Below are 57,671 nucleotides of genomic sequence, written 5' to 3' on the forward strand. Positions count from 1 at the left end.
AATCGTTGTGGCTAAGTAAATTTAGGCTATACAAATATTTCCTTAATCGGAGCGCCGTCTCTTGAATCTCGACCCCAAACAGACCGAAGCCTTTCGCGCTGTCATCAAGACCGGCAGCTTCGAGCAGGCAGCGTTGCGTCTGCACCTGACGCCCCCTGCTATTTCGCAGCGGGTACGCGCCCTGGAAAGTGCGTTGGGCAACGCGCTGGTGGTGCGTAGCCGGCCCTGCCGCCCCACCGAGACCGGTCAGCGACTGTTGCAATATCTCAAGCGGGCAACTTTGCTCGAAGCCGACCTGATAGCGGATCTGGCCGAACGCAGCGATGCGCCGCTGGTGGTGGTTGCCGCACTCAATGCCGACAGCCTCGGCACATGGTTCTTCCCGGCTCTGTCCGAGGTGCTGATGCGCGAACGCGTGCTGCTGGACCTGACCGTCGAAGATCAGGACCACACCTACAGCCTGCTGGAAACCGGACTGGCGATCGGCTGCATCAGCACCGAGCCCAACCCCATGCGCGGCTGCACCGCCAGCCCGCTGGGCAGCATGCGCTATCGCCTGGTGGCCTCGACGGAGTTTCGCCAGCGGCACTTCGCTAACGGCCTCACCCGCAACGCCGCGCGCAAGGCTCCGGTAGTCGCATACACCCGCAAGGACAGCCTCACCTCATCCTTCCTGCTGCGCCAGTTGGGCCTGCCGGAAGGCGCCTATCCTTGCCATTACGTACCTGGTGCCGAGCCGCATTTCAGCGCGATCCGCTATGGCCTGGGTTACGGCATGGTGCCGGAACTGCTGTTGGACGACGCCCTGGCGCAGGGCGCTGTGGTCGATCTGGCGGAAGATGCGCCGCTGGATATCGCGCTGTACTGGCATACCTGGAAAGTCCAATCGCCACGAATGGAAAATCTGTCGCGCCAAATCATCGAAGCCGCGCCGAAGATCCTCGCACGACCGGAGGGGGCGTAGCGCGCCGATGCAGTCGCCCCGCCAGCGTGCCCTGGTTCGCGAGCAAGCTCGCTCCTACAAAAGCTGTCCGGTACTAAGCCGGAGCACCCGTAGGAGCGAGCTTGCTCGCGAAAAGAGCATGGCGATCACGAACCTCAGGACTGGCAGTTGAGGCACACTAGCGCACCATGAATTCTCGACCTCAGCACCCCGCCTGCTGCTCGCCTTTGCTCGATCATTGGCCACTGCCGCGTGCCCTTCCCGGCGTGCACTTGCTCAGCACCCGTTTCGATCCCACCCTGCTCGATCCTGACGACTTCAGCCGCTGGGGCATTCCTGCGATGACAGCAGTGAGCAAGCGCCAGACCGAATTCCTCGCCGGCCGGATTTGCGCCCACGAAGCACTGCGTCGGGTTACCGGTGTGCCAGGCATTCCCGCCGTTGCTGAGGACCGTTCGCCTTGCTGGCCTCAAGGCGTAGTAGGCTCCATCACCCACGGCGCCGGCTGGGCCGCGGCGGTGGCGGCGCGAAGCGAACAGTGGCGCGGGCTGGGGCTGGATGTGGAAAAGCTACTACCCATCACACGGGCCGATCGGCTGGCCGCCGAGATCCTCACGCCACGGGAGCTGGAAGGCTACGCCGAGCTGCCTGACGCACAGCGAGCGCTGCGGGTTACCCTGACCTTCTCGATCAAGGAGAGCCTGTTCAAGGCGCTCTACCCGCTGGTGAATAAGCGCTTTTATTATCAGGAAGCGGAATTGATCTACCACGACGGTGACGGCCACGCTCGCCTACGCCTGCTCAATGATCTTTCGGAAGAATGGAAGGCCGGCGCCGAGCTGGACGGCCAATTCGTTCAGTTCGACGACTATCTGCTGAGTCTGGTCAGCATTCCGGCCTGATTAGGCGCAGTCGTTCGCGCGAAAAAATGCGCGCCCCTTCCCCTCGTCACGGCTAACCCAACCTTTCAACTACCCCGTCTGCTTTCGCGGCCAGACCAGACTGAAGCGCGCGCCGCCCAACTCGCTATGGCCGATCTGCGAGCGCCCGCCGTGCCAGTAAGTGATTCGCCGCACGATGGAAAGCCCCAGCCCATGACCGCCCGAAGCGCGGGTGCGGCTGTCGTCCAAACGCAGGAAGGGCGCGAAAACTTTCTCCCAAGCCTCTTCCGGCACGCCCGGCCCGTCATCATCGACGCTCAGCTGCGCGCGCTCGGAGTCGATGATGAAGCTCACCTGCACCCGCGTTTCAGCGTGGCGCATGGCGTTGGTGACCAAATTACTCAACGCACGTCGTAGATAATGCGGCTCGGCCTCCACCAGGCAACTTTCGCCGGAAGCCGGCACGCAAGCGCCACGCTCGACCCGCACGTCTGCGCGCAGCGGTGCCAGTTCACCGATCACCTGATCGACCAGCGCGCCAAGATCGACCATTTGGAAGGTCAACTCAGGCGAGCCGCGTTCAAGACGGGTATAGACCAGCATTTCATCCACGAGCCGGTCGAGGTCATCGATATCGCCGTCCATGCCTTCAAGATATTTGGTCCGCGCCTCGGGCGTTTGCGCCTCGGCCGCCATTTCCAGCCCGAACCGCAGACGCGCCACTGGCGTGCGCAGCTCATGCGCCACCGCGCTGACCATCTCCCGCTGTACCGCCAACAAGCGCTGCAGGTGACTGGCCATGCCGTTGAATGCCTTCGCCAACCGCCCCACCGAATCGGTGCCAGCGGCCGGCACGCGCGTTTCCAGATTGCCACCGGCGATACGCGTGGCGGCGCTTTCCACTTCCCGCACGCGCTGTTCGAGCTGGCGCACCAGCAGATAGACAGTGAGCCCGATTAGCGTCAGCCCGAGCACGCCGATCACGATCAGCAGCTGCGGTGGGTAAGGGTTCAGCTGATGCAGCGGGCCCAGCGACATGATCCAGGACGTTCCGGAAACCGCGGCGAACACGCGGATGGCGTCACCACCCTTGTCCAGCGCCATGACCGTGTCGCCTTCGTCGAGGCGGCGGCGCTGATCGTCATCGAGGCTGGCACTGTCACGGGTGAGCAGCTCCAGCGCATAGCCGAAGCCGCGGGCTTCTTTCAATTCAGCAAGACGCTGGGGTTGCTCGTCCTCGGGATAGCGGATCAGCTCATCGATCAGCAGATAGATAGTCGCGCGTGCCAGCTGTTCGCTGATCTGCTCGACCTCGCCGGTGAGCACCAGACGGTCGGTGGCGCTGACCAGGGAAAATATCGTGACGCGATGCGGACGCATCGGCTCGACCAGCACCTGGCCGCGCAACAAACGGGTTTCCAGGCGGCTCTCCAGACTGACGTCTTCCAGCGTACGCACCCGCAGCGGGATGCCTAGCAGACGACCCCAGAGATTCGCAGCCTGGCGGCGCTCGATGGGCGTCATGCTTTGCATGTTGTGCGCCATCAGGCGGAACGTGCCCGCGGCCAGCGCCTCGCGATGGTGGTCGGCGCGCACCTCGTTAAGCAGTTGCAGGCCACCGGCCCCCAGCAGTCCAACCAGTACCAACACGGCGAGCACGCCGCCATAGATGCGCAGGAAGACCGAATTCACTGCAGCGCTTCAGCCGCTTCGGATACAAATAGATAGCCTTTGCCACGCACGGTCTTGATCAGCCGTGGATGCTCAGGGTCGTCACCGATCTTGGGGCGAATGCGCGAAATACGCACATCGATGGAACGGTCCTGGCCGTCGTATTCGATGCCGCGCAATTCGGAAAAGATCTGCTCGCGGGACATGATTCGTCCTGGATTGGAGGTCAACAGCCAGAGCAGGTCGAACTCCGCTCCGGTCAGCTCGATGCCTTCGCCGCGCAACCAGGCCTCGCGCAGCGCGTTATCGACCACCAGCGGGCCGTACTGCAAACGCTTGCCGTTGGACGCCGGGGCCGGCTCCGCGCCTTCACGCCGACGCAGCAGTGCACGAATCCGTGCCAACAGCAGGCGTGGACGCACCGGTTTGCACACGTAGTCGTCGGCACCGATTTCCAGCCCCAGCACCTGATCGAGATCATCGGCGCGGGCGGTAAGCATCAGAATCGGGCCATCGTAGCGATGGCGCACTTTGCGGCAGATAGTCAGCCCGTCCTCACCCGGCAACATCAGATCGAGCACCACCAGATCGGGCCGCTCATTCACGATGCGCTCGGCAGCCAGGGCGCCGTCCGCTTCGATCGACACCTGCATGCCATTACCTTCGAGATACTCGCGGGTCAGCTCGGCCAACCGCTGGTCATCTTCGACAATCAGGATGTTCCACGACTCTTGATCCACCATGCGCCCTCCCCAGACCATCGGCCGCATTGTAGCGTTACGCCGAGGCGAGATGGCAGCGGTTGCGACCGCGACTTTTTCGCTTCAAACGCAACCATAGCCGCGGCTGTTCAGGTGTCAGAAAAAGTGCTGCCAGAAGGCCTTTTGACGCCTTTGACAAAACACCACATATAGTGTTTGCGTTTCGGAGCGCCAAGCGTCTGAAACGGTGTTCTCAACCCCGTATTTCGTCCGGCTACAGCGCAGCCCCGCGATGGCGCGGCTTGCATGCAGGAGCCACGCTTTAACCCACAACCCACTCACACGTTATCCACAGGTTATTCATTTCTGGCACCTTGCGCCGGACCAGAAGCGGCACTATCGTGTCACTCCTTGCCGTTTCAACCCCATATGTTGGGTGTGAACAGCCAAGCAGACACAAATGCCGAATAAAGCAAGCAAAATAGTTCGCTCTGATTTTTGACCGCCTCGCGCCCGCACCCGAGCGCGAAGATCGATGCCGCAGGCCCCGAACTTGCGGAGCCCAACGTTGATTTTGTTTACGCCCAGCAGTAGCGCACACGCCAAGCGCATCACACTACATGTTGTGTTTTGAGGTTGTGATCTTCACAACGCCTGACTATGCTTCGGAACATTCGATTCGCCACCCCTGGTGCCGGATCGTTTCCAGTTTTGAGTTACCCCATGGGCCGGTTCGCCGGGGCATGGTTCATGCAACACGAGACATGCAAATTCGAGAAGAAGGCCGCTCATAAAGCAGGCCTGACACCTAACGCGTTAGAGACAGAGAGAATCCGGAGATCCCATGCAGAACGAGTCCATTCGCGAGAACCCCCACGCCGACAGCACGCTAGACCTGGCCGCCACCGCGCCGGGCCAGCTGCGCGTGATCAAGCGCAACGGTACAGTCGTCCCCTACACCGATGACAAGATCACCGTCGCCATCACCAAGGCGTTTCTCGCAGTGGAAGGTGGCAATGCCGCCGCCTCGTCGCGCATCCACGACACCGTGCAGCGCCTGACCGAGCAGGTCACTGCCACCTTCAAGCGCCGCATGCCCTCCGGTGGCACCATCCATATCGAAGAAATCCAGGACCAGGTCGAATTGGCCCTGATGCGTTCCGGCGAGCAGAAAGTCGCCCGCGACTACGTGATCTACCGTGAATCCCGTAGCCAGGAGCGCAAGCGCGGCGCGGTCGACGCACCGGTTGATGCCCACCCGAGCATCCGCATCAAGCGTGCCGACGGCAGCATGGCGCCGCTGGACCTGGGCCGCCTGAACACCATCATCACCGAAGCCTGCGAAGGCCTCGAAGAAGTCGATGGCGCGCTGATCCAGAAAGAAACTCTGAAGAACCTCTACGACGGCGTCGAGCAGACCGACGTCAACACCGCTCTGGTGATGACCGCCCGGACCCTGGTCGAGCGTGAGCCGAACTACTCCTACGTCACCGCCCGCCTGCTGATGGACACCCTGCGCGCTGAGGCCCTGAGCTTCCTGGAAGTCGCCGAATCCGCCACTCACCACGAGATGGCTGACCTCTACGCGAAGGCGCTTCCCGCTTATGTGACCAAAGGTGTGGAGTTCGAGCTGCTCGACCCGCGCCTGAAGGAATTCGACCTGGCCAAGCTGGGCGCCGCGATCAACCACGAGCAGGACCAGCAGTTCACCTACCTTGGCCTGCAGACCCTCTACGACCGTTACTTCATCCACAAGGATGGCGTGCGGTTCGAGCTGCCGCAGATCTTCTTCATGCGCGTCGCCATGGGCCTGGCCATCGAGGAAGAACAGCGCGAAGCCCGCGCTATCGAGTTCTACAACCTGCTGTCGTCCTTCGACTACATGGCCTCCACACCAACCCTGTTCAACGCCGGCACCCTGCGTCCGCAGCTGTCATCATGCTACCTGACCACCGTGCCGGACGACCTGGGCGGCATCTACGACGCCATCCGCGATAACGCCCTGCTCTCCAAGTTCGCCGGCGGTCTGGGCAACGATTGGACGCCGGTGCGTGCACTGGGCGCCTACATCAAGGGCACCAACGGCAAATCCCAGGGCGTCGTGCCCTTCCTGAAAGTGGTCAACGACACCGCCGTCGCGGTCAACCAGGGCGGCAAGCGCAAGGGCGCTGTCTGCGCGTATCTCGAAACCTGGCACCTGGACATCGAGGAATTCCTCGAGCTGCGCAAGAACACCGGTGACGACCGTCGCCGTACCCACGACATGAACACCGCCAACTGGATTCCGGACCTGTTCATGAAGCGCGTCTTCGACGACGGCAAGTGGACCCTGTTCTCGCCGAGCGAAGTACCCGACCTGCACGACCTGACCGGCAAGGCCTTCGAGGAGCGCTACGAGTACTACGAAGCCCTGATCGAATACGGCAAGATCAAGAACTACAAGACCCTGCAGGCCAAAGACCTGTGGCGCAAGATGCTCTCCATGCTGTTCGAAACCGGCCACCCATGGCTGACCTTCAAGGACCCGTGCAACCTGCGCAGCCCGCAACAGCACGTCGGCGTGGTGCACAGCTCCAACCTCTGCACCGAGATCACGCTGAACACCAACAAGGACGAGATCGCCGTCTGCAACCTGGGCTCGATCAACCTGCCGCGCCACATCGTCGACGGCAAGCTCGACACCGCCAAGCTGGAGCGCACCGTGCGCACCGCCGTGCGGATGCTCGATAACGTCATCGACATCAACTACTACTCGGTGCCGCAGGCGCGCAACTCCAACCTCAAGCATCGCCCTGTGGGCCTGGGCATCATGGGCTTCCAGGACGCGCTGTACCTGCAGCACATCCCCTACGGTTCCGATGCCGCCATCGACTTCGCCGACAAGTCCATGGAAGCGGTCAGCTACTTCGCCATTCAGGCCTCCTGTGACCTGGCCGACGAGCGCGGCGCCTACGAAACCTTCCAGGGTTCGTTGTGGAGCCAGGGCATCCTGCCGCTGGACTCGCAGCAGATCCTCATCGAAGCGCGTGGCCAGAAGTACATCGACGTCGACCTGACCGAGTCCCTGGACTGGGCGCCGGTCCGTGCCCGCGTCAAGAACGGCATCCGCAACTCGAACATCATGGCCATTGCGCCGACCGCGACCATCGCCAACATCACCGGCGTATCGCAGTCCATCGAGCCGACCTACCAGAACCTGTACGTGAAATCGAACCTCTCCGGCGAATTCACGGTGATCAACCCCTACCTGGTGCGCGACCTCAAGGCACGCGACCTGTGGGACTCGGTGATGATCAACGACCTCAAGTACTACGATGGTTCGGTACAGCAGATCGAGCGCATCCCGCAGGAGTTGAAAGACCTCTACGCGACCGCCTTCGAAGTGGAAACCAAGTGGATCGTCGACGCCGCCAGCCGCCGCCAGAAGTGGATCGACCAGGCCCAGTCGCTGAACCTGTACATCGCCGGCGCCAGCGGCAAGAAGCTCGACGTAACCTACCGCATGGCCTGGTACCGCGGCCTGAAAACTACCTACTACCTCCGTGCCTTGGCCGCGACCAGCACCGAGAAGTCCACCGTCAATACCGGCAAGCTCAACGCCGTGTCCAGCGGTGGCAACAGCGGAGCCAGCGCCGCCCCGGCGAAAGCTGCGCCAGCACCGGAACTGTCCGCCGGCCCGGCACCGGTACCAAAGGCGTGTGCAATCGACGAACCAGACTGCGAAGCCTGCCAATAAGGTGTTTGGCTGACGCACGAATCTGAGCGGACCGCGCGTTATTGTCCGCCAAGCCGGCCCCCATCACGTACATGCGTACGCTCAGGGGCTCCGACTTGGCAGACGCCTAGCGCTGCCTCGCTCAGCTTCGCGCTCACACCGCATGGATGCTGAAAAGCGCGCTTTTCGTAGGAGCGAGGGGGCGCCTAGTCCTTGTTCGCGAAAACTAGTCGGGACGCCTGCGCGGACCGGACCAATTTGTAGGAGCGAGCTTGCTCGCGAAGCGCTATCCGCCAACTCCCCAGCCGAGTTAACGCATAGCCCGAGGCCACCTCAAATCCAGTCCCCTCGCCCCTCCGGGGAGAGGGCTAGGGTGAGGGGCAAGCCCACCAGACAACACAAAGGCCGGGCCCAACCCCCGACCCGATACAGAACACAAAGGGCGCAGGGCACCACCACCCTCCCCAACCCAAACACCCGCTTTTGCGCACAAACCAAAAGCCCAAAACACTTCCGACCGGCCACACCGGTCCCCAATCAGGAGAAACCGCCATGCTGAGCTGGGACGAATTCGACGAAGAAGAAACCACCGCCACCGCCACGCCGGGCGTCGCCACGCCGGCCGCCGCCCAAGCCGCTGTCGCCACAACCGAAGCACCGGCCAAACTCGACCAGGACGCCGCTGGCTCCGTCGAAGAAGCCCGCGCCGTTGCCTCTGACGACTCCGCTGCTATCGCCCGCGCCAAGAAGGCCTTGGACGACCTCGACATCCAGGAAGGCCTGGACGACCTCGAAGGCGCCTCCGCCCGCGTTCACGTCGGCGACAAGCAGATGATCAACGCCCGCGCTGACCTCAACCAGCTCGTACCCTTCAAGTACGACTGGGCCTGGCAGAAGTATCTGGATGGTTGCGCCAACCACTGGATGCCGCAGGAAGTGAACATGAACGCCGACATCGCCCTGTGGAAGAGCAAGGACGGCCTCAGCGAAGACGAACGCCGCATCGTCATGCGCAACCTCGGCTTCTTCTCCACCGCCGACAGCCTGGTCGCCAACAACCTCGTCCTGGCCGTGTACCGCCTGATCACCAACCCCGAGTGCCGCCAGTACATCCTGCGCCAGGCCTTCGAAGAGGCGATCCACACCCACGCCTACCAGTACTGCATCGAATCGCTGGGCATGGATGAAGGCGAGATCTTCAACATGTACCACGAGATCCCGAGCGTCGCGAAGAAAGCCTCCTGGGGCCTCAAGTACACCCGTTCGATCTCCAACCCCGAGTTCACCACCGGCACCGTCGAGACCGACAAAGAATTCCTGCGCAACCTCATCGCCTACTACTGCGTACTGGAAGGCATCTTCTTCTACTGCGGCTTCACCCAGATCCTCTCCATGGGCCGCCGCAACAAGATGACCGGCACCGCCGAGCAGTTCCAATACATCCTGCGCGACGAGTCTATGCACCTGAACTTCGGCATCGACGTGATCAACCAGATCAAGATCGAAAACCCACACCTGTGGGACGCCGCCATGAAGGACGAAGCGACCCAGATGATCCTTCAGGGTACGCAGCTGGAAATCGAATACGCCCGCGACACCATGCCCCGCGGCGTCCTCGGCATGAACGCCTCGATGATGGAGGACTACCTCAAATTCATCGCCAACCGCCGCCTGACGCAGATTGGGTTGAAGGAAGAGTACCCGGGCACCACCAACCCGTTCCCGTGGATGAGCGAGATCATGGACCTCAAGAAGGAGAAGAACTTCTTTGAGACGCGGGTTATTGAGTATCAGACGGGTGGGGCGCTGAGCTGGGATTGAGCTTCCAAATCGTAGGTTTTCAACGAGCACTGAAATTTTTTCACTGAATGTTGAAACGACGCACCAAAACAGCGCAAAGCCGTTGTCATGCTAAAAGGCAGCGGCGTTCCGCGTAGGGTCGTGAGCGGCGCAGCACGACCATTGCGCCTAAAGGAGTGCGATATGCTCTCCTGTAGCTGACGCCAATCACTATGTTTTTTGCGGTTTTGGCAATAGCACCCTGTCTACCGCTTTGGCGCATCCAGTTATGGTACTTCAGACTGACTGCTTCTGGCCCGGAGTGCGTAAGAACGCCCCGGTAATGGGGCCGGTTTGGCGAGCTCTAGTAGGTTATTTCGTTCCTAGACTTCTATGGAACAGCTGTTTTTAAGCTGGAGCTACCAGTGCTGAGATTGCGCCCCGCCTAGCTCTTGCTTTGGCGAAAGCAATCAACACATCGTTCGGAGCTGACCGAGGCTTCTTTCGCGTTGGTTATGACTACTCGATAAAGCGCTCTGGTGATCGCCTCCACGTATGCTTTTTGAATACGCAAACGAAAATGGAGGCCGGACATTTCGGCCAATATTGTGTTGGGAGAGCAACAAGCATGATCTTGTGGGCGCGGTAATAGCACTGCCGGCGGAGCGGTAGGCCTTGCGTCATGCGCGTTGACTTATGGCCGAGAGCGTTCGCTCATGACTGGCCGGTGTCGGCCAAAAGCTGCCCGTTAAATTGCCTACGGGTAGTCCGTTAGTCTATTCATGACAACCATTTAGTAGAGATCGAGCACTTTGCATTACTTTCGCCCAGTCATGCGTGCTTTCGGTAATATCCGGGATATCTAAGGATTGCCGAAGGTTAAGAAATGGACGTCGCTGAAATATCGGTATCGCTTTCCGACCTTGGCCTTGCCTACCGCAAGGCCAAGGTTGACCTCTACTACTCAACCAACCCCTCGCTGTTCGACATCGTCGACTATGAAGATGATCTGGGCAAGAACCTTGCTCGTCTGAAAGAACAGATTGAAGCCAGTAGCGAGGATTGGGTGAAAGAGCCCGATTTTCTAGGCACTTGGACGCTGGCACCCAAAGAAATCCGGCCAGAGAAGGCAGAGAAGGCAGAGAAGGCAGAGAAGGATCAAAGCCTGATCTTCGCCTCACCGGAAGCTGAGTGGCTAAGCGCGACGGAGGCCGGCAATCAACCCACCGCCGTATTCCGCCTCATGGCCCGCTGCAGCATCGACTTTCACGTGCTGTCATCGCTCTGGATGATGGAAGTCGGCGGTCTCTTCGACAAGCAGCTCAGCAGCAACGTCTTTGGCAGCCGCCTGCGCCGTAACCGGCATGACGAGATCAACACGTGGGCACTTGGCTCCTTCAAGCCTTACCTCAGGCCCTTTCGCGAGTGGCGCGACGGTGGCATCAAGGCGATGCGCACTGCCCTGAGCGAGAAGAAAAAAGTATTAGCCCTGACAGCCGATGTCAGCAGTTTCTATCACGAGCTAAGCCCCGGTTTTATGCTCGATGATAGCTTCCTCAAGTTAGCCAAAATTGAGCTGAGCGAATCGCAGTCAAAACTTAACCGCCTGTTCATCTCCGCCTTGTTGGCCTGGGCACAAGAAACACCACTAAAAAAAGGTTTACCCGTCGGTTTGCCTGCGTCTGCTGTAGTCGCAAACGCGGCGCTACTCAAGCTCGACCAGTTCATCGAGCAACAAGTAGTACCGCTTTATTACGGTCGTTATGTGGATGACATTCTGCTGGTCATGGAAAACGCCAGCGACATCAAAAGCACCGAGCAGTTTTGGGAGTGGATTTTTAGTCGCGACGGCGGAAAGGATCTGCTCAAAAAAGATAAAGGCAGCATCCTGTTCAAGCCTGACTATCTCAAAAAGGACCGCATCGCTTTTGAAAACAGCAAAAACAAGCTGTTCATCCTTGGGGGCTCTGCAGGCACCGCTCTGGTCAACGCCATTTCCGAACAGATCAACCAACGTGCCAGCGAATGGCGCGCTTTACCGGACCTGCCGAATTCGCCCAACACCGTGGCAACGGATCTGCTCAAAGCTACCAACCTAGCCGGTGAGCAAGCAGACAACCTACGCAAAACAGATGCCCTGACGCTGCACCGAGCTGGCTTTGCACTCAGCCTCCGCAACTACGAAGCCTTCGAACGTGATATCCCCCCAGAGGACTGGCAAGCACACCGTCATGCCTTTTTCGCCGCAGTCATCGAGCATCTGCTGACCCCGGTGAAGTTCTTCGAGCTGGCTCAATACCTGCCACGTATCATCCGTATGGCTACGGCCTGTGAAGATTTTGAGTACCTAGACAAGATCATCAGCGCACTCACTGGCCTAATCAACAAAGTTGAAAATGACTGCACTCTGGAGATCAAAAGCCTGACCGTGACCGACGTGCCAGCCGAAGCCCGACATTTATGGAAACGATCTATCTGGGAAGTTACAGCGCAGAGCATCGTTTCAGCTTTTCCTTCCCGCCTAAGCAAGTCGGGGGCTACCGCTTGGAAGAACCAGATGACAAGCCATATGGAGAGCCTTGCCTTCATCATCTGGAGTAACTTCCTGGTCAGGCCAATGAACATCACCAGCCAGCACATACAGAAGCTTCAAGCTCGTATGTTCAGCTTCGACCTTGCCCATATTCCCCTTCGCTTTGGAGGCCTTCCTCAGGAAATGGTCAGCCAGCGCGGTATTCCACTCCGTAAAAACCTCACAACTGCTGACTTAGAGAAATTGCTGCCTGATGAGATGAGCGACGGCATCGCCACGCTGGCCAATTGGCTCAGGTTTAAACGCGGTACACCGCCTGGACTTACCTTTGCCACTCGACCGTTCAGCCTCAATGAGCTCTACCTCATAGTGCCCACTCCTTTTGCTGCCTCCAGCCGCCAGACCCTGGGGCTTGTGGTGCAGGCACTACGAGGCTTTGAGCTGACTGAGCACAAGATGCCGCACCTCGACAAAAAGCAGGTGTTGTATATCCCCGACGGAGATCCCAAAGCCAAGCAGACCATCGCTGTAGCGAGCTTGGAAACCAAAGATGAAAGCTTTACCGCCGCGATCATGGGATTGCCCGACCCGGACGGTCTGCACCGTTACCAACGGATCAATCGCCTGATCAACGAACTGATCTCTCGGCCTGACGGCGCTGGTTACTTGATCCTCCCGGAAGTGGCATTACCACCCCAATGGTTTATGCGTATCGCCGACAAGCTCAAGGGCCGTGGCATATCTTTGATCACCGGGGTCGAGTACCTCCACGCGCCGAAAAAGTATGTACGCCACCAGGTTTGGGCTTCGCTCACTCACGACGGTCTTGGGTTCCCTTCGCTGATGCTCTATCGCCAGGATAAACAACGTCCAGCATTCCATGAGGAGCAAGAGCTCTTTCGTCTGGCCGGCCTACAGATGAAGCCCGCTCAAGAACAGCAGTGGCAAAAGCCTCCAGTCATCCAGCATGGTGAATTCCGCTTTGCCATCATGATTTGTAGCGAGCTGACGAATATCCGCTACCGCGCTGACCTACGCGGCCAGGTCGATGCGCTGTTTGTTCCAGAGTGGAACAGCGACACCGACACATTCAATGCGCTGGTGGAGTCTGCCGCCCTGGATATTCATGCCTACATCATCCAGTGCAACAACCGCCGCTTCGGTGATAGCCGTATCCGCGCCCCATACAAGGACCGCTGGAAACGCGACATTTTGCGCGTCAAGGGGGGCAACCACGACTACTGCATTACAGGTGAAATCGACGTATTGAGCCTGCGCCAGTTCCAGTCCAGCCACCGCTCGCCAGCCTCAGGTTTTAAGCCTGTACCAGATGGTTTTAGCGAGGATATGGCCGCGGATCGGAAAGTATTACCCAAGGCATAGATTAGAAAATGAATAGGTATAGAGAACAACGCTTTGCACTGCTGATGCGCGATAGATTTGTTGAGTCTCATCAGTTCAACGCACCACATTCGCCGGCACTCGGATAGTCAGCCGCAGGGAAAGGGTGAGAGGCCTATGAATACCATCCCGCTTACAGATACGATCGTCCATGCATTGGCGCAGCTTGTAGACGACTCAGGAAATAATGGCAATTACCGCGAGCTATCCCATGCCGACATTGAGTTTCAAGTAAATACCGCCGGTCTTTCTAAACATGATCCAAGGCAGCAAGGGCAAACCATTGGCAAAGCGAAGCGAGTTCGTGCGGTTCTTTACAGTGCGATGGAACTACAGCCTGAGGCAGGGTCTCGCTTAGTCGCTGGACTCCTATCTAAAGTCCGGGCCTGTGGCGGTTTCCGCGAAACTTCTGCGAATTACGTGGGCCGGGAGGCCGTGGATAACGCTAAGGGAGCTTTCAACGCAGAAGGCTTTAATCTAGCGGACGATGGAACTGTATCCCCCAAAGTTTTGACCGCGCTCGCCGGGGCAGAATTGACTGATGCTTTGTGGGCCTATGCCCTTCGTGCCCAGAAAGGGGCTGAAGATGCGGCGCTCGTAGCGGGCACTGGAAAGGATTTATTAGAGGCAACTGCAGCCCACGTGCTTATGAGCCTCGAAGGTCGTTATCCAGAAAAGGCGAATTTCCAGGGCCTATTAGGCATGGCCTTCATTGCCCTTGAGCTAGCAGTGCCAGAGATTCCCGAGCAGCCTGGTGAACCTGCAATTAGGTCGATGGAGCGTGGCCTGTTCACCGCTGCTCTCGGCGTCAACCGAGTACGAAATAAGCAGGGTGCTGGCCATGGGAGACCTTGGGTGCCCACGCTCTCATCGGAGGAGGCTAAAGCTGCGATCGAGATCGTAGGTACTATCTCGGCATACTTGCTCGGCAAGCTGGCGAAACGTGAGCGTCGACTGTCTTAGTTGCAAGCCGCCGGACTCCAATTGATCGAGGAAAAATCCGCTACATCCCCAAGCCCACCAAGGTGCGGGCTGAGCCACGAGGCATCACTGAAGCCATGCCTCCGGCACAGCTCCTTCACCGGCACACCGGCCTCTGCCTGCTTGAGAAAGTCGAGAATCTGTTCTTCCGTAAAACGCTTTTTCACTGCCGTCTCCTGCTCGGAAAACGGACTCTACTAAGTTCGGCGTGGTACTGAAATTGGGGAGCAGGTCACCTTTCGCGAAGGGCCGTAACCGACGTGATGCGGACTACTGCTAACTTTTGACCGCAAAGATCTCAAGCATTTTCTAGGCGGAGAGAGTTTCGTCTTAATAGTCGAAGCGGTCTATCAGTGGTAGAACTCTGGAGTTTTCGAGTGACGGACTGAGCTGAGCCCCCTTCGCTATATAGCGATACGGTGACGCGCATCTTCTTCAGTGTTGCACTGAGCCAACCCACTACCGCTCAAACAATTACAATGGAGTCTTCCGCCATTGTGATCCTGCGGTGATAGCCATCGGACGGCCGTCCCAGAAAGGCTCGAGCCCTTCGAAGTACACGTGCATTGCGCCCCCCCTGATCAATGGCTCGGAGGGCCCATCAGCCGAGACCACGCCAATCGATGCGAAGTGGCCCGTCGGGTAGCCATTATCTCGCAGCATGGCTTGAGTCAACATCGCGTCCTCGGGCCGCCGCCCGCCAAACTCACCGCGCGCGACGCGCACGACAACCCATTCAAGGCTGTCATCGCCCTCAAAGAACAGGCTAGGGTTTATACGAGGATTGTTGCAATAGTTGGCCACAGTTCGGCCAAGGGTTCGCTCGATGTGCTGCCTCACGCACGCGACCGCGAAATCGTAGAGTTCCCACTCAGTCATGTCCACTACGAGATCACTATCAAGGTCCGGCGGAGATACCGGCGTGTTATCCACTGCATGAACGAGGCCCCAACCGGAATTTACGGGTTTCCATTCTCCTTTTTCCATACGGGTCGGCAGCAGGCATGGGATGCCATTCCACTGTTCTGCATGATGGATCAAACCGGTGGTCGTCCCAGGACTCTCGACCTTGTCATCCCCATCAATGACGCGAACCAGGAAGATCTGATTCTTAATCCTAAAACTGAGGTGCTCCATGATGGGCGGGGATAGTTCGGTTTTGATCCAGATGACATCCTTACCCTTCGCGCAGGCTTGAATATGGCGTGCAGCGGCCTGCCAGCATGGCCAAAATTCTTCACTCGCAGGAATCGATGGAATTTCATACAGTTGAGTTTCGAAGGTTAAAGCAGCTTCATTCGAGCCTCTGCGGCGCTCCATGGCAATCAGCCGTACAATGGCTTTTTCGAGACGTACATTGTCGGGCCTTCCCTCCCTGTCACCAAACTCTCGTACAGCGAGGCGATAGGCAAGTGATACCTCGTCCTCAGTGTATTCCTGGTCGGTAGGCGGATGATCCACCAGCATACAAAGCCGCTCGCGTAGCGCGTTGCCAATTTGTTGCTCGGTTCCTAGCGAAAGAAGCGAACGACGGCGCTTTGTCGCGACTTCTTGTACCAAACGTTCTGAGAACATCCCTACGCGTGACCCAGACCGAGTACCCACGACCATACTGTAGGGGTCCTCGGCAGCGGCTAGATGACCTTCGAGATAGTGGTCAAGGAGAGTAACTCCCATCTCGTGCACAATCCGTGGCAGGAATTGCATGCCTTGCGCGCTTGCCAGTCCCAGCACCTGTTGAACCCCCTCCGGCGCAGCGCGCAGACGTCTCATCACCGTAGTAAAAATATCCGGGGTCGCTTCGATGATGTCTTTCAGACCCTCTGGAGTGAGTGGCTGCGAAGTATCACAGCCGATGAACCAATCCTCGCTCTCAGCCATCAACGCTATCATCTGCTCGAGAAAGCGTGGATTGCCGCCTACTCGTTCGAGGATCTGCCGCTTTTGATATTTTGTGAGGCCGGGAAAGCATCCGTGAAGTGCCGGCTTAAGATCAGCAACCACGGCAAGATCGATTTCGTGTACGACCAAGCCGATATCGAAACACGCCACACGTGCGATGATTTGCGGCAGTGAGCTTTGTGACACTTTGGTGGGCGCCCCACCCCATTCAGAAAACTCCCGGCGCCAATGCGTTGCCAGAATTAATACTGGCCACTTCTGCGTAGTAGCCAGCTTGAGTAAACGCTCCAAAAAACTCGGTAGTGCTGGATCCAGGGCACAGAATTGAGCATCGTCGACAAACAGTACACCAGGGGTTTTGGCGAAGCTACGCAGCGCTGGATTAAAGACTTTCTCAAGATCAGCGAGAAGTGCATCGCTTCGGGACTGAGCGTGCTTGATAGCCGCCGTGCGGACATGCATCTCGCCTTTTTGATCTAGACCACTTTTTACGATCTTTATACTTTCGCCAACGGCCTTCCCAACGGACAGTAGCGTATCGACCTGCAGCACGCTCGCGGTCGCATCGATGCCAACGGAAAGCCAAGCCTTGCCGATTGAAATGGCCCGACTTTGCATCATCGCACGCATGGAGAGCGTCAAAAGATGCGGGGCGACAAGCCTGTCGTAACTAGCGATGGCATCCCCAGCAATACTGTTTTCAGCCTCGCGGTTCGCACAGCGCATCCCCCACCATAGGTAAGGAATGGGTAAGGCAAAGTTGCATAGTTCGGGGGCTGGGTTAACGTCCAGGTTTTTGCCCGCAGTATTCAAATCGTCAGGCCAGTAGCCGTCATCCTCGTGAAGTGAAAGCCAGCGATAAAGCTCCAGGGCAAGACGAGTCTTGCCCAGCCCCCGTTCGCCCTTGATCACAACCAAGGAGGGCTCCGGGGAGGTTAGGTCTTTCGCTCTGTACCAGCAGTCAATGAGCTGATGAAGCTCCAATTCACGATCACAAAATTGAAGATCTGAAGCCATGAAATTCCCTTTTGTAATCCATTACGCGGCTGAAAAACATCCGAGGAGTAGCTACTGATAGGAGCCTAGTTTTGATTCAGCCATTGCATCTTAGACCGGACCTGATGACATCTGCGTAAAGCTGGCCATAACCCATCAGTCTGTAATGCCTATGATAGAGCCTCAGCTAATGGCACGTCCTGAGTTTCCCTTTAGCGTGCAACCTCGGTTTTGCAGTGCACCTTGTCGTGACTGCAGAATTTGCCCGAGAGGCAGGTTAACGTCTTGAGCAAATGAACCATTGTCCATGTTGCGCACAGGGGCGGGCATTCTAGCCAGCAAACGGCAGTTCACGGCGACAGGCAGCTTCGGATCGAAAGTCGTCATGCATGACTGACCGCTTGTGCTGAGCAGCGCCGTGAAGCAGTTTTGGCTTGAACGACTTGTTGGGTGGTAATAACGGGAGCACCGCCCTGCAAGTTCGCCGCGACCATCAGTGCCTGCGGCTTGCTACCTACGGCGCCAAAGCCTCGGGGCAACGCACAGCCCGGAGGCTACCCGGTCAAACTCGGATTGCGTGAAAGGGATAAAGGTACACGAATGGTGTTCAAATACCACTTGCAGAATACCTTTTGTAGGTACACTGTGTACTCCTCCCCAACGCAAGGATTCGCACATGCTACCCAATCCCAAAAGTTCGAATTTCCGCTCCGCTCTACGCAGCGCACGTAAAGACGCCGGCCTGACTCTCTCAGATCTTGCAGAGCGCGCTGGCATCTCCAAGGTCATGCCGGGGCGTTACGAGCGCGGCGAGGCTCAGCCAACAATGGGAACGTGGCAGGAGCTGAACAAAGCTCTGTTTGAAGTAGATGACGAAGAAGTTGAAGCCGAAGCCAAGAAGCAAGAGATTGGTGAAACCCTTGCCGACTCTACTCTGGAGCAGATACTCGAAGAGCTAAAGAGCCGCGGCTTCGGCACTGTTACCCTGTCGTATAGTTGAGCGGGGGCATTGAAATTATGAGCAGCCGAGATTTCAGTCTGAACGAAGAAAAAGACTCAGACGAGGGTGAGGGTGAGGGAGGTTGCGATATGTGCACGAACCCTCGGGCTGTAGGAGTGATTGGCGGTCAAAATGTCTGTGAGGATTGCTTAGACGACCACTCCTAAGCTGCGCGCAATACCAAGAGCCTTGCCAAGTGCAGGGCTTTTTCAATTAAGGCGCAGCCCTGTCAGCCTATGAGGAAATGGTTCCGGCTAGGAACGGCCGAGACTCTAACCATGATTATGCTGTTCCACGGGGCCGATCAGCGGTGAAAGTCTATAACGTGTGCCTCATGATCAGAGTTCTATCCGCATCGTAACTACCCCTCTCGGCTCACCGTGACCGACGGTCGCATCTCCTGGCGACGCTGTGATCTTTACAGTGCTTTTATTCCATAAATAGGCCATCAATTAGGCTTTCCCCAATCATGAATCGGTTGGGATGACGGAGCCCAATTTTGCTGAGGTGAAGTATGCGAGTTACAGCCTCCCATATCGTCAACTGGGCAAGTACTCAAGTCAAGGAAGCGCAAAATGATCTGCCGCGCTGGGTGAGGCGGCTTTGCTTCGTGCCCGAAACGACCCGCAAACTTTCATTCCCTGCGGGTGACTCCACCTATGTACCAGGCTGGGACGGTGTTCTTTTCAGTGAGAGGGGTAATGCTTGGGTGCCGTCAGGAGCATCTCGCTGGGAAATCGGATGCGATCAAAATGTGATTGGCAAAGCTAACGGCGACTACCAAAAACGGACAGAGCAAATAAGCGAGGCAGAACGTTCAGCATGCACCTTTGTCTTTGTCACGCCTCGGCGCTGGGCAAAAAAACTCGACTGGGTAGCGGAACAGTGCAGCAAACGCGAATGGGCGGGTGTCCGGGCCTATGATGCAGACGACCTTGAGCAGTGGCTCGAGCAAAACCCGGCAGTGGCTTTGCAGTTTGCCGAAGAGCTGGGTTTAAGTGGCTGGGGCGTCGTAAGCCTTTCCCGTTACTGGGATTCGTGGGCGCGGCAATGCAGACCTCCTATCACTCCCGAAGCCCTATTCATGGATCGCACTCAAGAGTTTGACGCTCTGGGTGAAAAAATTCAAACGACAAACACCTCGTCGGACTCGCATCATCTACTGGTGATACGTGCTGACAGCGTGGAAGAAGCCGTAGCCTTTGCGGTGGCGGTGGTAATGGCCTCCCGTGAGCTGCAAGACCATGCCATGGTCGTAACCGAACCTCAGGGATGGCGTTATGTGGAAGCGAATCCGCAACTGCGCATTGCCATCGCAGCAAGGACTGAGACAGCTCTTAATCCGATATTGCGCGAAAATTTACGGGTGATCGTGCCCCACGCCACGGGCGATTTGGTCGGCAAACCGGAGGGTGATGAACTGGTCTTGGAGCGACCGAACATCTACGAGTTTGAGAAAGCCCTCGTCGCTACCGGCATGGAGGAATCCGATGCCAAACGTTGTGCCCTAAGCACCGGGCGCTCCTGGACCGTACTCCGCAGGCAGAGAGCCATAAACCCGGCAATCCGGCAGCCCGCTTGGCTGGTTACGCCACAGGCGGGCAGCCTTCCCCTGCTTTGCCTGCTTGGAGCTTGGCATGCAGACACTGCTGCAGATCGACAAGTGGTCGAACGGCTGGCTGCTCGTCCCTATGAAGAAATCGAGTGCGACTTACGCCAACTCGCCAGACTTGATGATGCCCCGCTGCTGAATATTGGCGCGGTATGGAAAGCAAAATCACCGCTGGAGTTGCTTGACCAATGTGGAGACCGAATCACCAGCGGCCAACTGGATCGTTTTTTTGCCATTGCGCGGGAAATGCTCTCAACACCTGATCCTCAACTGGAATTACCAGAAGAAGAGCGGTGGATGGCACAAGTCCACGGCAAGGTTCATCCCCACTCGGGACTGCTGTTCGATTCGGTTTGCGACTCACTCATGAAACTGGCTGTGCGCGGATCAGAACAAGTGGGACTCCAAGCACTACACATAGAAGAGCGCGTATCAGGGTTGATTCATGAGTTGCTCGATAAGGCCGATGACCAACGCTGGCTATCACTGGCCTCGTATCTGCCGACCCTGGCAGAAGCCGCCCCAGATGCGTTTCTCCGTGCCGTACAGAGCAGTTTACGGATGCCGGATGAACCAGTGACAAGACTTATTACCGAAACCATTGATTCTGGGTTTGGCGGACGCTGCTGGCACTCCGGCTTGCTTTGGGCATTGGAAACCCTCGGCTGGGCTCCGCGACGCTTGGCCCCAGTGGCCCTCATCCTAGCCCAGTTGAGCCATGTCCCAATGAAAGGAAACTGGGGCAATAAGCCTAGCGGGAGCTTGTTCGGTCTTTTTCGCTCTTGGCTGCCACAGACCGCAGCTAGCTTGCCGGAGCGTATCAAAGTGCTCAATTTACTGATTGAAAGGGATGCTGAAGCCGCTTTTCGTATTTTGAGAAAGATTGCTGCAGGCGGCCAACGGACGGCCTTCCCTGCCCATCGACCAAAGTGGCGCGAAGACGATGCCGGGGCCGGCCGTGGCGTTACTTACGATGAAATGCATGAAATGCTGGATTTCGCTAAGGGAAAGCTACTTCAACTGAGTGAAGGCAACGCTCCTCGAATCGTCTCTTTGCTGCAAAAAACCACACTTAGAGATAGAGAGGAGCTACCCAGTGTGCTGGTGCTGATTGAGCCCTTCACCCTGCCAACAGCGAAAGATGAAGATCGGGAAATTATTCGGGTTGCGCTACGACAGATTATTCATTGGCATCGTAACTACGACGACGCACCAGCTAACGAACTGAATGAATGGTTGTCGCCCGCAGAGGCATGCTACGAGCTGCTTGCCCCACAGAGCTTGGTCGCTCGCCATTGCTGGCTTTTTGACAGCCATTGGCTGGAGTTACCTAGCCGAGATCGTGATGACGACTCTTGGGAGCGCGGTAATGCCATCACTCAGAGAAGAATCTCGGCATTAACCGAGATTTATCAGGCTCAAGGCATGGTCGGCATTGAGAGCCTAATCGAGGTGTGCGCTGAGCCCAGCACTGTCGGGGCCACATTGGCCCGGGTTGTCTGGGACGATATTTTCTGGCCAGAGTGGATTACAACGAAGGGCGAGGATTTCTCTACTGGTATGCCCATGAGTCTGTGTATCGCAGGCTTTCTTCAGACACTTCCTGCACCGGCTTCGCGTGAGCTTCTTCAAGCGGTAATTGGACTAAGTAAACAGGACGGATGGCGGCCTGAAAAACTGGCCCGGGTCTTGATTTTGGCGACACCAAATCAGGAGACCTGGCAGATGATGGAGGCATGTGGACCGGAAGTTTCTGCAGCCTATTGGCAAGGCGTGCGACTTTATCACCAAGGTAGCGATACGGATCTGGAGCTTGTATTGGAGCGTCTCTTGGTGGCTAAACGACCCCTGAGCGCGCTTCAATACTGCCAGTACTCCCTCGAACAAACCGACCCTACCCAGCTTTTTTCAGCTCTTCAGCAGCTACTACATGGAGAGGTGGAGGACGGCTTAAAACTGGAGTCTTGGCATCTAGAAAAAATGTTAGGACGGCTGGAGGAGTCTGGTGAAATTGACAAGATGGCGCTAATACATCTTGAGTTTGGGCTGTTTCCGTTTCTTCAATACGGGCGCGAAGTCAAGGCCAATGCCTTGTACGAAGGAGTCATGTCGGAGCCAGAACTCTTCAAGGAGTTAATTTGTTTACTGTACAAACCAGAGCATGGAGACAGAGAAGAGCCGACTGAAGCATCTAAGGCGGCTGCAAAGCGTGCATGGAGTATTCTGCACTCTTGCAAGCGCCTACCAGGAACTCAGCCAGATGGAAGTATTAACGGGGATATTTTTTCCAAGTTCATCAAAGAAACACGTGATTTGTGCAGCCATGCTGATCGACCAACCATGTGCGATCAAACTCTGGGGCAGATCCTTGCTCATGCCCCCGCAGATGAAGATGGTACTTGGCCTTTTACTCCGGTAAGAGAGCTACTCGATAGTCCTGAACTAGAGGAAATGAGGAGCGGATTCTGCATTGGCACATCGAATAAGCGGGGAGTCACCAGCCGGTCACCCTGGGATGGGGGGGATCAGGAACGGTCGTTAGCAGCGTACTTCCGTGATCAGGCGAGGCGAGTTCAATACTCTCATCCTGTGGTAGCAACAATGCTGGAGGGAATTGCTAAAAGCTACGAACGCTATGGGAAACGTGAAGATATAGAAGCCAATCTCAGAAAAGAGAGCTTCTAGCAACCCTGTGAATCGTCCCAGCTTTCGCAGCCCCCAAGCATAGAGGCCAAGACTCGTGAACGTCCGCTTTTGGCCTAGAGTGTGTAAAAACGCTTCGTCAAAATTGAAATGTGCGCGTCTACGTGAAATCTGAAATTATCGGCACGTTAGCAGCTGCGGATTTCGCCTAGATGCGCGGTTTTCCGTTCGGTTTTGAGTACCTGTCGCACTCGAAAACGTTTTTACACAGCCTCGGCCGGATGCCGCCGCTCAACTTGTTACCTCCCGGTCTCTAATCCACAGCGCTCCGAAAACTCGCCCGATAGTAAGTAGCTTCAGATACACATGCTGGGCTAGGTCCCTTGACAGGGTGGTGCTTGAGCTCGACTGAGGATTTGCTCCAGCCGTTGAGTAATCAGCGGAGTGTTTGGTTGTGCTCGGACTTGTTGTATGGCGCTCCGGCGGATTCGGCGGCCTCGGCGCGCAACATGTCGAAGTAGTCGTTGACCGTGGCTGTGACCTCGGTCTTGGACTAATCTTCACCGATGCGAATGATGCTGAACCCCCGCTTGGTCAGCGCGAGTACCACCGTGGCTTCGCCCCCCCCCCCGAAAAGCTGTCTGCTGCGAGCGGCCCTTGGTCGGGAAACTGCTTGCCAAAAAACGACGATGGCAATGGCCAACGGCTCCGCTACAGCCCGGGAGTTGTATTAGGTATGGATGCTCATGTGCAGCCACGGCTTCGTCTCTGGCTGTACTTGAATTCCATTTCTGCTATGTGCTGATTGGACGCCTTGCAATACGCCATTGCATCGTCGATTGCGGCATTGGCCCGCTGCTGAGCGAATGACCTCTGGCAGCAGCGCCTCGATCTTCTGCTCCAATTCGTACCGCTCGACGGCTTCCTGAATCAACGCCTCGATCCTTGAGCGGATGTCTCCGGACTGACCAACAAGTGCCGCCCGCTGGTGGTCTTTGATCTGAACGAGTATTTCTAAAGTGGCTGCGCTCAAGACGGGGCCTCCAATATGAGTGGCTTCTCTACACTGGGACCTGGCTGCATGCCTTTCATTCGTTGAAGACCTGCGGCATCTTTTTGCTATCCTTTTCATCATCAGAACCTACAGCTGGGAAATCCCATAAAGACCTAGAACTACAGGGTCATAAAGAGCCTAGACCCTATCGAGGGGGACACCTTCCAGATACATAAGGTCTACTACGACGAAAACGGCAAAATCGAAATGTGGACGGAGCGCCCTATAGAGCTTGCTGAGAGGTCAATGGAAAGCTCAGAGAGCACTTTAAAAGATATGCTTGATGCCACTCGCAAGCCGGCGCTACATGAAGCATCGGTCGACGGCAAAGAGCTGCTGGTACCAGTGCCGTTTTCAGCGTCGAATCGAGAACCGTCGGACCTCCGAAATCACGATGTCCACACACCTGAAAACACAGACCATCATCACGATGAAGCATGAGCCAGTTCGCGGTTAGGATTGAGCGCTGTATAGAGCCCCAAGGAACCTCGAAAAGGCAGAGGCAACGACCAACAGAGACAAGCCGACGCCGCAGTGTAGGTCAAAGACCCTTAGGCAGACCCAAGAAACCAGAAAGCCCCGGAATCCGGGGCTCTCAGGTTAAGTAATGGCGGAGAGATAGGGATTTGAACCCCGTAGGGCTACCGTCAGCAACGCCGTAGGCCACCTAAACCAGGTTGTAAAAAAATCCGAAGTGGCTTACGACGGCGTCAAACGGCTTCGGTTTTGCCCTAAATTTGTCCTAAGATTTTTACTTGTTTAGCCAAAGGCCGGTCTACCTCGACGCACAGGCAAGCCCATTGCTCGCAGCAAGATGCGTACCTGTGGGACCAGAAGTTCGCTAATACAATCCTTGCACTAAATCGGCTAGCTATAGCCAACATGCGGAATATGGGCGCGCACCCTCATACCCTTACCTCCAAGCCAACTCTGACAGCCAGCTAGGATACAGCCATGACTGCCCTGTATTTTTCGCCCATTCTCCTAGGCATCAATCTGATGGCAGCCAGCGCGGTAGCCTGTACTGCCCTATGGTATTACTCACGCCCTTACCATGGCCCGGGCATTTGGACCTGCGGAGTACTGACGCTCGTTCTGGGTTTGCTTCTTTTTATTGGTGATTTAGCCACGGGCAGTCCGCTGATGCGTATCGCCGGCTTTACCCTGCAGCTTTCAGGAGAGGCTCTGCTGGTTGTAGGCATATTCAGCTTCCTCAACCGCTCTCCGGCCTGGTGGATCGTACCGAGCTGTGCTGGGGCAATTTGCGCAATCTCTTCGTGGCAATGGATAACGGGGAATACAAATTCTGAGCTATTGCTCGCCATTTATTCGCTCTTCGGTGCGCTGCTGCCCGCATTAGCCAGTTGCGCACTTTGGTTGGCACGGGGCGAAGTTGAACTACGCCATGTTCGCCGCTTTGTCGCGATTATATTTGGTGGCCTGGCGCTAGTTGCGTCAGCCAGCGGCCTTGTTGCTCTGTTCGAGAGCCAAACGGGGCTTGCGCAGCCAGACGAAAACCACTCCGCGTCGTACTTGCTTTCCTTCCACTTGGGGGTTCCGTTGTGGATTATTGCCCTGTTCGGCTTGGCTCTACTGACGATGCGCCGAATACTACTCGACAGCCAGCACAACGCATCTGCGGCACAGGTCAATGCAAAACGCTTCGAGCGCCTAATGAACGTTGCTAATGCAGGGGTTCTAATATCGCGCTACGGTGTGATTGTCGATGCCAACCCAATGCTGGGAAGCCTTTTTACACGTTCTCACCACGCGCTGATTGGGCAGCCTCTAACAACGCTATTCGACGTCGACAATGACCTAGCAGCCCAAATCACAGCTGCTAACGGGCAGCCGAAAGATCGCCAAGCCATACGTAGCGATGGAAGCCACTTTTCCGCCGAATTCTGCATAGTGTCTCTGGAGGATGGAAGCCAAGTAGCCGAAATCCGAGATGTCAGTGACCGTAAGGCACTCGAAGATGAACTCCGAACTATGGCTACCCGGGATCCGCTAACCGGAGCCCTGAACCGGCGTGCCTTTGCCGAGCGAGCGGAACATGAGCTGTTACGTAGCAATCGACAGGGAGCAGCTCTGTGCTTAGCGGTTTTTGATTTGGACCACTTTAAACAGATCAATGACCAGTACGGACACGCTGTGGGCGATCAGGTACTTCAGCAGTTCAGTCAACTGTGCCAGGCTCAAATACGCCGCACAGACCCCTTCGCTCGTTTCGGTGGTGAGGAATTCGTGTTGCTTTTACCGGATACGGATCAGAAACAAGCCACCGCTTTGCTGCAGCGGCTACGCTTAAGCTGGGCTAGGGAAATCGTGAAAACTTCCCAAGGCCCTCTGCACTCGACTGTCAGCATTGGCCTAGTGCAAGTTGACGATACTGCGCCATTTGAGCGCTGGTTCGAACGTGCGGATGCAGCCCTTTATCAAGCAAAACACGCAGGGCGCAATCGAGTAGAAATAGGATAAAGATGCCGCTGAAATGCGAGATCGAGTGAGAAGAATTGCCCCATCGGCGCTGCGGACCAAATAGGCCCGCGGCGTCACCTTATCGCGAAGCGCCTTTTTAATCCCCTTAAGGAAAGGTGTGCAACACCCTTACTTGATTAGTAACTGAGGCCTCGTCGACATAGCCGATAGCGTCGGCCTCCGCGGCGACCTTGGCTACCACCTCGGCATCGCTGGCCACGCTAGGCAGCGGCTGGCCTTTGCCTGTGAACACCAGACCAGACCAGTAAGACTTTAGCTGCGCCTCGTTCTTGTTGGTGACCGCGGCGTAGAACTTCTCTTTGGTCGGGCTCCAATCCTTCTGGTCGACGCCCTTCAGCGACTTGCTCTTGCCCAGAAAGATGTTGGCCACGTCGGATTCGGACAGCATGGCCGATGAGCCGGCGTTGATGATCACGGCAACCTCGGCGTGAGCCAGGGCGGCGGCACCCAGGCTGGCGGCGGCGAGGAGGATGCGAATGGACTGCTTCATATGCCTTATCCTTAAAACACGAAATCGACGCCGGCGCTGATGATGTCGCCGTCGTAGTTGCGAGTCGGAATGCCTAAGGCTCCGTTGGAAACGTTGCTGGCGGAGTTGTCGTACAGCTCCTGAGCGTTGCGCACGAACACGCCATCGTAGCCACCGCGGCTGTCGACACGTTTGTACTCGCCTTTCAGCACCACGGTCGGCAGAACGTTGTAGTTCAGGCCGAAGGTCCAAGAGCTCTGACGGCCCTCATCCTCGTCCAGCTGTGCGTAGGTGACGTGGGCGAGGAAGTCGCCGAAGCGGCGACCGCCCATCATATAGAAAGCCTGAGTACTGCCAGTGCCGTCCCCTTCTATCAGGAGATGGGTCCACTCGTTGGCGGTCAGCCAGGTACCGGTATCGTACTGGTAGCCGATCGAGGTGAATTTCCCCTTGTCCTTGTCCAGGGCCAGCAGGGTGGCGGAGTTCGAGTTGCCGAAGTTGTCAGTGAAGCTGCCGGCGATCTCGGTCTTGATATCAGCCTCGACGTAACCGACGCGGAACGCGCCAAAGTCGTTGGTGGCCAAGCTCGCATTGATTCCGAAGATCCGGCTGTAGTCCACATCGAAGTTCTCGTCGAAATAATGTTCCTCCCGCTCCTTGGCTTGGCCAGCGGCAACCTGCAAAGCCACGGAGCCAATCGATAGTGGCAAGTTGTAAATCAGGTCGGCACCTTCGTAGTTGGACAGCTGGACCTGGCTGTAGACCTCGTCCGGCAGGCGCAGCCAGGGATAGCTGAAGCCAACGTCGATGCTCTCGGAGTACATGTACATTGGCGTGCGAAGACGGCCGACACGCAGCATCAGGTTGTCGGTGCTTTGCCAGGACAGATAGGCCCATTCCAGGTTCGCCTTCCACTTATCGGCGTAGGCCTTAGCGGTGGCCTGCAGGGTCAGGTCGACCGTGTCGGTGATGCCGTAGGTCAGCTGACCGCCGAACTTGCTCAGCTGATCGCCGCGCCAGGAGTCGGTGGTTTGACCTGAAACGCCGTAGCCGCGACCGTCGTCCTCCCCCCCCAGATGGGTGACACCAATTGTGCCGAAGCCGTTGAAGCGAGATTTGCCTTGCTCGAACGCGAAGACGGGTGTGGCTGCCAAGCACGCGGCCGCTAGGCTGATGACGCGTATTGCAGTCATTAAGTGATGCTCCTCGAATGTGGCGTTAAACGCGAAATTGAACCGTGGCCGCACGCAAGTGATCGCCTGTGCTGACCAACCGCTCGCCTAAACGGGCAGTGGCGCATGCCCCATTGGCAGATGCCTGCGCATCCTTCTGAACCACTTGGGTTTCTTGTTGGATAGAGCTCGACAGGCCGATCTGCTCATGGGTGAGCCGGGCGATGTCGGCGTTCAGCTCGTCGATCTGGCCCACCGCCACAGCGATGGACTCGAGCATGCGAGTGGCTTCCACCGAGCGCTCGATGCTGTGCTGGGCCTTGCCGCCGTTGGCGTTCATCACGTTGAGCACACCGTTGGAGCTGTTCTGTAACCGCTGGATGATCTGCTGGATTTCGGCGGTGGAGGCAGCGGTCTTCTGCGCCAGGTTGCGCACTTCATCGGCGACCACAGCAAAGCCGCGCCCTTGTTCGCCAGCGCGGGCGGCTTCAATCGCAGCATTTAGGGCGAGCAGGTTGGTCTGCTCAGCGATGCTACGAATCACGGTAAGCACCGAGCCAACCTGTTGGGTCTCTTCTTCCAACTGCTGCATAGCCTGCACCGCCCCCAACACGCTACTGCCCAAGTCGTTGATGCTGTCGGACAGACAGCCGATGCTGGCGCGCGCGGCGTCGGCCTGACGCGAAGCGGAGCCGGCGCTTTCTGACGCCTGCTGCGAGCGCTGTGCCACTTCCTGGATGCGGTTGGTCATGGTGTGAATGTCGCACCCAATAGTGTCAGTGTGGCCCTGCTGTGACGTGGCTCTCTCCTCTAATTGCTTCGTCAACCGGTACAGTTCTTGAGATATCTGCCGCAATGGGTCCGCCGCATCGATGACTTCTCGGATGGTGCGCTGCAGCTTGTCGAGGAAACTATTGAAAAGCCGGGTCATCTCGCCGATCTCATCATGCGAGTCGACATTGACCCGGCGGGTCAGGTCACCATCGCCGCGAGCGATGGCCTGCAGGGAGTCGATCACGCCGTGCACGTTGCACATGATCCCGCGGATGATCAACCAGGCGCCGATACCGACCAGAGCCATCAGCAGGGCACTGAGGATGTATCCGGCGCGGGTGGTCTCGGCGTTGTCGGTGCGGGCCTGGCCGAGGGTGCTCTGGAAATCCTCGTAGGCGTGGGCGCGAAAAGCCGCGCCAAGCTGTTGTGCGGCGGTAAGGTCGCTGGCCATGCGGTCCAGACTTGGGCGCAGGTCTTCGAAGCCGGCACTGCCCTTGATCAATTGCTCGGAGGCGGACAGGGCATTGTCGGAATAGCGGCCGATGGCGTGGCGCCAGTTCTCCAATTCGCCGGCGCGTTCGCTGTTAGCACGGATCAGCGGCTGCAGTAGCTGCTGTAGCTCGGCGATGTCCGCCAACACCTTGCGCGCCTCCTTCAGCGTCGCCAGCTCGCCGGCCGCCACTGCGCTATTGAGCAAACCGGGCAGGCGGGAGAACTGGAAGTTCGCCGCGTCGGCCTTCTCCAATATGGGAAAGAACCTAGCCTCAAGGGTGTCTAGGCGAGCATCGTTGGCAGACAACTGCACGGAGGTGTAGCCCACGAACAACAGCAGACCGAGCAAGGCAGCGGCTGGCAGCAGGGACAACTTCAAGCTCAGTGACAACTTCTTAAGCACTTGGGCACATCCATCGCGATACCGTGATCGCACAAATGATTCAACCGACAGACTCAGAGCACCTAGTAGCTGCTCGAGGACTAGCCAGAGATGGAAGTGGCATAGCTAATACCCCAGGAAGGCAGAAGCGAGACACTGCTGCCTGTATTTTACATAACTATCGTTACGTTAAAAGCCCCCTGCATTCATTGGAAAAAAAACGCCGGGCTGCAGGTTGAGCTTTCCGAGCAACGCTCTAGGCATTGCAGATGAAGCAAGTGCACAGCAGAAGGAGAAGATGGGTGGATATCGGTACAAGCTGACGCCATGTCCTTCATCGGTGCAGCTGAGAGCGATCGTCGGGCTGGCAGGACTGCCGCCCGGGATTAGGCCAAGAGTCGAGCGCATAGCCCGCGCTGCCCGCTGCAATGCAAGGGCAAGGGCAAGGGCAAGGAGCACTCACCTACACCGCGAAACGCACCCCCCAAAAACGACTTAACATAACAGCTGTTGCGATAATTAAAATCTGCTGCTAGCCTCGAGTCACGTCGGTGAAAAGTCCTGGGGAAAAGCACCATGTACGACTCTCTGCGCAAAGCGTTCCAAGAAGATGGGGCAGTCCTGATCAAAGGTCTGCTAAACGAGGAGCAAATGGCTCGGTGCCGAGCGGCCTACGACTGGTCGGTGGCAAACCATGGCCCCCACGCCACCCGCATGTTCAGTGGGACTGTGCAGCAATCACACGTCGATAACGCCAATCCGCTGGCTAAGGAACGCCTGGAGGAACTGGTGGCCTCGCTGCCCTTCGGCCAGGTGTTCGCCGACCTATGGGGCTCGAAACAAGTCTGGTACTTCGCCGAGGAGGTATTTCTCAAGGCCGGCGGTCACGGGGCTCGCACGCTCTGGCACCAAGACACCTCCTACCTGCCCTGGACTGGCCAGCACTGGGGCAACGCCTGGATCAGCTTCGAATCCGTGCCCAAGCAGAACGCGCTGGAGATCATTCGTGGCTCGCACCGCGGCCCGCGCTATGACGGGACCACCTTTCGCGATCCGAACGACCCGACCCAGCCCTTGCATGGTGGTGACGCCCTGCCCCGGCTGCCCGATATCGAGGCCGAGCGTCAGTTGAACCCCGACGCCTACGACATCCTGTCCTGGGCCACCGAACCCGGCGATGTGGTGCTGATCCACCCCGGCTCGCTGCATGGCGGCGCCCCTGTCGACCATAGCTTCCCGGATCGCCACACCTTCGTATTCCGCTTTTTCGGCGATAACGCGACCTTCCGCCCGCTGCCGGAGTACAGCGGCTCGGGCTATCCGACGGCGGGCATTCTGTTTACCGAGGAGCTATCGAACCTGAAAGCGGGCGAGCCGTTCCGCCACCCCACCTTCCGCCAGCTCGTGTAACTGGAGATCCACTGATGAATGCCCAACCCCCGAAGCGACAGCTAATCAACCCGCCGCACACCCAGGTGTTCTACGACACCTTCCATTACTCCCAGGCGACACGCGTAGGCGACATGATCTGGGTGTCCGGTCAGGTCGGAATCGTCGACGCCAGCATGACCCCGGGCAAGGATATCGAGGAGCAGGCGCATCTGGCGTTCCAGGCTCTGAAGACCATTCTCGAAGCGGCTGGCGCCAGCCTGGCCGACGTGGTCGAGCTGATGACCTTCCATACCGAACTTCAAGCCGACATGCAGGCCTTCGCGCAGGTCAAAGACCAGTATTTTCCCGACCGCTATCCATCCTGGACCGCGGTGGGCACCACGGAACTGGCCCTGCCTGGCTTGCGCGTGGAAATCCGTGCAGTCGCGGTCGCAGGTTGCGGCAGCGCCTGATCACAACACGACTCAGCGCCTCATGGGCGCCGATACATCACCAGCAAGGAACCCATCATGGCTACCCTGATCGTCAGCTATCCCCTGGCCGAAGGCTCGACCTTCGACCGGGACTACTATCTGTCCACCCACATCCCGCTGGCCCAGGCCGCCTGGGGTGAGTTCGGGCTGCAATCGGCCGAGATCCTCTCTCCAGCGGCGGGTCCGCAGCCTCTCGCGGGCCTGGTCATTCTGCGCTTCAAGGATCAGGCCAGTATCGATGCCGCGCTCGGCTCCCCCGTGACCGCCAAGGTCATCGGCGACGTGGCAAACTTCACCAACATCGCGCCGCTGATCTTCCGCGCCAGCGACTGACCCATCGCGCGCCTGCCGCAAAAGCGTTGCGACGCCCAGGCCCGCCCGATCAGCGCGGGCTCGGTGCCCCGCCAGCCGAGACGCCATTCACCGCGAAGCGGCAAGGATGCTTTCTGCAGGTAATTTCCCTATGCTGGCGCCGGTGCAACGCTTCCCTGCCACGGATCAACGACTCAACTCGGCCCCTATCTGCTATGTCCGACTCGCAACCCCCCGCCTCCCCGCCCCGCAACCGTAAAGTGCGTAAGAGCGACTCGGAACCCGCGGCGCGCCGCGGACGCCCGGTGGGGGATCACAATGCCAAGCGCGCCGAACTGCTCAATGCCGCCCTCAGGGTGATTGCGCAGGAGGGATATGCCGGCGCCTCGATGCGCAAGGTGGCACAACAGGCCGGCTGCACCACAGGCGCCGTGACCTACTACTTTGCCAATAAAGAGGAAATGATCACCGCCGTAGCCCAGAACCTGTTCGATGAGATCGACACCCTACTGGAGATCAACCAGGAGCGGATCGACATCAAAGGACTCGTTGGCCAATGGCTTGACTCGATGGGCGGAGACGAGCCGAATGGCTGGCTTACCTGGCTGCAGTTACTCGCCCACGCACGCCATGAACCCGCCTTCGCCAGCGTCATCAAGCAGCGCTATGCGCGCTTCCGCCAGGTGTTCACCGCGCTACTGGAAAAAGGCCAAAGCCAGGGTCTGATTCGAACCGATATCCCCGCCGATCTGCTCGCCGACCAGGTCAGCGCCATCAGCGATGGCTGGATGATGTTGATGCCGATCGAGCCCGAGCGATTCAGCGCGGAACGCGGTCAGGCCCTGCTCAACGCCCTTATCACCATGATCGCGCCTCCCAAGCCTGCGCCCGCACGCAAGCCATCCGCCACGAAGGCCTCGGCCAAGTAACCGGTGGTACCCACCCAAGAGACCGGGGAGAACCCCGGTCTCTTGCTGTGAACGCTCCTAAAAAACACAACACCCTCGCCCCATGAGCCGAACACTCGTGAGGATCGCGCACGAACCCCGATCGGATCTACGACAGACTCAGGCCCGTCCAATCCTGCTAAAGCAATGGCCAAATGACGCTTTGCATGATGGGGAGGAGTACTGTACTTTGCATAACAGATGAAATAATAAATAAAACATCTGTCGGAGGCCAAAGTGGGAGCAGAAAGGAAAACGCAGCCGTCGCCTCTGAACGCCAAGACGCTACTGGTTCTTGCATTGGCAGCCATTTCGAGCCAGGCGGTCGCTAAGGAAGTCGTGCGGGTGCACAACTGGTCCGACTACATCGATCCTGCCGTCGTGCAGGACTTCGAGCGCGAGACCGGTATCAAGGTCGACTACTCCACCTATACGACCGCAGCCCAGTTGGAGGCCGATCTGGATTCGGGCGAACGCTTCGACGTGATTGTCCCCTCCGATTTTCAGCTCGATCGCTTGATCAAAGAAAACCGGCTTGCCCCGCTTGATTTCCGTGAGCTGCCTAATCGCCAAGAAGTCAGTCGCGAACTGCTGCTCAGGCTCAATTCCAGAATCAATGCGGATCTCTACGCCGTCCCGTACATGTGGGGCACGGCCGGCCTGGTCGTCCATGAGCGTAAGGCGTCCCGCGCACTGCAGGCCCCTGTTCCCAACAGCTGGAGCGTCCTGTTCGACCCGTCCAATGTCGACAAGCTGAGGTCCTGTGGCGTGATGCTACAGAACGAACCGGAGCACAACCTGTTCCTGTATCTGACCTACAAAGGCAAGAACCTGAAAACCAGCAGTGCTCGCAGCATCAACAAGGCCGTTCAGGAGATCCGCAGCCTGGAGCTGGCGTCCAGCCCGCAGCCATTCACGGCCTTCGTCTCACAGCTGACCGACGGCAAGGTATGTGCTGCGATGGCCTGGAACGGGCTCGCTTCGCTGGCCAACGCGAGCGGCGAGCTGCGCTTCAGCATTCCGCAAGAGGGCAGCTTGCAGTTCATCGACAGCCTTGCCATTCCCGGCAATGCCGGCAACGTACCAGCGGCGTACCGCTTTATCGATTACCTGCTGAAGCCGGAAAACGCGGTGCGCAATGCCAGGGCAAGCCACTTCCTGCCCAGCCTGGACCTGGATCGGAACGGCAATCGGCGCCTGCTGCCGGAGCTGGCCGTGCCAACCCAGGATGAACGGCGACGCCTGTACCTCGGGCAACCGCTATCCAATGACCAGCGACGAACCATCGAAGCGGCGTGGGCAGAGGCGGACGCCGAACGCCAGAACTGAGCCGCGGGCCGAGGCTGGGGGCGATCCCGGCCCCCAGCGCTTCGCCGCTCATGCAGCTCCCGCGTAAGCCGCCCATGGCGTCGTCAAGCTCCTAGCACCGCCTGCACTACCTGCCTTCATCGACGCGCAGCAAGCGGAGCACTCAAGCCCTGCCCATGCACCTCACGAACGCCGCTCGGTTTCTCTTGGCGTCGGTTCGATTTCGATGTATTTTCGTAACATTCGTTTTTTTAATTACAACAACCAGCATGACAGAGGCGAAGATGATTTCAGACAACGATGAGCTGTCGCCCTCCGAGCGCCAGCGACGCTTGTTGCTGCAGGCCATCGGTGGCGCGACCTTGATCGGTGGCCTGGCACTCAGCGGGCGGTCCATGGCGCAGACGGCAACACGCCCAGAAGAGGATGTGTTGGATGTCGCGATCATCGGCGCCGGCCTGGCCGGCCTGACCGCGGCGCGGGATCTGCAACGCGCCGGCTGCGAGGCCTTCGTCGTGCTGGAGGCGCGGGACCGGGTCGGTGGACGCACCTATAACCACGACCTGGGCAAGGACGTCGTCTCGGAAGCCGGCGGCCAGTGGATCGGCCCCGGGCAAACCGCCATCTTCGACCTGGCGCGCGAACTCGGGGTCGACACCTTCCCGACCTATTACCAGGGCAAGAACGTCTACCTTGCAGGCACAGCCAAATACGCAGAGGACGTGACACAGGCCGCCCACAGCCCACTCATCGAGAAGCTGAACGAGCTCGCCCGCGACGTACCCAGCAAGGCACCATGGGCGGCAACTGATGCCGAGGCCCTCGACAAGCTCTCGGTCGGCGAGTGGCTGGCGCAGCAAGGCGTCAACAACGAAGAAAAACTCAGCTTCGATACGTCCATAGGACTGACCACCGGCACCCCGCCCTCAAACTTGGCACTGCTGCACTACCTGTCGCTGATCAACTCCGCCGACTGCGACATGGTGAAGCTCGAGGGCTTCAAGGGCGGGGCCCAGGAGACCCGCTTCACGGGCGGCTCGCAGATCCTCAGTACCAGGATAGCGGAGGCCTTGGGTGACAAAGTCAAATTGTCATGCCCCGTGCGCAAGATCGTCGGCTGGGACCGTGATGTCGTCGAACTGCATACCGATCAGGGCATCATCCGCGCCCGCCAAATCATCGCCGCCTTGCACCCTGCCCTATGCAACCAGATCCACTTCGAGCCGCCGCTGCCCGAAGGTCGTGCGCAGTTGCAACAGCTTTGGCCGTCCCACGCGCCCATGCGCAAGACGGTGCATGTCTATGACCGTCCGTTCTGGCGCGACCAGGGCATGAACGGCCAGGTCAGCCAAGCCAGCGGGCCGTTGATCCTGTCCTACGACAACTCGCCTCCGGATGGCAGCGTCGGCGTCCTCAGCGCCTTCGTCCGAGCCGGTCAACTGCCCCAGGATGCCAAGCGCGCAGAGACCATCCTCGCGCAGATCTATGCCCAAGCGCTAGGCGACGAGGCGCTGCATCCCACCCAGTTTCACGACCATGACTGGGGCAAGGTCGATCCCTGGACGCTGACCTGCGTCGCATCGATACCGCCCGGCTTCCTAACCCAATGGGGCCAGTACCTGAAACCCGCGGTTGGCCGGCTGATCTGGTCAGGCACCGAGACGGCCGAAATCTGGGCCAGTTCGATGGATGGCGCGGTTCGCTCCGGCCACCAGGCGGCATTGGAGGCCCTCCAGGCACTGCTGCAAACTCGGAGGAGCGTCTGATGAAACGAGCATTGGTGATAGGTGCGGTCGTGACGACGGCCGCCCTGGCAGTATCGGGCGCGATATATGGCCCGGAAATAGTGGCGGGATACCGCTTTATGGAAGCCCTCGACCAACACTATATGGACTACCAGGCCGATGGCGGCGCCTGGCCGCAACTACAGGACAGCTGCAACGTCTGCCATGGTGAAAGAGGCCAGTCCAGGAACGCCCAGTACGCCTCTCTGGCAGGCATGCCCGCTGCCTACATCGAGGCCCAGTTGCACGCCTTCGCCGAAGGCCGCCGGGACAGCCCGCAGATGAGTCCCCTCGCCGCGAGCCTTACCGACCAGCAGATCCAGTCCCTAGCGGCCTACTTCGCTCGCCAGATGGCGCAAAGGACGGAGGCTCCCGCCCACGACTCCGCCCTTGCGCAAAGCGGACAAGCCACAATCGCGGCCAAGAGCTGTACCACCTGTCATGGCGAAGGCCTGGCCGGCGGCCCCCTCGGCCCACGCCTCGCCGGTCAGGGCGAGGGCTATCTGATCGACCAGCTCAACGCCTTCAAGCATGACCGTCGTAAGGACCCGACCCACGCCATGAACGCCATGGCGAGTACTCTATCGGCGGAGGGAATCAGGGCCACGGCCCACTTCCTGGCCAGCCAACCGCCAGCGTCTCCCCCGGTCAAACAGTAGCCTGCAGCCGTGCAGGTGGGCATGGATGCCCGCTCTTCCCAGGACTACCCCCGCTCGCGATGGCATCCGTCTGCTGATTGACCGATGGCAGTGGGACCAGCCATTGCCCTTTGCCCTTTGCCCTTTGCCCTTTGCCCTTTGCCCTTTGCCCTTTGCTGCCGAGGGTAACGGGCAGAGAACGGCCAGAAGCGGTCGCTCGGGTGTGTCGCCAAAACTAGGGGCGACTCACAATGCTAACCAACGCTAGTATCCGACCTGGCCCATACATCTGATGCTCAGCCAAGAGCACACCCTTAACTGATTAAAGCGAGCTGCCACCACTAAATGGATTCAAGAAACAAGCAAATCCCTAGGCCAAAACATTGGCAGGAGTTTGAGGAATTATGCCTCGCCCTTTTTAGGGAAGTCTGGAAAGACAGTCTCGCGCAAAAGAACGGTCGAGCCGGGCAACCTCAACACGGTGTTGATGTGTGGGGGGGAATCGATGGCAGTCGCTCTCGCTTTCAAGGAGTCCAGTGCAAGGGGAAGGACGAGTCGCTTGGCGCGACAGTGTGTGAGTCTGAACTAGTCGCCGAGATCACCAAGGCGGACAAATTTAGCCCTGCATTGGAACATTGGATATTGGCGACCACTGCTCCTACGGACGGGGAATTGCAGCGGATTGCGCGTGAGATTTCTGTCGACAGAGAGCGCCAAGGAAAATTCACCGTCCAAGTGATGGGCTGGGGCGACATCGAGTCCCTACTCTTTAGCCACCCGACCGTGATTGAGGCCTTTTATCCCGAGCTGGGAGTGGACGCTGCAACGCTGGCACGAGCAGTTCAAGTAATCACAGGCGCGGCATTCTTGGCCAATGAATGTCACCCCCTTATCACTCAAAGATCGAATACTCCAGCATGGCGGGAAGTGCTCTTCGATAGTAGTCGTGACATAGGCCCTGCCCTCCTAGGGAGGCCACTTGGGCCGACAGATGCACTCGCCTGCCCGCGCCTTCCTGAAGCCGACTTGGCAATCCAGCAAATGGAAATGGCGTACTCAGCACGACTCATCGGTGAGCCTGGAACAGGAAAATCGGTTTGTGCTTTTCAGGTAGCACACACCTTTGCAACACGTGGCTGGAGGGTTTTTGCCCTCCGTGGCGCCAACGTGGTCCCGGAAAACCTTCCCACTTCTGGTGACAATGGGACCCTTTTGTTGGTGGATGACGCGCATCTAGTCACCGACAGCGACTTGCGAGTACTGGAAGGCCAGGCAACGTCTCAGCGTTTAATCCTCTCTACGCACAGCGCAATTGAGGGTCGAGCAGCGCAACGAGGGGCAGTGCGAATGGATCCACAGGCAGCCATTCGTGCGATTGCGACAGGGCTGCTTGCGGATCGCCGCGCTACGTTGGAAGCAGTACGGCGGGCGGACGGTCATGTGGGCGATCTAATGATGGACGTTTCGCTCGAAGAGCGCATCGAACATGCAGCCAAATACGCAGCAGTGCCCTGGCAATTCTGCTTTGTGCTCGGAGGCGGTTGGAGGCGAGCTAACGAAGCTGCAATCACGGCTGGGGTACTTGGTGCTGCGCTGCCACTGGCCGCGGTGACCATTAGGCAGCTAGCGTCCCGTGACTCAAGCTGCTCAGTGGCGGACATCGCAGAACTTCTAACAGCTGCATCGGCCGATACCAGCAACCTAGGTACTGCACTGGATGCGCTCGTCGCAGAGAGATTGGTGATCTCTGCAAATGACTTGCGGTGTCCCCATCAACGATTTGCTGCCGTGTTGCTTGGACGCATTCTCCAGCGCGAAGACGAGGCATCACGGGCCTATGTAGCTGCAATGCTAAACGCTGTGGTTACAGAGCATTCTTTCCCGCTCGCGGGCCTGAGAACACTACTGCATGACCTATGGTTCGTAGACGACAGCAGGTGGCGGCGACTCATCAGGCGCGATTCGCTTGAATCACTTCTTGCTCGCTGCTGGAAAGCAAACGATCCGAGTGAAGTGATGACGGCATGCTTTGTGTTGACCGAAATCGCTTCATATCTCGAAGATGGGATTGCAATCGTTCTTCAAGGAAACGAGTCCACAATCGTTTCGTGGATTGAGCACGCAATCAACCCAATGGGGCATGGGCTCGCGCGCCTGCTGAACGATTTATTGAACAAGAAAGAAGAGCTTGCCATCGAGCTTACCCGCAGGGTGAATCCGATGGTGATATCCAGCTTTATTTCTAATATTGACGCCGCAAGCGTTGGCCATGTCGCTGACTTGGCAAAGAGCCTACGGCTAGGGCATGGGGATCCGTGGGCGCAGACAGTGCTCGAAAACTTGGATCGGGAGAAACTACTAGCTTTAGCGGCATCGTGGCCAACGGAGGCGCCGTTATACCGAATCATCTCTTTGTTCGAGGCGTTGGTGTGGCCAGCTGAGGCGCTGACCCTGGACATGGTCGAGGTATTCCTACCCACCGCGAGGAAGAGACTAATAGAGGATCCAGTCGTACAGTTCCGAGAGCTTGATGACCTTGCGTGGCACGTTCTCAGAGTTCTCGACCCTCTCGGTGTATACACAGGAAAGTATGCGCCTACTGCTAGGCATATCCACCTTGCCCGTATGCTGTTTGACAACGTCGACCTACACGACCTGGCTCGGAAGCTTACCCTGGCACCGCTACGAATGTTTCAGCAAGTGACATTCCTCCTAGCGCTCCTACGCCGAGTATCCCGTCCTAAGTTCAAACGACTGGTAAAGCTGATTGACTGGGATGTACTCGGTGTGACGATCGGGGAGCATTGGAGGCATCTGCCCCACGATGCAGAGACACTCATCGGCGTAGCCGCTAGTACGCGCGAGTCCTGGGCGACCATGGCTAGTTTTGTCCGGAAGTACCTCGGCCACATGGAGACCATGCCCCCGCGATTGGCAGTGATAGCTCCTGATGCGGCTGTCGAATTTGTACGTGGGGGGAAATCCATTGCGCTTGCTAGTTACTCGCATGTTGCATGGAACTATGGCGAATTTGTCATCGCACTTTTCTTGGAAAAAGCTCCTGAATTGTTGCCACCTGCACTAGCGCAATGCATTCCAACCATTGCTAAGGCAGTCTCTGAGGATCACCCGAGTTGGTACAAAGAGTCCTCGCCGATGCTCAAAGCCATGCTGACACATGCGCCTGATAGTCTTCAGCTAGCCCTTGATCTGGTGAGCGCCGACAAGGCAGCGATTGGTTGGAAGGCTGCCTTGGAGGCAGGGGGCAGGAGCAAGAGAACAGTGGATGTACTCCTTCAAGCGGCTAGAGATCGAACGGATGCCATTGGAGACCTTGCCAGGCAGCTCAGGAGGCGAAGAAAGACCCGCAGTATCGGCTAGTACTTCTGCCCCTGATAGCGAGGCTTTCGGCCTAATCCCTTTTTAGCCGCCACCAGCACGCCCAATAGCGGACGCTTAGAAAATAAGCTATCTCCTTTACCAACTTGCAAAACTGAGACAGGGTATGAGGAGATGGAACAGGCGGGAACGCAGCTCCCTGATATCCGGGCTATCTTCAGCAGCACCCTGCTGAACCTTGAATCTACGTTGAAACGGGACAAGGCGCAGGCTAGGACGGCTTTTGCGGTCATCTTTCCGCGCATCGACATCGAACTGCGAGGCGAGGAAGTCTGGACCCAGATAGCAACCGGCCCCACCCTGCAAGTTGCAGTCGGGGCCGATGTCTACAATCGTAGTTGTGGGAAGCCGCATGAACCGTTATCAGTACGTTTGAAATGAGCACAGTGCTACCGGCGGATATTTACTCTACCGACGCCGCTTATTAGATGTTTCATAGGACAGACCGGTAATGGGGCCGGCGTAGTACTCCTCTTCCAAAAATTTTAATACGGAACGTAGCTCCTGACTTTCTTTCGGTATAACGACCTTGTCGACACCATTAGCCTGAGCTATTTGAAGCGGCACATTATGCCCTTGTGCCAGCTGCAGAAGTTGCGCCGGTGTATAATTTGTAAGAATTCCGGAATCCAGAATGTATGCGACCCGTGTCCTAACCCATTGCCCAGACCCACTCTTAAGGTCATCAAGACTCTCTACGCTCACTGTAGGTAACTGTGCTAACGCATCTATGTCTGCCTCGGTAGCAGCTCTGTAATGTTGAGAGATATCTATGATCTGCTTCAGCCACCACATGCTCCTAAACTTAAGGGAACCGGCCATTACGACCGCATGGCAACCTTCACCAATCATCAGGCCTGACTCTGTGTTCTTGGTAAAAGTATCACTGCTCAGACCTTGAAAAATATTTAGCCGGCTTCCCGCAATGCGCTGCGACCAAGGAATTACCTGAAAAACATACATCTGGCTTGCGGCATCGTATCCATAAATGCAATTAACCGTCTCCACGACCCCACTATTGTGCGGTAGGACCGGACAACCCACTGCATTGTGAACGGGATCATAAAGGTACGCTGGCACGTCAAACGGAGCTATCTCCAATATCTCCGTTTCGTCTGGCTTGAAATTCTCTCGCTCAAACGGCACGACCACTAGATTCGGGTCGAGAAGCTCATTCGCATATTGAGTGAACGCTGCGGAAAGGTCCCGCTGCAAAGTTTGTTCGAGGTCCAAACGGTAAACATTTGCACTTCTGGCTATTGCAAAGAAATCCATATCTGCCTCAAGTCTGTATCAGAAGAAAATTTGAAAGCCTGCCTATTGACTTAACATCCTTAACGTCGGTAATCGTATTGCTAGATAGCAAGATGTAGCTAACTCCAGTCTTTGACTCTACCTCATAGAAGTGATAGCCAAGCATAGACAGCACTGGATTGAACGTAAAGGCATGAGCAGTTGACAGAAGGAACACAATCATCAGCAAGACAAACAGCTGTGCACTTACGCTAACCTCCCCGACAGGTGTAACTAACGGAAAGAGATAGGTAACCACGTACGCCACCACCTCATTGTCCATAGTTTTGACACTTGACGCCTCGAAGCTAATCAATGTGGTTTTAGCTTTAGCCACGCGGATAATTGCGTAGCACAATAGAACAAGAACAATTCCGCCAATCACAGCGTAGCACTGTAGGGGTTTGAATCCATTGCGACTAAAGTCGGCTATCGCCCACGTAAGTGAAACGGGAGAAACTGCGGTCAGCGCTAGTAGTAATTTCAAAAAACCGTTAAGCATTTCGCCTCTCTCCGCTATCTATACCGCACTGTCCATAAGTCATTTATCCTAGTGTAAATGACTGACCTATCAGCTCTCGCCTCATGCCCCAGGCGAGCACGACCGGCACCCTGCTAGGCCACAGAGTACTTCTTCCCCAGCGCACATTTATATCGTCCATAACGCCGATCAGGTTCTCGCTGCTCTTGGTCTGCGTGGCAGCGAATAGGTCACTGGTATAGTCGCCGCGTCCGCAAAGGTTAACGAGCATGATTTCCGCTTTGCTGTAGGCGTAACCTTCCTAACCTAAATGTCCGCTTCTGGCCGATTTTTGCCCGTCGTAATCGGCAGTCGTGGATCGACTCCGGTCCGTCAAAATGCGTTCCCCTGCCGGCGGAAAGACGCTCTACTGCGCGTATCTGTCGTGACCTGTACATGTGACGCCCAACAGATCCAACACTCCCCATAAACAAGGTCCAAGCCAAAAAAAAACCGCCCCGAAGGGCGGAAAATGGAGCGTGCTTGTAATCCACTATGGAGTAGCCATCAGCGAACGCCTGGCCTGTGCAGCACGGCAGTGATTTGTTCGGCATCGCTGCCGCTGGACTTTCAGAGTGTGCCGCCAGGAAGTGACGGTTCACTCTATGCGGGTGCGCAAATCGATTAGCGGGCCATCACAAAGGACTTGGACGCTCTCGCCCTAGCACGTCCCAGCGCACCGTAGGCGTAGTACTGCTGAATGATCTGGCAACCCCAGACGGTCAGGGCGTAGATCATGAACACCATCTTGTCGTCGTCCCCCGGGATCGGGAAGAAGTCATAGACGACCGCGATGGCCAAGGCCGCCGCCGTAACCAGCGTATTTAGCAAGGCATGCAGGTGCTCGCCGGCACGCAGCAGTCGCCAGCTGAAATAGACGAGAAAGACCGTGTAGCCGCACCACATGAGCAGGTAGAAATACGGCAGCGGCCCTTGAGCGAAGTCGGCCAGCACCAGCACGAACGTGGCAGCAAAGGTGACGGCGAATATCACGATGTCCTTGGCAACCGACGGCTTGTAGTTATGGGTGACAGCCATCAGGCCAAGCACGGCCACGATCGGAACACCGAAGGCGCGGGAAAAAGCATCGAGGAAGAAGGAGATGCTGTAGCTAGGCTCGAACCCCAGCAGCAGGAAGATCAGCAGATTCGAAGCGGAGAACGCGACGATCAACCATTCGAAACCAAGCAAATAGTTCTTCCGAACCCGCACATATTTGAGGCCGTACACCACGCCGCAAACGATCAAGAAGACGCTGGAAAGCAGCGCAAGAGCTTCCTTAATTTCCATAGCAATAGCCTCTATCAAGTTCTGTATCGATGGATCACTGCGCCACCGGGGCAAGCGCCGCGAGGTAGTGGGCCAGTGCCTGCCGATCGTCCACGGACAGAGCCGCGGCGATAGCCGTCATCGCGCCGGTCGGGTCCTGGCGCCGCCCCTGGGCAAAATCATTCAGCTGCGCCAGCAGGTAGTCGTGCCCTTGTCCGGCCAGCCGCGGGAACTGGTCCTGGCCCAGCAGACCTTCGCCATGACAGGCGGCGCAGCCGCCGTTCGCCGCCAGCTTCTCGCCCTTTGCCTGTAGCGCGCTATCGAACTGGAAGGACCCGTTCGCAGAGGCAGGCTGCTTGGCGAAGTACGCCGACAGGAACTGGATATCGGCCTCGCTCAGGGTCATCGCCAGCGGGCCCATGTTGGGACTGGCGCGCTGGCCACTGGCAAAGCGCTGGAGCTGGGCCGCCAGGTAGGGCGCGGGCTGCCCCGCCAGACTCGGATACTGCTGATGCTGAGAATGACCTTGGCGGCCATGACAGCCGGCGCAGGCGTCGGTCAGACGCGGCCAAGGGCCGGCATCGGCCTCGCTGGCCTCGCTGGAAGTGGCGATGTGGTCCATCAGGCGATAAAGATCGAGAGCATCCCGACCATAAAAAGCCACCAGTCCGGCAATCAGCGCGACGACGGACAACGCTATCAACTTCTTCATCTTTTCCTCCTACGCCTGACGCAGGGCGTTGAGCACCTGCAGGGCGCTCTTGTGCCCCGAACGCACGGCGCCATCCATGTAACCCGCCCAGATGTCGGCGGTCTCGGTACCGGACCAGAACAGGTTGCCGCACGGCGGATGCAGCGCCTCGCCATGGGTCGTCCAAAACCCCGGATGGATGGCCGAAACGCAGGTGATCGACCAGGGGTCGTAGCGCCAGTCATGATCGTGGAAGGCCACCGGTTCCAGCGCCTCGTCGCCCCAGGCGCGGGCGAAGAGCTCCGCCAGGGTGCGCTTGGCTGTTGCATAATCAGAAGGCAGATTGGCGTTGGAGATGAAGGCGTTGATGATGCCGATCTCGCCGGCGGGAGGGGAATTATCCCAAGCCCAGATGATGGGGCCGTTGGACTGGAAGATGTGCCCGTTCAGGCCTTTTTCCCGCCAGAAAGGACGGCGATACACCATGGCGGTCTTGCGTGCCGGAGAGTGCGCGGGCCAGGCACGCTGCAGCGCGGCACGGGCCGCGGGCAAGGCCGGCTCGAACTGCACCTGATTGCACAGCGCGGGATGGATGGCCACGATGACCGTACGTGCGCGAACTAGCCCCTGGTCCGTGTGCAGCGTGACAACCTCGCCATCCCAGCCGGAAATCTTGCGCACCGGACACTTCAAGCGCACCTTGTCGGCCAGCTGCTCGGCCATCCTGGTGCTGAGAATCTGCGAGCCGCCGACGAAGCGCGTGCCTTGCGCACTGTCTTTGATCGAATCGAGCTTTTCGTAGTCGCAGTTGGCCGAATTGATCATGGACAGGTAATGCAGTAGCCCCATCTTGGCCGGGCTTGCTCCACCGGTAAGCGTCAGGGCGGCATCCCAGCCCGAGCGATCCTCGGGCTTGATGTTCTGCGTGGCCAGCCAGTCGCCGACCGAGAGCTTGTCCAGCTCGGCGGCCTTCGGCGATTTCCAGGGCGCCCCCGACGGCACATCGCGGGACATCTCGCTCAGCTTGTGCGCGACGTTCATGTCGGTGCCGAAAGTGCCCTCGAGATCGATCTCCAGCCGACCGTCCCCGCCCAGGATGACCGTGCGCCCTTCCTGGAACTGCGGGAAGGTGCCTACCTCCAACTGGCGCGCGAGGTCCTCCACGGCAGTCTGGCCCGGCCCGATCCATTGCCCGCCGACCTCCGAGACATTGCCGTCTCCCACCTCGTAGTTGAGGGTTCGCCCACCGACCCTGTCCCTGGCCTCCAGCACCACGAAGGACTCGCTGCCCGCTAACTGCAGATCCCGGGCGGCGGTCAGGCCAGCCAGGCCGCCGCCGATGATGGCCACGTCGATCACGCCGTTTGACTGGCCTGAGTCTTCGCTGGCATTGGCCAGTCCCAGTTTCAGGCCGAGGCCGCCCACCGCCGCCGTAGCGCCGGCGAGTTTCAACAATTGCCTGCGCCTCGAATCGAGGCCGGCTTCAACGCTGGGCTTCTTGGACATACTGAGCGCCTCTCGCAGTTGTTAAGGAAGTTCTGAAAAAGCCATTTACCGTCACTCCCGCGAAGGCGGGAGCCCAGGTACTACGGAGGTTCTGGATTCCCGCCTGCGCGGGAATGACGACTACTTCAGCGTTTTCTTAGAGAAGTTGATCCGCCAGCACGAACTTCGGTCCACGCAGCAATTGCGTGCCGAACATCATCAGCCACAGGGGAAATATCAGGACGACCACGACCAGCAGCACATTGGTCAGCACGGCCAGGCTCTGGAAGAAGCCGCAGACGAAGAACAGGCCAAAGCACCAGCCGACGATGCTCAACGGCCACAGAATGGATTTGCCCCAGCCGGCAGTCTTAAGCTGCTTGCCGACAACAAGGCCCCAGAACAGCACGACGGGCCCCTCGCACCACCACAGGCCTTTCTGGCTAGCGGTGGCGATACTGGTCCAGGCGGCCTCGGCGGCGACCTTTGCGGTTTCGCCCCCTTCGGCATGCAGGCTGGCGAGCGGATTGAGCACCGCCAGCTGCAGGCTGGCACCGGCCACCCCGAGGATGACGTAAACGACGATGGCCAGGACCGCCATGTCGCCCAGGGCGCCTGCCCTGTCGCGGAAACTGGCCCAGAAGTAACCGCCGATGATCAGCAGCGGCAGATAGAAGCCGAGGACGTCCGCCAGCATCGACCAGCGGAAGAACTCCCGCACCTGGGCCGAGGCGGTCAACATGTAGCCGCCTTGCAGGGACAGATTCATATCGCCCTGGGTGACCGCCAGCATGAAACCGACATTCAGGTACGCGAAGACTCCACCCAGGATTGCGGCCCAGGCCGTGAGCTGCGCGACCTCTTTCGAGTTGACATTCATTGATTCGGGTTCCAAATGATCGAAGTTGGCCGCCAGGCTCAATACCCGGCGGCGCGACGCGCCCTACTGTTGGTCCATCCGTCCATTCGCTTTGCCGCCCCGAGGGCGAGCTTGACGGCGCACCACTGCAAGGGCTCGGGAAGCGTGGATGGCGTCTTGTGGCGCAACGCGGCCAGCAGCGGATGCTCGATGCCGCCAATCCGCTCGGCGAGCAGCTGCCCCATCAGCGATTGGCTGGCGACGCCATGCCCCGAACAGCCGGCGGTATAGAGAATGTTTTGCTGGGCGCCGGTCTCGCCAACCACTGGCAAAGCGTCGTAGGCCATGCTCACGTAGCCACTCCAGGCCGAGCGGATGCCCAGCCCTCGCAAGGTTGGGAAGCGTTCGTTGAGCGACGTGGCCAAGGCGCGATAGGCAGCCTGGTCCGGCTCGTTCGGCGTCTGCCCGCCATAGGCGTAACCGAGCTGTTTGGTGGTAATAACCAGCGTATTACGAGCCGTCAGGCGGTGGCTCTCCATCGTCCAGTGCGCGGTTATCAGGCCTTCCCTCCCCTGCCACCCCAGCGACGCCAGTTGCGCTGCTGACAACGGCTCGGTCTCTATCGCCGAAACGCGCAGCGGCACGACCTTATCCTCGAGCAGGCCTAGCTGCGGGGTATAAGCGTTGGTGGCGAGCACCAGAAATGGCGCGCTGGCAAAGCCCCGCCGGGTCATGCAGCGGATGGTCTGCCCTGCACTGTAGGACAGTAGCGGCGTGTTCTCGTACAGCTTTACGCCCGCCTCAAGCGCCGCGCGACGCAGCCCCAGCACATATTTGCCGGGGTCCAGGGTGCCGCCATGCTGCTGGGCATAACCGAACAGAAACGCCGGCGGTATCCCGCGCGTGCGCATCTCGGCAGCGCCCAGGAACCGCGTCTGGGAGCCAAGTTCGAGGCCGAGCTTCATAGCCTTGCGGATTTTCTTTTCCTGCGATGGATGCACGGCCACGCGAATGTTGCCCGAGCGGTTGTAGTCGCAGTCGATGCCGAGCTCGTCGAGCCTGCGCTCCACGTAGCTGACACCCTCATCGTAGAAGCTAACGATCTTCCTCGCCTGCTCGATGCCGACACGCTTGAGGAAGAACTCGAACTCGATTCCCAAGCTGCCGCCGAGGTAGCCAGCATTGCGCCCACTGGCACCGAACCCGGCAAATTCCTGCTCAAGGACTATCACCTTGGCGCCGAGAGCCGTCAGCTCCAATGCGGTGGACAAACCGGCGAAGCCGGCACCGACCACGATCACATCGGCGCTGACCTCACCCACCAGCTCCGGCTGCAGGTCGGCCGGCCGCTCCAGCCAGCCGCCGTCGGGACGAAATTGCCCGACTTCACTGCTGGTGCTGTTCTTCGTGCCGCGACGGAATGCTGACATGGCAGGTGCTCCTATCGGCTCAGAATGTGAACGGCCACGGCACCTTCCTCGATGCCGATCAGACCGCCGCCGTTTTCCTGGATCGCATGGCGTGCGCCCTCGACCTGGCGGCAACCGGCTTCGCCGCGCAGCTGGGTGGTCAGCTCGAAGAGCTGGCCGATCCCAGTGGCGCCGAGCGGATGGCCCTTGGATTCCAGGCCACCGGACGGGTTGATCGGAATCCGCCCGCCCACGGTGAAATCACCGCGCTCGGCGCACACCCCGCCCAGCCCCATCGGTGCCAGGCCGAGGTTTTCCGCCTGGATGATCTCTCCCATAGCCGAGGCGTCGTGTACCTCGGCGACATGCATGTCCTGCGGACCGAGGCCTGCGGTCTCGTAGGCCTGTAGCGCGGCCAGGTGGCTGACGTGCTTGTCCGTCTCATCCATGCTGCGCAGGGTGAAGCTGCGGATCACGCTAGCGGCGATGCGCACGCAGCGCTTGGGATCGGCGCCGATTCGCTTGAGGCCCGCCTCGGTGCAGATGATCGCGGCGGCAGCGCCGTCGGTCATCGGGGCGCACATCGGCAGGGTGATCGGATAGGTGATCGGCGGCGCCGCCAGCACCTCCTCGATGCTGAAAGGCTTGCGGAACTGCGAATAAGGGTTGTGCACCGAGTGATTGTGGTTCTTCGAGCACACCGCCGCGATCTGCCGCTGGGTGGTGCCGTAGGTCTTCATATGCCAGCGGCAAAAACCTGCGTAGATGGACATGAAGCGACTGTACGGACGATCGGACTCCGAGCCGGGCGGCGGAGCTATGCCATCGCCCATTTTCGACAGGATCGCGAAGTTTTCCTCGGCGCGGGCGACGTCCCAACCGGCCTCGAACAAGGCGAAGGATTTCGCCTTGTCGGCCACCACCATCTTCTCGCAGCCCAGGGCCAACGCCACATCGGTGGCGCCGGCACGCAGGCTCTGCACCGCCAGATGCACTGCCGTACTGCCGGAGGCGCAGGCGTTCTCCACGTTGTAGGCCGGCACCCCTTCGATGCCGATCTTGCTCATGATCACCTGCCCCGGAATGGACAGCTGGCCCTGCAGCGCGCCGTTGGTGATGCCGGCGTAGAACACCGCGCCGATATCGGCGCGCTGGGCGCCGGAATCGGCCAGCGCGCCGTTGAGCGCCTCCAGGGCCAGGTCCTGGAGGCTGCGATCCGGATGACGGCCGAACTCGGTCATGGCGATGCCGGCGATATAGATTGGTTCCATCAGAAGACTCCTCGACTTCAAATCTGCCGGCTGGCGCCTTGCCAGTAGCGGGCACGCAGGTCCTTCTTCAGCACCTTGCCCACTGGGCTGCGCGGTAGGGACTCGACGACGTCGATCGACTTCGGCGCCTTCACCGAGCCGAGCTTGTCCTTGCACAGGGCGATCAGCGCTTCGGCGTCGATGCTCTGGCCCTCGTTGAGTTCGATGACCGCCTTAACTGCCTCTCCCCACTTCTCGTCCGGCACGCCGATCACCGCACAGTCGCGCACAGCGGGATGACCCCAGAGCACCTGCTCGACCTCGCTCGGATAGACGTTGAAGCCACCCGAGATGATCATGTCCTTCTTGCGGTCGGTGATATGCAGGTAGCCGTCGGCATCCAGGTGACCGATGTCGCCGGTGTGCAGCCAGCCGTCGATGATGGTTTCGGCGGTCTTCTGGGGGTCGTTGTAGTAACCCTTCATGATCAGGTCGCCGCGCACGCAGATCTCGCCGGTTTCGCCCTGGGCGAGGATCTGGTTGTCATCGCTCATGATCTCGAGACGGATCAAGGGATTGGGTCGTCCGACGGAGGACAGCCGCTCATCGCTGGCCACTTCACCGTCGACGAAATGCTCGTCGGGTGGCAGATGGGCGATGGCACCCGGCGCCTCGGTTTGCCCATAGCCTTCCATCATCACCGGGCCGAACACCTCGATCGCCTGACGCAGCTTGTCCACCGACATCGGCGCAGCGCCATAGAGGAAATAACGCAGCGACGAGAAGTCGACCTTCTTATTCAGTTCGGGAATGTCCAGCAGCCGATAGATCACGGTCGGAGGTAGGAAGAACTCGGTGACCTTATAGGCGGGGATGGCGGCCAGCAGCAGCTGCGGCTCCGGCTTGGTGATAATCACCACGGTACCGCCCCGAGCCGTGCAGGGCATGGACAGCATGCCGGCGGTGTGGGTCATGGGCGCCGCCGCCAGGTTCACCGGCCGGCTGCCCGCCGGATATGGCGTGTTGATCATGAAGTGGGCAAAGCTGGTCTGCACACTGCGGTGGGTGTTCATCACGCCCTTGGGCAGGCCCGTAGTACCACCCGTGGGGCCGAGCCAGATCACGTCGTCCGGATCGACAACGACACGCGGGTCGGTGGTCGGCTGCCCGGCCACCAAGCCTTGCAGCGACTCGGTACCCTCCACTTCACCGTCGATACAGATCCACTGGCGGATCTTCGGCAGTTGCGACCGCAGCGCCGCGATGGCTTCGGCGAACTCGCGCTGGAAGAACAGCACCTCGCAGTCGAACGCATCCAGTACGTGGCGGTTTTCCTCGGGCGCGTTGCGCGCGCCCACTGGAATCCAGCACAGGTTGGCGCGCCAAAGGCCCAGCGCGCAGAGCCAAGCCGTCACATCGTTGGCTGCCCAGACCGCGCCCTTGATTCCGGGCGCGAATCCCTTGGCCAGCAAGGCGTTTGCGATGCGGCAGGACATCTCACCCGCCTCGGTGAAGCTAGTGACCTCGCCGTCCTGGATATAGGCAGCGCCGTGCGGATTGATCCGCCAGCCACGGTCGAAGAAATCAATGATTGCCATCGTATTCACTTCACAGCTGGGTGATGGTTGCGCGAGCCAGGCCACGCTGCTCGAGGAAGCCGAGCATGTAGCGATGACCGAACGCCTTGGACGACGAGGCGAAGCCCACCTTGGCGGTGTCATTGTCCAGCAGCCTGGCAGCGGCGGCGGCGTGTAAGGCACCAGTGGCGATATAGGGCGTGATGCCGTGCACGGTGGCCCGCACAGACGCCAGCTGGCCGCGGCCAATGGCGAAATCCACGGTGCGCTGCAGGGTGCTGCGCTCGCGCGGCGGCATGCTCGGCGTTGTCGAATCCACCAGGTTCTGGATCACCTCGTCCTGCTGGTCCTTCGGCAGATGCTTGTACTCGGCCTCCCACTTCTGCCCCAGGCCGTGGACCATCTTCATCACCGGGTTGTCGTAGAAGCCGACGCAGGACATGCAGCTGCGCACGCGACCGTCGTTCTGGAAGTAAATCGGCAGCGAGGTACCGCCCCAAGGCAGGCAGAACACCGACTCAAGCAGGCTGGGGCACACCACGTTGAAGCTGCTATTGGGCGCGTAGGGAACCAGCTCCTTCTCCCACAGGTAGGCACCGGGGTGGCGGAAGCCTTCGAAGATGGTGGCGGTGGAGCCCACGGTCACGCCGGCGGCGCCTACACGCGGGCCACGGGTCAGGGTGGCGGTTTCCAGGGAGTCGACACCGGGGGTCTCCAGGGCCAGCTCGGCGGCGATCTCGGCGAAGCTGTACATATATGCCAGCGACGGAGACAGCAGTAAGCCGGCCTGGCGATACAGCTCGCCGAACTGGTCACGCAGAGCACGGATGTGCTCCTGCTCACCGGCCGGGTCCAGGTAGTGGCAGCCGGCTTTCAGGGCAGCCTCGGCGGTAGTCAGACCGAAATTGACGAAGGGGCCAACGGTGTTGCAGACGACCTTTGCACCCTTGAACACGGCAGTCAGGGCGTCAACCTCGTGAGGACACTCGATGATCTCGTAGGTGGCCGTTTCCAGGGCGACGACGCGTTGCGCCATCATTTCTTTGGCTCGGCCGGCGTTGCGAGCCACAGCCGTGAAGGGGATTTTCTGGTCGATCAGCCAGTCCATGGTCAGCATGCCGGTGTAGCCACTGGCGCCATAGACAACAACAGGATATTTGGCCATTGCGAGTACCTCGTTTTGTTCTTGGATGGTGTCGGATGAAACGAATGGATCAGTTCTGCGCCCAGCCCTCGGCATAGAGCTGCTGTGCCAGCAGCCCCAGGCGCATGGTCAGGATGCGGTTCTCGCCGTCTTCGATAAGGGCGGACTGAGTGTCACGCAGCAGCTTCTCGATCGGGTATTCGAGGGTGGTGCCGTTGCCGCCGAACAGGCGGAAGGCTTCCTGCACCACGGCCAGCGCCTCCTCGGTGACCGTGACCTTGGCCGAGGCGGTGGCGTACGGATGGGTCTGCGGCGACAGGCGGGCGAAACTCAGCGAACGGCGGGCGACGGCGCGAGCGATCTCAACGCGGCGCAGCATTTCGCCCAGGCGCAGGCGGGTCATTTGGTGGTCGATCAGCATGCGGCCGCCCTGGCGGCGTTCGTGGCAGTACTGCAGCGCCATTTCGAAGGCCGCACGGGCGACGCCGGTGAATACCTGGCTCATGTGGGTGCCGGCATAGGACCAGGACGAGCTGACGGCACCGTAATAGCCGTCCTTCTCGGCGATGGCGAAGCGCCGTGGCACGCGCACGTTGTCGAAGTAGATTTCACCCTGGGGCAGCGAGCGCTGACCGATCTTCTCCAGCGGCTTGCCCTTGGAGACGCCCTTGATATCCAGCGGGACGATTACGGCGATGCCATTAGGCAGGCCGTCCTTGGCGTAGAAGCCATCACCGTAGTCGGCACACATCAGGCCGAAGGCGACCTGCGCCACCGCGCCGTTGGATACCCAGGCCGAGCTCTGGCCATTGATAATGATTTCGTCGCCGACCACCTTGGCGGTCAGGTTGCCGATATTGGCCGGCACCCCCGCCGGCCAGTCACGTGCGACATCGAACAACTGGTTGTCGCTGCCGCGGTCGGGCTGCGTAGCCATCCAGCAGCCGATTCGGCCCTGGCACAGCTCGATCAGCTCGGTACTGCCGGCGGCCACAGCCATCTGCAGTGGGAAACCAGCGCAGCCGAGCGAAACGCCGAGGCCGGAATCGCCCCAGCCCAATTCCTCGCCGATCATTGATTCTATGCGCACCGCCATCTCCGGCGGCAGCTCCGCCAGCAAAGCCGGATCCAGCCCCAGCTTGGCGAACTCTGTGAATAGCGAATAGAACGGCGATCCCGGCGCGGCAACCTGATCGGCGCTCATCCGATCCAGTTCACGCCCGAGCGGGCGCAACACTTCCTTGGCGAAGCGGTGCACCGAGGCCTGGATGGCGGCCTCCTCTTCGGTCAGCGGAGTTTCGAAGCCGGACAGCCCGGCAGCCGGCAGAGTCAGGGTGGGCTTGAGGGTAATCATCTGACGCACCTCCTGGAGGCGTTTTGTTGTTTCGCCTCACTCTAACCATGCCCCCACATTTACGCAACAGTTGTTATGCAAATCTTTTGTTATGTAAAAAGGCTTCGAGAGAACCGCTCGTGGAAACGAGGGCTCCGTTGGCAACAAGACAGGGTTAGAGGGAGGCTGACTCGTTAGAACCAGGGGAAGAACGGCGGCATGCTGGACTTGCACGCAAGCATCCGAGACTCAATCGTTCGTATCCAGCGCGTCGACTTCACAGGTCCGTCGGTCTTCAGCAAATTCAGTGGTAACGTCAGCGAACGGGGCGACACGCCGGTTCGCACTTGCAAGCCGTCGAATCGTAAGTTCGCCAGAAATTTCTCTAAGGATTACGAATGACCAGACATCCGTCAGCGCAGGCCCCTATCTAGAGATGCAGCAGTATCGATCCACTAGACTGCTCCGCTTCATACATTTTCATCTCTGCTCAAGGGACTGGTGCTGGGAAACCAACTACCGGGTCGCCCCAGCAGCTGGCTTGGGGCGGACCTGGATAGCGCCATTATGTTTGACCGACGGCCAGCCGGACAGCTGATACCACGCTCTCCTAGCCAGGAACCGACTCAAACTGCCTAACAGGTGGATGGCTCGCCATATCGTGATCGCAGCGAGTGAGTTGATGCACGAGGCCCTTAAGTTCGTCGAGGTGATTTTCGTACAGGCCACGCGGTGTCGTACCGAGCTTTTTGCATAGGGCAGCCGCAGCGGCGACTGCAACGCCATGCTGCGCGCCGTTGCCCATGAGCTTGGTGGCAGAGCCGGCGACATGCGTGACACTGATGTGCTTCCCCGCCATCATCAGGTTCTCGATGTTAGCCGAGTAGAGGCAACGGAACGGGATCTCGTATGACTCCTTGTCGCGTGCATCAAAGATCCAGTCTTTGAGACGGAAGTTGTACTTGCCCTCGCCAGGCTCCCACGCGCAATGAATGCAGAACGATCCGTCATTGGCGATCAAGGTGTCGGGGAATTGCTTGTGGTCGCGGATGTCGGTCTCCGTGAGGACGTAGTCACCGAGATACCGTCTGAACTCGCCTTGCGCAGCGACATGGGCGATCCACTCCAGTTCGAGATTCGCGTACTTCTCGGGCTCAAGTTTTTTTACATTCGAGAACGTCCCATAGAGCGCCCGAAGTAGATAGTCGCGAATATGTTCTCCCTCGACATAGGGGTCGAGCCACTGACCATATTCCCAGAAATGGGTCGCTGGGAACGTATCGGTGGATCTGCCAAACCTGAACTCTGGTGTATCCGGATTAGCTCCGGCCTTCGGGCCAGGACCGTTCTCGACGCCAGCCTCAACCAGCTGCCCACTAAGGTTTGCGTAGTCCTTTGATACTTCCGTCGCCCAGGGGACCTCCGGAAACGGAGCTGGGTGTTCAGCCATCCGTGTACGGAAGAACAGCGTGTTGCCATGGTGCATGGCATCACCGATCTCAGGCGCATAGGGCTCGTTGAAAGCTGACTTTGCCTCTCGTCCGAACATGGTCTGTGCCCTTGCGAGAACGCCCAGCATTGCCGTGCCAGTACAGTCAATGAACACGGCGCCTCTGAAGCAGCGCTCATGGCCGCCGCGTGCCTGAACGGCATTGACCGAGACGATCCTCGCGCCCTCCGTGGCGACTGCGACAGTCCGATGTTCGAGGAACACCGTCGCGGTCGGCTCAGCTTCCAGCATTGAAAAGGCGATCAGGTCGCCATCAGCGGTTCGCGCAGACAACTCCTTGAGCAGGGCGCCCTGAGTACCACGCGGCATCAAACCAATCTCTTTGCTTGCATTTCCGCCAAGAACTGGGCGGTCATGAATCAGCGCAACGCGCTGACCGAGACGCGCGGCGGCGAGTGCTGCCGCACAACCGGAAATGCCGCCGCCAACGACAATGACATCGTACTCTCCCGCTTCGACCGGCTTTTCCGGAAGACCGCGCAGCGCCCTTCGCCAAGATTGGCTGGCCTCATTAACGTCGTTTGGCGGCGGCACTCCATCCATACAGAGATAGATTGCATCACAGCGACCGTCGAATCCTGTGAGGTCGTGTAACGCCAAGGCCACATCGCCGTGCGGAAGCGAAACCTTTCCGGCGGTCTGTCAGGACCACTCCTGACCGTTCGCGCCGAACTCCGTTTCGAGCAAAGTGCCGTTGATCGACAGAGCGAACCGGCCGGGATGGTGCGCAGGCACCCAATCCTTTGCGCGCACCCACACCTCGTACTCACCAGCATCGGCGATAGCGACAACCGTGGTCGCATCGGGCACCGGGCGACCAAGGCCATGGGCAAGCAGGTAGGGAGAGCCCATCACCGTTTCAAACTGGGAATCGAGGACCCAGCCACCGTAGCTATCGAAATCTTCGGCTTCGATCAGGATTCCTGATGGCAATTGGGTGTGTTCTACATTGCTCATTGTTCTGACTCTGTTTGTTGGTATTGCCACCAGCCAGTCGACAACTCCTGATACCACCCATATTCAGGCCGTCGCTGGCGTTCGCTTCTTTAGGGTGACGGGCCTACTGGAACCAAGGGTAGAAAGGCGGCATGTTGGATGCTTTGGCGGAGAACCGTGGAGGCCGCTTCTCGCGGAACGCCTGGACCCCTTCACGACCATCGGCCTGACTGGTATAGAACATGGCCAGCGATTCCACCTCATGCGCGGCGAAGGGATACGCCTGCGCGCTGTTTCGCCAGAGCATCTGGCGCATGAGCCCGATCGATACCGGCGAACGGTCCTTGACCAGCGCAGCGGCGAAGGCGCGAGCCTCGTCCACCAGCGTTTCGGCGGGAAATATTGCTCGGATCAGCCCCTTCTCCAGCGCCTCGTTGGCGTCGAAGATCTCGGCCCGATAAAACCACTCCAGCGCCTGCTCCAAGCCCACCAGGCGCGGCAGAAACCAACTGGAACAGCCCTCGGCGGTGACGCCGAGCTTGCCGAATACGAAGCCGAAGCGCGCCCTGTCGGAAGCAAAACGGAAATCCATGGGCAGCAACATGGTCGAGCCGACGCCGATCGCCGCACCATTGACCGCACCGATGATCGGCTTCAGGCAGTCGTACATCGCCAGCGTCACCCGTCCACCGGTGTCGCGCACGCCCTGCAGGATCTCCGGCGTGTCCCGACGTTGGCGCACGTCCTCTAGCGTAGGAGTCAGGCTCTCATCCAGACCGAAGACATTGCCGTCGACCGAGAGATCCATGCCCGCACAGAAGGCTCGGCCATCCCCGGTCACGACGATGGCGCGCACGGCATCGTCGCCACTGGCCCGCCGGTAGGCGTCGGCCAACTCGCTACACATCTCGACGGTGAAGGCGTTCAGTTGCTCGGGTCGCGACAGGGTGAGCAGCAGAATCCCGTCGTCACCCACCTCATAGCGGATCGTCTTATAGGACATGGGCGCTCTCCTGCGTCAGCGCCGCGCCACGAGCGATGGCCTGGCGGCAGTCGTTCACCATGCGCTCGACAAGTTCGGCACAGCTCGGCACGTCAGTGATGAGGCCGATGCCCTGCCCTGCCCAGAGGAGGCCACCATCCACTTCCCCGCCCTCCAGCGCGGCACGCCCGCGCGCACCCGCGACCAAGGCCTTGATGTCCTCGAACGTCGCTCCCGGGCGTCGTTCGATCGCCATCACTTCATCCGAGACGGCATTGCGGAACACTCGCCCCGTGTTACGGAAAGCGCGGAAGATGAGATTCGTATCCAGTTCGCTGCCCGCTGCGACCGCGTCCTTGATAGCGGCGTGGACCGGCGCTTCCTTCGTCAACATGAAGCGCGTGCCCATGTTGATGCCTTCCGCGCCGAGCATCAGCGCCGCCGCCATGCCGCGGCCATCGGCGATGCCGCCCGAGGCGAGGATCGGAATCCGCAAGGCCTCTGCCGCCGCCGGTATGAGAACGAGGCCCGGCACATCATCCTCGCCGGGATGACCCGCGGCCTCGAACCCATCGATACTGACCGCATCCACGCCCACCCGCTCGGCCGACAGGGCATGACGGACGGCGGTGCACTTGTGGATTATCCTGATGCCGGCGGCCTTGAATCGCTCGACGAATTCGGCGGGACTGCGCCCCGCTGTCTCCACTATCTTCACACCGCTTTCGATGATGGCCGTCACGTAGTCCGCATAGGGTGGCGGCGCGGTGGTCGGCAGGACGGTGAGGTTCACGCCGAACGGCTGGTTAGTCATGGACCGGCATCGCGCAATTTCCGCCGCCAGCGCGTCAGGCGTTGGCTGGGTCAGCGCCGTCAGTATTCCGAGAGCACCGGCGTTGGAGACCGCACTGGCCAGTTCGGCACGACCGACCCACTGCATCCCACCCTGAACGATCGGGTACCGCGTACCCGTCAGCTCGGTAATTCTTGTACGCATGAGAACCCCTTCGAACCGTCATGAAAAAGGACCTCGCAGATGCAATTGAGCGATCCGAAGCCCCGTGACTGCGCAGCAAAAGATCGACGCGCAAAATTAACGTAACATACGTTACTTTAATTTTGCATGTTCGCCATTTGCAAGAAAGCCCATCCAGAGACCAGCAACGGATTCAAAATGGCGAAGAGATTCACCCGGCTGGGGGCGGTGAGCCGACCGACTCGGCACCCGCTCGGATTACCGACAGGCTCATGTCGTAGTCAATTGGGGCCGCTGTGGCATGCGGGCACATACCACGACGCAAAGGCTTTTGACGCCCTGCCCGGCTGCCGCCTATTCCCGCCTCGTGTCTTGCACGGCGCGGTAACGACCCGGACTCATGCCGGTCCATTGGCGAAAGGCCCGATGAAACGCGCTGGGCTCCTGAAAGCCGCAGCGAATGGCGATTTCACTGATGCTCAGGCTGCTTTCGTTCAGATAGTCGAAAGCCAGTGCCTTGCGCACCTCATGCTTGAGCACCTGATAAGAGAAACCCTCGCGCTCCAGTTGCCGGCGAAACG

The 57,671-nt window shown here is 58.9% G+C and carries 41 protein-coding genes and 1 pseudogene (1 of these 42 cut by a window edge); 18 read left to right on the top strand and 24 right to left on the bottom strand.

What is annotated here, in order from left to right; genetic code table 11:
• Positions 1–61: 61 nt before the first annotated feature.
• Both NAV33_RS12755 and NAV33_RS12760 read left to right on the top strand, forming a co-directional pair.
• Positions 62–964, top strand: a complete 903-nt coding sequence (locus tag NAV33_RS12755; RefSeq protein ID WP_255980563.1) for an HTH-type transcriptional regulator ArgP — start codon at positions 62–64, stop codon at positions 962–964.
• 167 nt (positions 965–1,131) lie between these two features.
• Entirely contained in the window at positions 1,132–1,845 is a 714-nt protein-coding gene (locus tag NAV33_RS12760; RefSeq protein WP_255980565.1) for a 4'-phosphopantetheinyl transferase family protein, read from the top strand.
• A gap of 69 nt (positions 1,846–1,914) precedes the next feature.
• On the opposite strand, the gene NAV33_RS12765 is transcribed toward NAV33_RS12760, so the two are convergent.
• Complete coding sequence (locus NAV33_RS12765; RefSeq protein ID WP_255980567.1) at positions 1,915–3,516, bottom strand: ATP-binding protein; 1,602 nt, start codon at positions 3,514–3,516, stop codon at positions 1,915–1,917.
• The gene (locus tag NAV33_RS12770) at positions 3,513–4,235 is read right to left on the bottom strand and encodes a winged helix-turn-helix domain-containing protein (protein ID WP_255981051.1); all 723 of its coding nucleotides are present in this window, start codon (positions 4,233–4,235) and stop codon (positions 3,513–3,515) included. Before NAV33_RS12770 ends, NAV33_RS12765 begins: the two co-directional genes overlap by 4 nt.
• Before the next feature lie 805 nt (positions 4,236–5,040).
• On the opposite strand from NAV33_RS12770, the gene NAV33_RS12775 reads away from it, so the two are divergent.
• From NAV33_RS12775 to NAV33_RS12790, 4 genes are all read left to right on the top strand, one after another.
• On the top strand, positions 5,041–7,932 hold the full coding sequence (locus NAV33_RS12775; RefSeq protein WP_255980569.1) for a ribonucleoside-diphosphate reductase subunit alpha: 2,892 nt from the start codon (positions 5,041–5,043) through the stop codon (positions 7,930–7,932).
• Between the two features lie 531 nt (positions 7,933–8,463).
• On the top strand, positions 8,464–9,732 hold the full coding sequence (locus NAV33_RS12780) for a ribonucleotide-diphosphate reductase subunit beta (protein ID WP_255980571.1): 1,269 nt from the start codon (positions 8,464–8,466) through the stop codon (positions 9,730–9,732).
• A gap of 844 nt (positions 9,733–10,576) precedes the next feature.
• Positions 10,577–13,606, top strand: coding sequence for an RNA-directed DNA polymerase (locus NAV33_RS12785; protein ID WP_255980573.1), 3,030 nt, complete (start codon positions 10,577–10,579; stop codon positions 13,604–13,606).
• Between the two features lie 135 nt (positions 13,607–13,741).
• Positions 13,742–14,587, top strand: coding sequence for an abortive infection family protein (locus NAV33_RS12790; RefSeq protein ID WP_255980575.1), 846 nt, complete (start codon positions 13,742–13,744; stop codon positions 14,585–14,587).
• A 74-nt stretch (positions 14,588–14,661) separates the two neighbouring features.
• Here NAV33_RS12790 and NAV33_RS12795 read toward each other — a convergent pair.
• Together NAV33_RS12795 and NAV33_RS12800 are read right to left on the bottom strand one after the other, a co-directional pair.
• A pseudogene (locus tag NAV33_RS12795) lies at positions 14,662–14,772 on the bottom strand (transposase); the annotation flags it as partial.
• 307 nt (positions 14,773–15,079) lie between these two features.
• Positions 15,080–17,524: an AAA family ATPase gene (locus NAV33_RS12800; RefSeq protein WP_255980577.1), complete on the bottom strand. Its 2,445-nt coding sequence runs from the start codon at positions 17,522–17,524 to the stop codon at positions 15,080–15,082.
• 655 nt (positions 17,525–18,179) lie between these two features.
• On the opposite strand from NAV33_RS12800, the gene NAV33_RS12805 reads away from it, so the two are divergent.
• Complete coding sequence (locus NAV33_RS12805; RefSeq protein WP_255980579.1) at positions 18,180–18,503, top strand: helix-turn-helix domain-containing protein; 324 nt, start codon at positions 18,180–18,182, stop codon at positions 18,501–18,503.
• A 514-nt stretch (positions 18,504–19,017) separates the two neighbouring features.
• Complete coding sequence (locus NAV33_RS12810) at positions 19,018–22,800, top strand: hypothetical protein (protein WP_255980581.1); 3,783 nt, start codon at positions 19,018–19,020, stop codon at positions 22,798–22,800.
• 688 nt (positions 22,801–23,488) lie between these two features.
• Here the strand turns inward: NAV33_RS12810 and NAV33_RS12820 are convergent.
• Positions 23,489–23,791, bottom strand: a complete 303-nt coding sequence (locus NAV33_RS12820) for a hypothetical protein (protein ID WP_255980583.1) — start codon at positions 23,789–23,791, stop codon at positions 23,489–23,491.
• A gap of 975 nt (positions 23,792–24,766) precedes the next feature.
• On the opposite strand from NAV33_RS12820, the gene NAV33_RS12825 reads away from it, so the two are divergent.
• Positions 24,767–26,293 (top strand): sensor domain-containing diguanylate cyclase, encoded by a 1,527-nt coding sequence (locus NAV33_RS12825; RefSeq protein ID WP_255980585.1) that lies wholly within the window; start codon positions 24,767–24,769, stop codon positions 26,291–26,293.
• A gap of 106 nt (positions 26,294–26,399) precedes the next feature.
• Here NAV33_RS12825 and NAV33_RS12830 read toward each other — a convergent pair whose 3' ends face one another.
• The 3 genes from NAV33_RS12830 to NAV33_RS12840 are packed head-to-tail and all read right to left on the bottom strand — an operon-like array spanning position 26,400 to position 29,624.
• Positions 26,400–26,804: a phosphate ABC transporter substrate-binding protein gene (locus NAV33_RS12830; RefSeq protein WP_255980587.1), complete on the bottom strand. Its 405-nt coding sequence runs from the start codon at positions 26,802–26,804 to the stop codon at positions 26,400–26,402.
• An 11-nt stretch (positions 26,805–26,815) separates the two neighbouring features.
• On the bottom strand, positions 26,816–27,976 hold the full coding sequence (locus NAV33_RS12835; protein ID WP_255980589.1) for a hypothetical protein: 1,161 nt from the start codon (positions 27,974–27,976) through the stop codon (positions 26,816–26,818).
• Between the two features lie 25 nt (positions 27,977–28,001).
• Positions 28,002–29,624, bottom strand: coding sequence for a methyl-accepting chemotaxis protein (locus NAV33_RS12840; RefSeq protein WP_255980591.1), 1,623 nt, complete (start codon positions 29,622–29,624; stop codon positions 28,002–28,004).
• A 555-nt stretch (positions 29,625–30,179) separates the two neighbouring features.
• Here NAV33_RS12840 and NAV33_RS12845 point away from each other — a divergent pair.
• The 9 genes from NAV33_RS12845 (at position 30,180) to NAV33_RS12885 (ending at position 40,237) form a co-directional block, all read left to right on the top strand.
• Positions 30,180–31,013, top strand: coding sequence for a phytanoyl-CoA dioxygenase family protein (locus NAV33_RS12845; protein WP_255980593.1), 834 nt, complete (start codon positions 30,180–30,182; stop codon positions 31,011–31,013).
• Between the two features lie 14 nt (positions 31,014–31,027).
• The gene (locus NAV33_RS12850) at positions 31,028–31,447 is read left to right on the top strand and encodes a RidA family protein (RefSeq protein ID WP_255980595.1); all 420 of its coding nucleotides are present in this window, start codon (positions 31,028–31,030) and stop codon (positions 31,445–31,447) included.
• Positions 31,448–31,504: 57 nt separating this feature from the next.
• Positions 31,505–31,801 carry an EthD family reductase gene (locus NAV33_RS12855; RefSeq protein ID WP_255980597.1) on the top strand — a complete coding sequence of 99 codons (297 nt, stop codon included), beginning with the start codon at positions 31,505–31,507 and terminating at the stop codon, positions 31,799–31,801.
• Positions 31,802–31,995: 194 nt separating this feature from the next.
• Positions 31,996–32,709 carry a TetR/AcrR family transcriptional regulator gene (locus NAV33_RS12860; RefSeq protein ID WP_255980599.1) on the top strand — a complete coding sequence of 238 codons (714 nt, stop codon included), beginning with the start codon at positions 31,996–31,998 and terminating at the stop codon, positions 32,707–32,709.
• A 255-nt stretch (positions 32,710–32,964) separates the two neighbouring features.
• Complete coding sequence (locus NAV33_RS12865) at positions 32,965–34,056, top strand: extracellular solute-binding protein (RefSeq protein ID WP_255980601.1); 1,092 nt, start codon at positions 32,965–32,967, stop codon at positions 34,054–34,056.
• A gap of 263 nt (positions 34,057–34,319) precedes the next feature.
• Positions 34,320–35,801 carry a flavin monoamine oxidase family protein gene (locus tag NAV33_RS12870; protein WP_255980603.1) on the top strand — a complete coding sequence of 494 codons (1,482 nt, stop codon included), beginning with the start codon at positions 34,320–34,322 and terminating at the stop codon, positions 35,799–35,801.
• Positions 35,801–36,478, top strand: a complete 678-nt coding sequence (locus NAV33_RS12875; protein WP_255980605.1) for a c-type cytochrome — start codon at positions 35,801–35,803, stop codon at positions 36,476–36,478. The genes NAV33_RS12870 and NAV33_RS12875 overlap by 1 nt, the downstream gene beginning before the upstream one ends.
• 324 nt (positions 36,479–36,802) lie before the next feature.
• Positions 36,803–39,838, top strand: a complete 3,036-nt coding sequence (locus NAV33_RS12880) for a hypothetical protein (protein WP_255980607.1) — start codon at positions 36,803–36,805, stop codon at positions 39,836–39,838.
• 132 nt (positions 39,839–39,970) lie between these two features.
• Complete coding sequence (locus NAV33_RS12885) at positions 39,971–40,237, top strand: hypothetical protein (RefSeq protein ID WP_255980609.1); 267 nt, start codon at positions 39,971–39,973, stop codon at positions 40,235–40,237.
• Positions 40,238–40,264: 27 nt separating this feature from the next.
• Here the strand turns inward: NAV33_RS12885 and NAV33_RS12890 are convergent, their stop codons facing one another.
• The 16 genes from NAV33_RS12890 to NAV33_RS12960 form a co-directional block, all read right to left on the bottom strand.
• Positions 40,265–41,131 carry a Kiwa anti-phage protein KwaB-like domain-containing protein gene (locus tag NAV33_RS12890; protein ID WP_255980611.1) on the bottom strand — a complete coding sequence of 289 codons (867 nt, stop codon included), beginning with the start codon at positions 41,129–41,131 and terminating at the stop codon, positions 40,265–40,267.
• A gap of 563 nt (positions 41,132–41,694) precedes the next feature.
• Positions 41,695–41,901: a DUF4113 domain-containing protein gene (locus NAV33_RS21520; RefSeq protein ID WP_423836666.1), complete on the bottom strand. Its 207-nt coding sequence runs from the start codon at positions 41,899–41,901 to the stop codon at positions 41,695–41,697.
• A 392-nt stretch (positions 41,902–42,293) separates the two neighbouring features.
• Positions 42,294–42,959 carry a hypothetical protein gene (locus NAV33_RS12895; RefSeq protein WP_255980613.1) on the bottom strand — a complete coding sequence of 222 codons (666 nt, stop codon included), beginning with the start codon at positions 42,957–42,959 and terminating at the stop codon, positions 42,294–42,296.
• A 34-nt stretch (positions 42,960–42,993) separates the two neighbouring features.
• Positions 42,994–43,650: a c-type cytochrome gene (locus NAV33_RS12900; RefSeq protein WP_255980615.1), complete on the bottom strand. Its 657-nt coding sequence runs from the start codon at positions 43,648–43,650 to the stop codon at positions 42,994–42,996.
• A gap of 9 nt (positions 43,651–43,659) precedes the next feature.
• On the bottom strand, positions 43,660–45,135 hold the full coding sequence (locus NAV33_RS12905) for a flavin monoamine oxidase family protein (RefSeq protein ID WP_255980617.1): 1,476 nt from the start codon (positions 45,133–45,135) through the stop codon (positions 43,660–43,662).
• 136 nt (positions 45,136–45,271) lie between these two features.
• Positions 45,272–45,994, bottom strand: a complete 723-nt coding sequence (locus NAV33_RS12910; protein WP_255980619.1) for a hypothetical protein — start codon at positions 45,992–45,994, stop codon at positions 45,272–45,274.
• Positions 45,995–46,032: 38 nt separating this feature from the next.
• On the bottom strand, positions 46,033–47,403 hold the full coding sequence (locus NAV33_RS12915) for an NAD(P)/FAD-dependent oxidoreductase (RefSeq protein WP_255980621.1): 1,371 nt from the start codon (positions 47,401–47,403) through the stop codon (positions 46,033–46,035).
• Positions 47,404–47,414: 11 nt separating this feature from the next.
• Positions 47,415–48,653 (bottom strand): thiolase family protein, encoded by a 1,239-nt coding sequence (locus NAV33_RS12920; RefSeq protein ID WP_255980623.1) that lies wholly within the window; start codon positions 48,651–48,653, stop codon positions 47,415–47,417.
• A gap of 17 nt (positions 48,654–48,670) precedes the next feature.
• Complete coding sequence (locus tag NAV33_RS12925) at positions 48,671–50,230, bottom strand: AMP-binding protein (protein ID WP_255980625.1); 1,560 nt, start codon at positions 50,228–50,230, stop codon at positions 48,671–48,673.
• A 10-nt stretch (positions 50,231–50,240) separates the two neighbouring features.
• On the bottom strand, positions 50,241–51,374 hold the full coding sequence (locus NAV33_RS12930) for a saccharopine dehydrogenase family protein (RefSeq protein WP_255980627.1): 1,134 nt from the start codon (positions 51,372–51,374) through the stop codon (positions 50,241–50,243).
• A 49-nt stretch (positions 51,375–51,423) separates the two neighbouring features.
• Complete coding sequence (locus NAV33_RS12935) at positions 51,424–52,707, bottom strand: acyl-CoA dehydrogenase family protein (protein WP_255980629.1); 1,284 nt, start codon at positions 52,705–52,707, stop codon at positions 51,424–51,426.
• Positions 52,708–53,296: 589 nt separating this feature from the next.
• Positions 53,297–54,796: an FAD-dependent oxidoreductase gene (locus NAV33_RS12940; RefSeq protein ID WP_255980631.1), complete on the bottom strand. Its 1,500-nt coding sequence runs from the start codon at positions 54,794–54,796 to the stop codon at positions 53,297–53,299.
• A 42-nt stretch (positions 54,797–54,838) separates the two neighbouring features.
• Positions 54,839–55,153 carry a hypothetical protein gene (locus NAV33_RS12945; RefSeq protein WP_255980633.1) on the bottom strand — a complete coding sequence of 105 codons (315 nt, stop codon included), beginning with the start codon at positions 55,151–55,153 and terminating at the stop codon, positions 54,839–54,841.
• A 103-nt stretch (positions 55,154–55,256) separates the two neighbouring features.
• Positions 55,257–56,135 (bottom strand): crotonase/enoyl-CoA hydratase family protein, encoded by an 879-nt coding sequence (locus tag NAV33_RS12950; RefSeq protein WP_255980635.1) that lies wholly within the window; start codon positions 56,133–56,135, stop codon positions 55,257–55,259.
• Positions 56,125–57,111, bottom strand: a complete 987-nt coding sequence (locus NAV33_RS12955) for an NAD(P)H-dependent flavin oxidoreductase (RefSeq protein ID WP_255980637.1) — start codon at positions 57,109–57,111, stop codon at positions 56,125–56,127. The genes NAV33_RS12950 and NAV33_RS12955 overlap by 11 nt, the downstream gene beginning before the upstream one ends.
• A 333-nt stretch (positions 57,112–57,444) precedes the next feature.
• Positions 57,445–57,671: the end of an AraC family transcriptional regulator gene (locus NAV33_RS12960; protein ID WP_255980639.1), read on the bottom strand. The gene runs 790 nt beyond the window's last position; the window shows 227 of its 1,017 coding nt (coding positions 791–1,017); its start codon lies beyond the right edge, outside the window; the stop codon is at positions 57,445–57,447.

The sequence above is a fragment of the Stutzerimonas stutzeri genome, assembly GCF_024448715.1.
GTDB lineage: Bacteria > Pseudomonadota > Gammaproteobacteria > Pseudomonadales > Pseudomonadaceae > Stutzerimonas > Stutzerimonas stutzeri_AR.

Coding starts and splice junctions, on each gene's coding strand:
- NAV33_RS12925 (WP_255980625.1), bottom strand. CDS start 50,230: ATGGCAATCATTGATTTCTTCGACCGTGGCTGGCGGATCAATCCGCAC.
- NAV33_RS12910 (WP_255980619.1), bottom strand. CDS start 45,994: ATGAATGTCAACTCGAAAGAGGTCGCGCAGCTCACGGCCTGGGCCGCA.
- NAV33_RS12935 (WP_255980629.1), bottom strand. CDS start 52,707: ATGATTACCCTCAAGCCCACCCTGACTCTGCCGGCTGCCGGGCTGTCC.
- NAV33_RS12930 (WP_255980627.1), bottom strand. CDS start 51,374: ATGGCCAAATATCCTGTTGTTGTCTATGGCGCCAGTGGCTACACCGGC.
- NAV33_RS12785 (WP_255980573.1), top strand. CDS start 10,577: ATGGACGTCGCTGAAATATCGGTATCGCTTTCCGACCTTGGCCTTGCC.
- NAV33_RS12825 (WP_255980585.1), top strand. CDS start 24,767: ATGACTGCCCTGTATTTTTCGCCCATTCTCCTAGGCATCAATCTGATG.
- NAV33_RS12885 (WP_255980609.1), top strand. CDS start 39,971: ATGGAACAGGCGGGAACGCAGCTCCCTGATATCCGGGCTATCTTCAGC.
- NAV33_RS12830 (WP_255980587.1), bottom strand. CDS start 26,804: ATGAAGCAGTCCATTCGCATCCTCCTCGCCGCCGCCAGCCTGGGTGCC.
- NAV33_RS12890 (WP_255980611.1), bottom strand. CDS start 41,131: ATGGATTTCTTTGCAATAGCCAGAAGTGCAAATGTTTACCGTTTGGAC.
- NAV33_RS12780 (WP_255980571.1), top strand. CDS start 8,464: ATGCTGAGCTGGGACGAATTCGACGAAGAAGAAACCACCGCCACCGCC.
- NAV33_RS21520 (WP_423836666.1), bottom strand. CDS start 41,901: ATGCTCGTTAACCTTTGCGGACGCGGCGACTATACCAGTGACCTATTC.
- NAV33_RS12805 (WP_255980579.1), top strand. CDS start 18,180: ATGCTACCCAATCCCAAAAGTTCGAATTTCCGCTCCGCTCTACGCAGC.
- NAV33_RS12875 (WP_255980605.1), top strand. CDS start 35,801: ATGAAACGAGCATTGGTGATAGGTGCGGTCGTGACGACGGCCGCCCTG.
- NAV33_RS12955 (WP_255980637.1), bottom strand. CDS start 57,111: ATGCGTACAAGAATTACCGAGCTGACGGGTACGCGGTACCCGATCGTT.
- NAV33_RS12790 (WP_255980575.1), top strand. CDS start 13,742: ATGAATACCATCCCGCTTACAGATACGATCGTCCATGCATTGGCGCAG.
- NAV33_RS12915 (WP_255980621.1), bottom strand. CDS start 47,403: ATGTCAGCATTCCGTCGCGGCACGAAGAACAGCACCAGCAGTGAAGTC.
- NAV33_RS12895 (WP_255980613.1), bottom strand. CDS start 42,959: ATGGAAATTAAGGAAGCTCTTGCGCTGCTTTCCAGCGTCTTCTTGATC.
- NAV33_RS12860 (WP_255980599.1), top strand. CDS start 31,996: ATGTCCGACTCGCAACCCCCCGCCTCCCCGCCCCGCAACCGTAAAGTG.
- NAV33_RS12850 (WP_255980595.1), top strand. CDS start 31,028: ATGAATGCCCAACCCCCGAAGCGACAGCTAATCAACCCGCCGCACACC.
- NAV33_RS12810 (WP_255980581.1), top strand. CDS start 19,018: ATGCGAGTTACAGCCTCCCATATCGTCAACTGGGCAAGTACTCAAGTC.
- NAV33_RS12905 (WP_255980617.1), bottom strand. CDS start 45,135: ATGTCCAAGAAGCCCAGCGTTGAAGCCGGCCTCGATTCGAGGCGCAGG.
- NAV33_RS12800 (WP_255980577.1), bottom strand. CDS start 17,524: ATGGCTTCAGATCTTCAATTTTGTGATCGTGAATTGGAGCTTCATCAG.
- NAV33_RS12760 (WP_255980565.1), top strand. CDS start 1,132: ATGAATTCTCGACCTCAGCACCCCGCCTGCTGCTCGCCTTTGCTCGAT.
- NAV33_RS12945 (WP_255980633.1), bottom strand. CDS start 55,153: ATGAGCAATGTAGAACACACCCAATTGCCATCAGGAATCCTGATCGAA.
- NAV33_RS12920 (WP_255980623.1), bottom strand. CDS start 48,653: ATGGAACCAATCTATATCGCCGGCATCGCCATGACCGAGTTCGGCCGT.
- NAV33_RS12835 (WP_255980589.1), bottom strand. CDS start 27,976: ATGACTGCAATACGCGTCATCAGCCTAGCGGCCGCGTGCTTGGCAGCC.
- NAV33_RS12870 (WP_255980603.1), top strand. CDS start 34,320: ATGATTTCAGACAACGATGAGCTGTCGCCCTCCGAGCGCCAGCGACGC.
- NAV33_RS12900 (WP_255980615.1), bottom strand. CDS start 43,650: ATGAAGAAGTTGATAGCGTTGTCCGTCGTCGCGCTGATTGCCGGACTG.
- NAV33_RS12855 (WP_255980597.1), top strand. CDS start 31,505: ATGGCTACCCTGATCGTCAGCTATCCCCTGGCCGAAGGCTCGACCTTC.
- NAV33_RS12950 (WP_255980635.1), bottom strand. CDS start 56,135: ATGTCCTATAAGACGATCCGCTATGAGGTGGGTGACGACGGGATTCTG.
- NAV33_RS12845 (WP_255980593.1), top strand. CDS start 30,180: ATGTACGACTCTCTGCGCAAAGCGTTCCAAGAAGATGGGGCAGTCCTG.
- NAV33_RS12880 (WP_255980607.1), top strand. CDS start 36,803: ATGGATTCAAGAAACAAGCAAATCCCTAGGCCAAAACATTGGCAGGAG.
- NAV33_RS12775 (WP_255980569.1), top strand. CDS start 5,041: ATGCAGAACGAGTCCATTCGCGAGAACCCCCACGCCGACAGCACGCTA.